We start from the raw sequence: 55426 nt of genomic DNA, 5'->3' as shown, positions 1-55426 counted from the left end.
CGCAGGAGCCGGCGCGTGAGCACACTCCCCGGCTGCCGCCCCACGTCTGGGGCACGCAGCCACCGCCGGCACGCTCCCGTGCGCCCCGCGAGCGCCGCCCGCTGTTCGTCCCCTTCGCCACGGCGACGGCCGCCGCGGCCCTCGTGGTCGCCTCGCTCTTCGCCGTCCAGGCGAACCACACGCAGGACCAGCTGGACGCCGCCCGGGCCCGGTCACGTGAGATCGCCCACGTTCTGGCAGCTCCCGACGCGCGCGCGAGCGCGGAACGGGACGAGCGGGGCCGCGCCATCTCGGTGGTCGCCTCGGCGTCGGAGGGACAGGCGGTCGTCACCCTCAGCGGATACGGCGCCCTGCCCGGCGGACGGGTGCACCAGCTCTGGCTCATGCGCCCCGACGCGCGGCCCCGCTCTCTCGGGCTGTTCCAGGGGGGCGACACGCCCTTGGTCGCGACCGGCCTCGACAAGGCGGCCACGTCACTCGCCGTGACCGTGGAGCCCGACGGCGGCTCGCCGCAACCCACCAGCCAGCCGGTTGTCCAACTCACCCTGAAATCGGTCGGATTCGGAGAGTGACGAACGTGGAGTCGTCAACCTCCTTACGGGGAAGGTGAATCCTGTGACCGCGATACACGAGTGCCCCGAGGGGGCGATAGGGTTACTCTGCCCGGGCCGGGTGGACTCGTACGGGTGGGGAGTGACATGGAACAGATAACAGTGCGCAGCAGGGCCAGGGTCCCTGCGATCACGTGCGGGAGCGGTGCGAGCAGCTCGCGCCTCGACCGGCACCTGTCGGTGCTGGCGGGTCCCGCCGTGCCGCAGCAGAAGACGGCCGAGGCGACCTCGCTGATGCGTGAGCTCACCGCGCGCGACACCCGGCGCGAGCGCAGTGCCAGGGGGGCGCGGATCAGCCGTGTCCTGCTCTTCGCGCCGCTGCGCCGACTGCGCCGTTCCCTCTTCGGCGGGCGCTGAGCCGCACCGGCACTCGCCGCGGGGCCCTGCCCCGGTCCACCGCACCGTCCCGGCGCATCGCTGCGCACTCGTCTCCGTCATCCCCGGCACCGCAGCGATGCCCAGGCGCGGCACCGGGCGGGCGACCGCACGCCGTCCGTGCGCCGTCCGCCTGACGCCGCCCCCGCCCGGCACCGACCACTCTCAACTCCCCCCGGCCCGAGGCTCGTTCACCGCTCGCCGCGGGAGCGTCCCCGCAGGCGAGCGCCATGGACATCCGGTCACGCGGTTCCCCGCGTTTCCGCGGGGCGCGTTCCTGCGGGGCACCGCCGAACCGCGGTGGCCTCGCCCGGCGCCCTCAGATCAGCGCGAACTGGCCCTCCGGGCCCTCTTCGTGGTGGTCGAGGACGGAGGCCGGCCTGCGCGCGGACTCCGGCGCCGGCAGCACGCCGGCCCGGTGCAGCTCGGACGCCGTGACGGGGGCCGTCACCGTCAACTCCGCCTGCAGCGGCCGTACTTCGGCGAGCAGGGCCAGGACCGTGATCAGTTCCAGCAGCTCCGAGGTCCAGGCCTGCGGCCAGGTGGCCGGACGGATCGCCGCGAGCGTGCCCGGCTCGGGCTCCGCGGTCCGCGCGTCGAACCACTGCTCCAGGACCCGGACGCCGGCCGTCTCGAAGTCCCAGGCCTCGGGCGGCACCGGGGAGATACGGCCCTCGTCGAGCAGCAGGGTCTCCTCGTCGCGGTCGTAGCGGATCGTGAGCGGGCGGGCGGGCAGCGGGGCGCGGACGTACGGGCGGCGGCCGCCGGGCAGCTTGGGACGGTCGCCGTCCCGGCGCATCAGCCACAGCAGGCGGCGGCCCAACTCGACTCCGCGCGCGAAGAGTTCCGCGTCCCCGGTGAGCGGGACCGTCAGGTCCGGGCGGACGGCCGCCATGATCCAGGCCAGGACGTCCGGCGCGGCGGGGGAGTGGCCGTACCGGGCGCCCAGGTGCTCCGGCAGGCCCGGCGCCAGGTTGGGCTCCGCGCCGCCGGGGCGGCGGTAGAGGGGGCGGATGCGGCCCGGGCGCAGGAGCGGGATGCGGGACGTGGCCAGCAGGTGCGGGCCGCCTGTCCCGGTGGGGCTCTCCACGACGAAGATCTGCCGCTCGTCCGCCACCCGCCACAGCTCGGGGCGGGCGGCGTCGATCAGACGGTGGTCGGGCAGCAGCCACTGCTCGTCGAAGGGGGCGAGCAGGACGCCCACCGGCTCCGGGGCGGGACCCGTGGCGCGGATCAGTCTCCCGGTGCCGCTCGGCCGGCCCGGCAGCTGGCCGACCGCCGAGTGCAGGGTGCGTGAGCGGGTCGGCTCGAACAGCGCCTCCCGGTCCGGGCCCTCGGCCTTCAGCAGGGCGTCCCAGCGGGCTTTCAGGGAGGCCGCGTCGGGGGCCGCCGGCCACCTCCGGCCGAGCCGCGGCGGTGCGACGGACCACGGCATGAGGTCCGCCAGCGGCGGAGCGTCGTCGTGCGTCACGCTGGGCATCGTACGGCGTAGCGCCGACAGCCCGTGGGGACCGGTGACCTCATGTGGCGTCCAGGGTCACCGTGAAGGAGAAGCGGTCGCCGCGGTAGTGGATCACGGCCGCGTCCAGCACCCGCCCCGCGGCGTCGTACGTCACCCCCGTGTAGTGCAGGATCGGGCTGAGCAGCGGGACGTGGAGCAGCCGTGCCGTCTCCGGGTCGGCCAGGCGGGCCTCGACGGTGTCCGTGATGCGGCTGATGTCCGCCCGCACGACGTCGCGCAGCACCTTGGTCATCGGCCAGCGCAGCAGGTCGCCGGGGTCGATCAGCGCGGCCACGTCCGGCCGGACGTAGTTGTGCGCGTGGTTCGTCGGCTCGCCCGTCTTCTCGTCGCTGCGCAGGCGGTGGTAGGTGGCGACCTCGTCGGTCCCGGGGAAGAACTCGGCGAGTTCGGGCGGCACGGGCGCGTGGCCGTGGTCCAGCAGTTCGGTCGTCATGCCGGACTGCTGGGCCACGATCGCGTCCACCGAACCCAGCAGCCGGACCGGGGCGGCCCTGCGGGCGCCCGGCTCGATGAAGGTGCCCCGGCGCCGGTGCCGGGTGATCAGGCCCTCGTCCTCCAGCTCCTTCAGCGCCTGCCGCATGGTCAGCACGCTCACCCCGTAGTGCTCCGCCAGCCGCTCCTCGGTGGGCAGGCGCAGGGGGTCCCGCGGCGAGCGGCCGAGTATCGAGGCGCGCAGGGACTGCGACACCTGGTACCAGAGCGGCAGCTTGCGGTTGAGGACGATCGAGTCCGGGGCGAAGGAGGTCACGGGCCATCCGTACCGGTCGGGGATCTTCAGTGCAAGGGCCGGAAATGCCGCTCGAGGCCCTGCCACACGTCGTCGTAGCGCCGCTGGAGGTGGTCCGCGTCCGCCGCGTGCGGGGTCAGCGTGAGCGGCCAGCGGGTCTCGAACATGAACGCCAGCCCGTCGTCCACCTTCTGCGGCGCGAGCTCCGCCGCGCTCGCCCGGTCGAAGGTCTCCCGGTCCGGGCCGTGCGCCGACATCATGTTGTGCAGCGAGCCGCCGCCGGGCACGAAGCCGCCCTTCCCGGCCGTCTTCGCGTCGTAGGCGCCCTCGATCAGGCCCATGTACTCGCTCATCACGTTCCGGTGGAAGTACGGCGGCCGGAAGGTGTCCTCGCCCACCAGCCAGCGCGGCGCGAAGACCACGAAGTCGACCCCGGCCAGCCCCGGGGTGTCCGAGGGCGACGTCAGCACCGTGAAGATCGACGGATCGGGGTGGTCGTAGGAGATGGAGCCGATGACGTTGAAGCGGCGCAGGTCGTAGACGTAGGGCACATGGTTGCCGTGCCAGGCGACCACGTCGAGCGGCGAGTGGTCGTACGTCGCCCGCCAGAGGTTGCCGCAGAACTTGCTGACCACCTCCACCGGCCCCTCGACGTCCTCGTAGGCGGCGACCGGGGCCCGGAAGTCACGGGCGTTGGCGAGACCGTTGGCGCCGATGGGGCCGAGGTCGGGGAGGCGGAAGGGGGCGCCGTAGTTCTCGCACACGTAGCCGCGGGCGGTCGGGTCCGGCCCGTCGCCGGGGGCGGTGTCCAGGAGCTCCACCCGGAAGCGCACCCCGCGCGGGACGAGCGCCACGTGCCCCGGCTCCACGTGCAGCAGCCCGAACTCGGTGCGCAGCAGCAGCCCGCCCCGCTCCGGCACGATCAGCAGCTCGCCGTCCGCGTCGCTGAAGACGCGGTCCATCGAGGAGTTGGCGTGGTACAGGTGCACCGACATGCCGGTGCGCCGGGTGGCGTCGCCGTTGCCGCCGAGGGTCCACAGGCCGGCCAGGAAGTCGGTGCCGTCGGCGGGGTCGGGCAGCGGGTCCCAGCGCAGGCGGTTGGGGTCGGGGACGGACTCGGTGAAGGGGCCGGTGCGGATCCAGCCGTTGTGCGTGTGCGTGAACGGCGGGTGGGCCGCCGAGGGGCGGATGCGGTACAGCCAGGAGCGGCGGTTGTGGGCCCGCGGCTCGGTGAACGCCGACCCGCTGAGCTGTTCCGCGTAGAGCCCGAGCGGCGCGCGCTGGGGTGAGTTGCGGCCGTCGGGAAGGGCACCGGGTACGGCCTCGGAACTGTGCTCGTTGCCGAAGCCGGAGAGGTAGGTCAGCCCCTCGGCCGTCTTGCGCGACTCCCCGCTCATCATCGCTCCCTTGCGCACTGATGCGGTCTGCTTCCTTGATTCCTATGGTGCACCATAGGATTGCGGTTTCGCGGGCGCAAGAGGTCTTCGGGCCCGACCGCCCGCCGCGCGCGGACATCCTCGCCAGGGAGGAGGCAGAACCAGACTCCAGGGGGATCCGGCTGTCGGACCGGTGTTCTACTCTCCGGGCATGTCGTGGACGCGGGGACTGTGCGCCGCGCTCGCGGTCTGTGTCCTGCTGCTGGCCGGATCCGCGGGCTGCGGTTCGGGTGCTGCGCACGGGGGCACGGCCGGGGAGTCGGCCTCGCCGGTGGGCAAGGTCCTGGACGACACGGACGAGGAGGGGCGGCACTACCGTGAAGTGCAGAAGAAGGGCGCGCCCGAGGTCGGCGTCGAGGTCCAGCCGGACGCCGGCGACACCTGGGACGTGCGCCTGACGGTCCGCAACTTCCGCTTCTCGCCCGGGAACGCGAAACCGCGGGCGGTGGCGGGCCGGGGCGTCGCCTACGTCTTCGTCGACGACCGGCTCGTCAGCCGGCTCCGCGGCCTGGACTGCCGCCTCCCGGCCCGGCTCGTGCCGCGCGGCACGCACCACGTCACCGCGCGGCTCTACGCCGACGACGGCACCGTGTGGGCCGTGCGGGGCCGGCCGATCGAGAGCACGGCCGACATCACGGCGTCCCAGGCGGCGGGCGGACCGGGGGGCCGCGCGGACACGACCGCACCGAGTGCAACCGACAGCGAAGCGCGCGGCGGGGGGCGAGGTTCTCCGGAGCGCGCCGGAAAGGCATCATGAAGCCCGTGCCCCACGCGACATCGCTACGCCGTGCGCCCGTGCAGCGGCGCAGCGCCGAACGACTGACCCGGATCCTCGACGCCTGCGCCGAACTCCTCGACGAGGTCGGCTACGACGCCCTGAGCACCCGTGCCGTCGCCCTGCGCGCCGCGGTCCCCATCGGCTCGGTCTACCGCTTCTTCGGCAACAAGCGGCAGATGGTGGACGCCCTCGCCCAGCGCAATCTCGAGCGGTTCACCGAACGGGTCGCCGAGCGGCTGGGGACGGCCGGTGACGGAGGCTGGCGCTCGGCGATGGACGCGGTGCTCGACGAGTACCTGGCCATGAAGCGCACCGCGCCCGGCTTCTCCCTCGTCGACTTCGGCAACCAGATCCCCGTCGGCGCGCGCAGTGCCGAGCCCAACCACCGCGTCGCCGACCGCCTCACCGACCTGCTCTCCGGCTACCTCGGCCGGGAGCCGGACGAGGACCTGCGCCGCACCTTCCTCATCGCGGTGGAGACCGCCGACACCCTCGTCCATCTCGCCTTCAGGGTGGCGCCGGACGGCGATGCGAAGATAATCGAGGAGGCGCGCGGGCTGCTGCGGGCCTATCTCGCCCGGGTACTGGACTGACGCCCCGGGTCTCGTGCGCCGGGTGGATCCCGCGCGAGCCGCCGGCCGGCGGTGCGCGGATTTCCGACGCCGTCCCCGAGGGGGCCTCCCCAGCATGCCAACCGGTCGGTATGCTCGGCCGTGCCCAGGCGCCGTCACCGCCCACCGGGAGGACCCGTGTCCCGCACCGCCCTGCGTATCTGCCCCCTGTGCGAGGCCACCTGCGGGCTGACCCTCACCCTCGAAGGTACCCGTGTCACCGGCGCCCGCGGTGATCGCGAGGACGTCTTCAGCAAGGGGTTCATCTGCCCCAAGGGCGCCGCCTTCGGCGCCGTCGACGGCGACCCCGACCGGCTGCGCGCCCCCCTCGTGCGCCGGGACGGCGAACTGCGCGAGGCCACCTGGCAGGAGGCCTTCGACGCGGTGGCCGCGGGCATCCGCCCCGTCGTCGAGCGCCACGGGCCGCACGCGGTGGGCGTCGTCCTCGGCAACCCGAACGTGCACACCATGGCCGGCATCCTCTACCCGCCGGTCCTCCTCGCCGGCCTCGGCACCCGCAGCGTCTTCACCGCCTCCACGCTCGACCAGATGCCCAAGCACGTCTCCAGCGGACTGCTCTACGGCGACGCGGGCGCCATCCCGGTGCCGGACCTGGACCGCACCGGCCATCTGCTCCTCATCGGCGCCAACCCCCTGGAGTCCAACGGGAGTCTGTGCACCGCGCCCGACTTCCCCGGCAAGCTCAAGGCCCTCAGGGCGCGCGGCGGCACGCTCACCGTCGTCGACCCGCGCCGCACCCGCACCGCGGCCCTCGCCGACCGGCACGTCGCGATCCGCCCCGGCACCGACGCGCTCCTGCTCGCGGCGATGGCGCAGGTCCTGTTCGAGGAGGACCTCGTCGACTGCGGCGAGCTGACCCCGCACCTCCAGGGCCTCGGTGAACTGCGCGAGGCGGTGAAGGAGTTCACGCCCGAAGCGGTCGAAGCCGCCTGCGACGTGGCGGCCGGCGTGACCCGCGCGCTGGCCCGTGAACTCGCCGCCGCCCCCACCGCCGCCGTCTACGGCCGCATCGGCACCTGCACCGTCCCCCACGGCACCCTCGGCAGCTGGCTCGTCGACGTCCTCAACATCCTCACCGGCAACCTCGACCGCCCCGGCGGCGCCCTCTTCCCGCAGGCGGCCACCGACCGCACGCCCCGCCCGGCCGGCCCGAGCCACGGCTTCGCGCTCGGCCGCTGGCACTCGAGGGTGAGCAAGTACCCCGAGGCGAAGGGCGAGTTGCCGCTCTCCGCGCTCGCCGAGGAGATCGACACCGCGACCGGGGAGGGCGAGCCGATCCGGGCGCTGGTCTCGATCGCCGCCAACCCCGTGCTGTCCGCGCCCGACGGCGACCGGCTCGACAAGGCCCTGAGCTCCCTGGACTTCATGGTCAGCGTCGATCCCTACCTCAACGAGACCTCGCGCCACGCCCACGTCGTGCTGCCGCCGCCCCCGCCCTCCCAGAGCCCGCACCACGACTTCGCCTTCAACACGCTGGCCGTGCGCAACCAGGTCCGCTACACCCGCCCCGCCGTGCCCCTGGAACCCGGCCGCATGGCCGAGACCGAGATCCTCGCCCGGCTGATCCTGGCGGCGACCGGCATGCACGGCGCCGACCCGTCCGCCGTCGACGACATGGTGATCCGCCAGACCCTCGGCAAGGCGGTCGAGCAGCCCCACTCGCCCGTGCACGGCCGCGACCCGGGGGAGCTCGCCGCCGCACTCACCGGTGTGAGCGGCCCCGAGCGGCGGCTCGACATGATGCTGCGCCTGGGCCCCTACGGCGACGGCTTCGGCGCGCGGCCCGGCGGGCTGTCGCTGGAGAAGCTCCTCGCGCACCCGCACGGCATCGACCTCGGCCCGCTCGCCTCCCGTCTCCCGCAGCCGCTGAAGACCAGGAGCGGCAAGGTCGAACTGCTGCCGCGGCCGATCGCGGACGACCTGCCCCGGCTGCGCGAGGCGCTGGACCGGCTCCCCGAGGGCCTCGTCCTCGTCGGCCGCCGCCATCTGCGCTCCAACAACAGCTGGATGCACAACGTGCCCGCCCTCACCGGCGGCAGCAACCGCTGCACCCTGCACATCCATCCCGAGGACGCCGAGCGCCTCGGGGTGCGCGACGGCGCCGCCGTCCGGGTGAAGGGCGCCGGGGGAGAGGTGACCGCACCGGCGGAGGTCACGGACGGCGTGCGCCGGGGTGTGGTGAGCCTGCCGCACGGCTGGGGCCACGACCGTCCCGGCACCCGCCTGAGCCACGCGGCGGGCGAACCCGGTGTCAACGTCAACCAGCTCCTCGACGGCAGCCTGCTCGACCCGCTCTCGGGCAACGCGGTCCTCAACGGAGTGCCGGTGGACGTCACCGCCGCGGCCGGCACCCGCACGCCGCCGAGCTGAGCGGAGCCCCCCAGGGGGGCCGCGTTGCGCCGGTCGGGCGACATTCGACGGCGCGTCGGGCGGTGGTCACGGCGGTCCCGGGACGGGTGTGAAAGAGAGTCAGGTGAAAGAGCGATTTGTATGAAAATCGTCTGACTCGGAGGAACATCCATGCCCACCTCGATGCCCCCGTCCGTCGGCGCCCGTCTCGGAGCCGCGGCCCTCACCGTACTCACCGCGGCCGGGGCCTCCTGGCTCGCGACGACGGCCGCTGTGGCGGCCCCCGGCGACGGTGCCGACATCAGGATCCACAATGAGCGGGTGCCCTACGGCGTCTCCAAGGACGATCCCGAGGTCTGCAAGTTCTACCTCGACGCCGCCAACTTCGGCACGGTGACCAGCGTCGACTACACCATCACGGCCCAGCCCCCGCTGCCCACCGCGGCCACCGTCAGCGGCACCATCTCCCTGGCCGGCGGCGCCGGTCACACCGACATCCTCGGCCTGGCCGACGGCAGGTACACCCTGCAGTGGACCATTCCGCCGACCACGCCCGGTGCGCCGCCCGCCCCGCCGAAGGAGAAGGTCTTCACCGTCGACTGCCACAACAGGCACGAGCGCGGGCAGCAGGGCCCGAACCGGACGATCCAGGACCACGGCCCCGGGGCGGGGCACGAGGGCGGCGGCCCGAAGGGCGGTGTCCACGCGGGCGGCGGCGGCCTCGTCGACACCGTGCAGGCGTACACCCCGCTGAGCGCGGCCGGGGGCGTCGGACTGGTCGCGGTCGGCGGTGCCGTCTACGTCCGGACGCTGATGCGCCGCCGTTCGCACGGTGCCTCGTAGGCGCAGACGCAGGCCCTGGTACCGGACCCGCGCCTACCGCCTCACCAGGACGGCTCTGATCGTGGCCGTCCTGGTGACGGCCGTCCGGTGCGGGGGGCACCACCATCCGGTCCCCTCCGTCCGGGCCGGTGGCCCCGCCGCCGGGGCGCCCGCCGAACCGGTGCCCGGAGTCGCCGACCAGCGCCCCGGGGCCGCCGAGCCGACCCCGTCGGCCGAACCCGCCCCGCCGCCCGACCCGCTGCCCCGGTCGCCGGCGACCGGCCTGCGCGTGCCGTCCCTGGGCATCGACGCCCCGGTCGTCGCCGTGAAGGTCGGCGCCGACCACCAGCTGCAGACCCCGCCGCTGGACAAGCCCAAGCTCGTCGGCTGGTACCAGGACGGTGCCTCACCGGGCGAGACCGGCACGGCCGTCGCCGTCGGGCACCGGGACACGAAGACCGGCCCCGCGGTCTTCGCCGCCCTCGCGCACGTACGCCCCGGCAGGACCATCGAGGCCCGGCGTCTCGACGGCCGTACCGCGGTGTACACCGTCGACCGCGTGCGGGTCTTCGACAAGTCCCGCTTCCCCGACAAGGAGGTGTACGGCCCCAGCAAGCGCCCCGAGCTGCGGGTGCTCACCTGCGGCGGGCTGTTCAACCGCAGGACGGGCTACACCAGCAACGTCGTCGTCTTCGCCCATCTGACCGCGACCCGCTGACGCGGCCGAGCGATGCGTCCGGTTTCTCACTGGGCGGAACGGAGGGGCCGATTGTGTCGAGTGTCTTCCATTGAGCGCGTACGGTCCGTTAACTTCCGTGACCCACAGCCCGTACGACCCGCACGGGCCGTTCCGCCGCCGAGCAGCAGCACCCGCTCAGTACGCCCCCGGGGGCAGTGTCATGACACGCGCCATCTCCCTGCACGACGTGAGCAAGACGTACACGCGAGGCGTTCGCGTGGTGGACCGGCTGTCGCTGGACATCGGGCCGGGCGAGTTCCTGGTGCTGCTCGGGCCGTCCGGCTGCGGCAAGTCCACCGTGCTCAGGATGATCGCCGGGCTGGAGGAGATCACCGAGGGCCGGCTGCTGCTGGACGGCGACTACGGCAACGACCTGCTCCCGTCCGAGCGCGACATGGCGATGGTGTTCCAGAACTTCGCCCTCTATCCGAACATGACCAGCCGCGGCAACATCGGCTTCCCGCTGCGGGTGGAGAACCCCGGGGAGGACCCGCGGCCGCGGGTGGAGGCCACCGCCCGGATGCTGGGCATCGAGGACCTGCTGGACCGCTTCCCGAGTCAGCTCTCCGGCGGTGAGCGCCAGCGCGTCGCCATGGGCCGGGCCATCGCCCGCCACCCCTCCGCCTTCCTGATGGACGAGCCGCTGTCCAACCTGGACGCCAAACTCCGCAACCATCTGCGCGCCGAGATCTCCAAGCTCACCCGGGAGCTGGGCGTCACCACGGTCTACGTCACCCACGACCAGGCCGAGGCCATGTCGCTCGGCGACCGGGTCGCCGTCATGCGCGGCGGGGTGCTCCAGCAGGTGGGCACGCCGCGCGTGGTCTACGCGCTGCCCCGCAACGTCTTCGTCGCCGCCTTCATCGGCACCCCGCGCATCAACCTGCTGCGCGGGCTGGTGCGGGCCCCGCTCGACGGCGCGATGACCATCAGCCTCGGCAAGCAGTACCTGCGGCTGCCCGAACCCCTCACCCTGGACCACCAGTTGCTGCGGGTGCAGCAGGGGCGGGAGGTGATCGTCGGGCTGCGCTCGGAGGCCGTCCGGATCGCCAAGCACGCCTCCGCCCGCATCGGCGAGGTGCCGCTCACCGGCCTGGTGGAGCACGTGGAGTTCCAGGGGCACGAGGTCCTGGTCCACTTCAACACCGGTTCCCGGCCCGCCCTCGTGCCGGATCTCGAGGCCCCGCGCCCCGTGCCCCGGCCCTCCCGGCGCAGGCGCCGGGAGGGAGGCACCACCGTGCTGACCCGCATCCGGGAGCGGGCGGAATCCCTGCGCGCCGGACCGGTGGTGGCCCTGGACGACGCCGCGGACCCGCGCCCCGAACCCGCGACCGCGGAGCCCCGGCTCCCGGGCGACCTGGTGGTCCGCACCACCCCCGACATCGACCTCCGCCACGGCATGCAGGTCCCGCTCCTGGTGGACCTGGCCCATCTGTTCGTCTTCGACCAGCACGGCGAGCGGATCTGCCCGTCCCCGGCGCGGCTGCCGGACCTGGAGGAGTAGGCGCTCCCGGACGGGGGCGCCTGGCGCCCGAAAACTATCGTCGCTAGTTTATGTGGCGTCGGTAGGTTTGACGGGCCCGACGCATCCCGCACCGGAGGAGCAGCATGAAGGCACACGACGGCATGTACATCGACGGCGCCTGGCGCCCCGCCGTCGGCACGGAGACGATCGAGGTCGTGAACCCGGTCGACGAGCAGGTGGCCGCCCGGGTGCCCGCGGGCACCGCCGAGGACGTCGACCGGGCCGTACGGGCCGCCCGTGCCGCCTTCCCGGCCTGGGCGGCGACCCCGCCGGCCGAGCGGGCCGCCCGGCTGGCCGCCCTCCGGGACGTGCTCGCGGCCCGCAAGGACGAGATCGCCGAGACGGTCACCACCGAACTCGGCGCGCCGCTGAAGTTCTCGCAGAGCGTCCACGCGGCCGTGCCGGTCGCGGTCGCCGGCTCCTACGCCGAGCTGGCGGCGACGTACCCCTTCGAGGAGAAGGCCGGCAACTCCACCGTCCATCTGGAGCCGGTCGGCGTGGTCGGCGCGATCACCCCCTGGAACTACCCGCTGCACCAGATCGTCGCCAAGGTCGCCCCGGCGCTCGCGGCGGGCTGCACCGTGGTGCTCAAGCCCGCCGAGGACACCCCTCTGGTCGCCCAGCTCTTCGCCGAGGCGGTGCACGAGGCGGGCGTCCCCGCGGGCGTGTTCAACCTGGTCACCGGTCTCGGCCCGGTCGCGGGTCAGGCGCTGGCGGGGCACCCCGAGGTCGACCTCGTCTCCTTCACCGGCTCCACCGCGGTCGGCCGGAAGATCGGCGCGACGGCGGGCGCCGCGATCAAGCGGGTCGCCCTGGAGCTGGGCGGCAAGTCCGCCAACGTCATCCTGCCGAGCGCCGACCTCGCGAAGGCGGTCAACGTCGGCGTCGCCAACGTCATGTCCAACTCCGGCCAGACCTGCAGCGCCTGGACCCGGATGCTGGTCCACCGCGACCAGTACGACGAGGCGGTCGAGCTGGCCGCCACCGCCGCCGCCAAGTACGGCGAGCGCATCGGCCCGGTGGTCAACGCCGCGCAGCGGGCGCGGGTGCGCGGTTACATCGAGAAGGGCGTCGCGGAGGGCGCGCGGCTGGTCGCCGGCGGACCCGAATCGCCGCGCGAACGCGGCTACTTCGTCTCGCCCACCGTCTTCGCCGACGTCACGCCCGGGATGACGATCGCCCAGGAGGAGATCTTCGGTCCCGTCCTGTCGATCCTCGCCTACGAGGACGAGGAGGACGCCCTGCGCATCGCCAACGGCACGGTCTACGGCCTCGCGGGTGCCGTCTGGGCCGGTGACGAGGCCGAGGCGGTGGCCTTCGCCCGCCGGATGCAGACCGGCCAGGTCGACATCAACGGCGGCCGCTTCAACCCCCTCGCCCCCTTCGGCGGCTACAAGCAGTCGGGCGTCGGCCGTGAACTCGGCACGCACGGCCTGTCCGAGTACCTGCAGACCAAGTCCCTCCAGTTCTGAAGGAGCCGTCCCGTGGTTCGCGCAGCAGTCCTCCCCGCCGTGGGCGCTCCCCTGGAGATCACCGAGATCGATCTCCCGGACCCCGGTCCCGGCCGGGTCCGCGTCCGGCTCGCCGCGGCCGGGGTGTGCCACTCCGACCTGTCCCTGTCCAACGGCACCATGCGGGTACCGGTCCCCGCCGTCCTCGGCCACGAGGGCGCGGGCACCGTCGTCGCCGTCGGCGAAGGCGTCACCCATCTCGCGCCCGGCGCCGAGGTCGTCCTCAACTGGGCTCCCTCGTGCGGCAGTTGCCACGCCTGCTCGCTCGGCGAGGTGTGGCTGTGCGCCAACGCCCTGAACGGCGCCGCGGACGTCCACGCCCACCGCTCCTCCGACGGCTCGGACCTGCACCCCGGTCTGAACGTCGCCGCGTTCGCCGAGGAGACCGTCGTCCCGGCGGGCTGCGTGCTGCCGCTGCCCGAAGGCGTCCCGCTCACCGACGCCGCCCTGCTGGGCTGCGCGGTCCTCACCGGTTACGGCGCCGTCCACCACTCGGCGCGGGTGAGGGCCGGCGAGACCGTGGCGGTGTACGGCGTCGGGGGAGTGGGCCTGGCGGCGCTCCAGGCGGCCAGGATCGCCGGTGCGGCGCGCATCGTCGCCGTCGACGTCTCCCCGGGGAAGGAGGAGCTGGCGCGCCGCGCGGGCGCCACGGACTACGTCCTCGCCTCCGAGACGACGGCCCGCGAGATCCGGGGCCTGACGGACAAGCAGGGCGTCGACGTGGCGATCGAGTGCGTGGGCCGGGCGGCCACCATCCGCACGGCCTGGGACTCCACCCGCCGCGGCGGCCGTACGACGGTGGTCGGTATCGGCGGCAAGGACCAGCAGGTCACCTTCAACGCCCTGGAGATCTTCCACTGGGGCCGGAGCCTGGCCGGATGCGTGTACGGCAACTCCGACCCGGCGAAGGACCTGCCGGTGCTCGCCGGGCACGTCCGGGCCGGCCGCCTGGACCTCGGCGCGCTGGTGACGGAGCGGATCGGCCTGGACGGCATCCCGGCGGCCTTCGAGAACATGCTGGCCGGCCGGGGCGGCCGGGCGCTGGTGGTGTTCTGAGGCAGGCGGGCGGGGGCGGGCCCGCCCCCACCCCCGGCTGCTCCGTACAGCCGTCGCGCACACCCGTTGACCGCATACCGCCGGGTGGTTCGTCCCCGGAACGTGCCCGCCGTCCGCGCCGGCAGGGTGCGTTCAGGCCGACTCCGACGCGCCCTCGGGCCGCGGCGCCGACGCCCCCTCCGGCGCCGCGGCCCGCAGGACGGTCCGGTTCCGGTTCCGCGGCCGGGACCGCGACACCGCCACGCCCGCCAGGCACAGCGCGCCGCCGCCCAGGGTGAGCGGTCCCGGCACCTCGCCGAGCGCCAGCCACGACATCAGGACCACCAGCGCGGGAACCGCGTACGTCGTCGCGCCCATACGGGAGGCCGTCGTACGGGCCAGGGCGTAGGCCCAGGTGGTGAAGGCGAGGGCGGTCGGGAACACCCCGAGGTAGACCATGTCGAGGGTCGCCGAGAGGGGCGCGTGCGCGGCCTGGCCGACCAGCTGCCCGGCGAACGGCAGACAGCCCACCGCTCCGACCAGGCACCCGAACGTCGTCACCTGCAGCGCGCTCGCCCTGCCCAGGGCCGGCTTCTGCGCGACGACCCCGGCCGCGTAGCCGACCGCCGCGAGCAGGCACAGCACCACCCCGAGCACCGACGAGCCGCCCCCGCCCGACATCGACAGACCGACCGCCACCGCGCCCGCGAACGACACCGCCATGCCCGCGAGCAGCCGCGGCGGCATGGGGTCGCCGAGCAGCCGCGCACCGAGCAGGGCGATGAGGAGGGGCCCGACGTTCACCACCAGGGCCGCCGTACCGGCGTCCACCTGCTGTTCGCCCCAGTTCAGGACGACCATGTAGAAGCCGAACCACAGCGCCCCGGACAGCGCGATCCCGCGCCAGGCCGACCGCGGCGGCAGCCCCTCGCGCCGCAGGAGACAGATCACGCCCAGGGTCAGCGCCCCGGCGAGCAGCCTCCCGAGCGCCAGCGCCCCGGGCGCGTAGGCCTGCCCCGCGCTGCGGATCGACACGAAGGCGGAGGCCCACAGCACGACGGTGACCGCTGCGGCACCGGGGGCGAGCAGCTCGCCACGACGGGGGTTCATCATGCTCCAGAGGTTAGGAGGGAGGAGGGGCGGAGAGCTCGCGGATTTCGGACGGGGGGGCCGAGCGGTGCCGTCCCGCGGCGCCCCGAAGAGGCAGGGGACCCGAGCGGCCGGCCATGACGGCGCCGCGGCTGGCGCACCGCGCCACCGCCGCCGGACCGCTCAGCGCAGGGCCGTTGCCCGGACACCGAGCAGGTCCGCCAGTGCCCGCTCTCCCGCCGGGGTCACCTTCACGGCGCGCCCGGAGCCGATGCGTACGCACCAGCCCCTCTCCAGGAGGTGCCGGCACAGCGCCGCCCCCGCGGCACCCGCGAGGTGCGGCCGGCGTTCGGTCCAGTCGAGGCAGGCGCGTGCGAGCGGGCGGCGGCCCCCGCGGTCCAGGGCGATACCGCTGGCGGCGAACCACTCGAGACCGGTGTCCGTCAGCGCGAACCCCGTGTCCTGCCGCAGCAGTCCGCGCAGCGTCAGCGCCTCGGTGACCGCGATGCCGAGCCGCCCCGCGAGGTGGTCGTAGCACGTGCGGCCGCGCGCCATCGCGGACCCCGCGCTCGACTCCCGCAGGCCGCGCGGCCGTACGACGTCCCGCGGGTCCACCTGCGCCGCCAGGTCCTCGACGAGCTGTGCGACGCGGGCGTCCGCGAGGCGCACGTACCGGTGCCGGCCCTGCCGTTCCTCGGCCAGCAGCCCGCCCGCGACGAGCTTGCCCAGGTGTTCGCTCAGCGTCGACGCGGCGACCCCGGCGTGCCGTGCCAGCTCGCCCGCGGTCCAGGCCCGCCCGTCGAGCAGGGCAAGCAGGCACGCGGCCCGGGTCTCGTCGGCGATCAGCGCGGCGAGCCGGGCCAGCTGCGGTGCCTGCGGATCCCTGGTGGTCATGCGTTCCAGGATGGGGCACACACGCTTCGGCGCCGGCCGAAGTGTCTCAGGCGGTCCGCCGCGCCTGCTCGTACTGCCGCACCAGCCCGTCGAGCAGCGCCGTGAGCCCGGTCTCGAAGGCCCGCTCGTCGATCTTCTCCTGCTGTTCGGCGAGCAGGTGGGCCTGGCCGAGGTGGGGGTAGTCGGCGGGGTCGTAGGCGCTGGCGTCGTCCACGAAGCCGCCGGCGAAGGAGCCGAGCGCGGAGCCCATGATGAAGTAGCGCATCAGCGCGCCGATGGAGGTGGCCTGCGCGGGCGGCCAGCCGGCCCTGACCATCGCGCCGTAGACGGCGTCCGCCAGGCGCAGTCCGGCGGGGCGGCGGCCGGGCCCGGTGGCGAGGACCGGGACGATGTGCGGGTGGTCGCGCAGGGCGGCCCGGTAGGAGACCGCCCAGTCGTGCAGCGCGGTCCGCCACCCCCGGCCGTCCTCGAACATCGACAGGTCGACCTGCGCGCTGACCGAGTCGGCGACCGCCTCCAGGATCTCGTCCTTGGTGCGGAAGTGGTTGTAGAGCGAGGGCCCGCTCACCCCGAGCTCCGCGGCGAGCCGGCGGGTGGAGACGGCCGCGAGGCCCTCCGCGTCCACCAGAGCGCGTGCCGTCTCGACGATGCGGTCGGTGCTGAGGAGGGGCTTGCGCGGTCGGGCCATGGCGCACATAGTAGGGCTGCGTTCAGAAACTAGCAGTGCTAATTTAAATGGGGGTCATGTGGTGTGGCCACCTTGAAGTCCGTTATCTGTGGGGTGACTCGGCATGAACCTGGAGCTCAGCGAGGAGCAGACCGCCGTCCGGCGGCTCGCCCGGGACTTCGTGGACCGCGAGATCGCCCCGAACGTCGTCGCCTGGGACCGGGCGGAGGAGATCGACCGGTCCCTCGTGAAGAAGCTCGGCGAGGTCGGCTTCCTCGGCCTCACCGTCGGCGAGGAGTACGGCGGCTGCGGCGGCGACCACCTCGCCTACTGCCTGGTGACGGAGGAGCTCGGACGCGGTGACTCCTCCGTGCGCGGCATCGTGTCCGTCTCGCTCGGGCTGGTCGCCAAGACGGTCGCGGCCTGGGGGAGCGAGGAGCAGAAGCGGCGCTGGCTGCCGGGGCTCACCTCCGGCGAGTACGTCGGCTGCTTCGGCCTGACCGAGCCCGGCACCGGCTCCGACGCCGGCAACCTCACCACGCGCGCGGTGCGCGACGGCGACGAGTACGTCGTCAACGGCAGCAAGATGTTCATCACCAACGGCACCTGGGCCGACGTGGTGCTGCTGTTCGCCCGCTCCACCGACGCCCCCGGGCACAAGGGCGTCTCCGCCTTCCTGGTCCCGGCCGACAGCCCCGGCCTGACCCGCCGCACCATCCACGGCAAGCTCGGCCTGCGCGGCCAGGCCACCGCGGAACTGGTCCTTGAGGACGTGCGCGTGCCCGCCTCCGCGATGCTGGGCGAGGAGGGCAGGGGCTTCTCGGTGGCCATGTCGGCGCTGGCCAAGGGACGCATGTCGGTCGCGGCCGGCTGTGTGGGCATAGCGCAGGCCGCGCTGGAGGCGGCCGTTCGATACGCCGGTGAGCGCGAGCAGTTCGGCGGGCCCATCGCCCGGCACCAGCTGGTGCAGGAGCTGATCAGCGACATCGCCGTCGACGTGGACGCGGCCCGGCTGCTGACCTGGCGGGTCGCCGACCTGATCGACCGCGGGCAGCCCTTCGCGGTCGAGTCCTCCAAGGCCAAGCTCTTCGCCTCCGAGGCCGCGGTCCGCGCCGCCAACAACGCCCTGCAGGTCTTCGGCGGCTACGGCTACATCGACGAGTACCCGGTGGGCAAGCTGCTGCGCGACGCCCGGGTGATGACGCTCTACGAGGGCACCAGCCAGATCCAGAAGCTGCTCATCGGGCGTTCGCTGACCGGGGTCTCGGCGTTCTGAGGGGCCCTGGGCATCTGAGTAGCCGAGCTGAGTATCCCGGCGGATGCGGCACCGGGCGCACCCGCCGACGCTTGTCCCATGAGCGACACACCGGTCAAGCAGCAGAGCACGGCGGCCTTCTACGGCCAGGCCGTCGCCTCCTTCGCCGTCGCGATGGCCGCGACGGCCATCGGGATCTTCCGGCTGGACGCCGACGCCTGGGTGCGTGCCTTCCTCGCGATCGCCGTCCTCTACCTCGTCACCTCCGCCTTCACGCTCGCCAAGGTGATCCGGGACCGGCAGGAGGCCGGGCAGATCGTCAGCCGGGTCGACCAGGCGAGGCTGGAGAAGCTGCTGGCCGACCACGACCCCTTCGAGAAGCTGTGAAAAGCCCCGGGCGGCTCCGGGCGGACGCACTAAGCGCTCGCTCACCTTCGGCGGTATGGTGGGGGTCCGCCCGGTCGGAAGGTGTGGCCCGAGGGTCTGCGTCGAGGGCGGTGGCGGGAGACCGGCGGGCGAGAGGGGCAGCAGGCGATGAGTACGGTGGAGGAGACGGCCGGCGGCGAGGCGTCCGCGTGGGGCGAGGTCACGCCCGACGCGGCCCGGCGGCTGCTGATGGCCGCGGTGGAGGCCTTCGCCGAGCGCGGGTACCACGCCACCACGACCCGTGACATCGCGGGCCGCGCGGGCATGAGCCCGGCCGCGCTCTACATCCACTACAAGACCAAGGAAGAACTGCTGCACCGGATCAGCAGGATCGGCCACGAGAAGGCGGTGGAGATCCTGCAGACGGCGGCCCGGCGCGAGGGCACCGCCGCCGAGCGGCTGGCCGACGCGGTGAGCTCCTTCGTCCGCTGGCACGCGGGCGGCCGTACCACCGCCCGGGTCGTGCAGTACGAGCTGGACTCCCTCGGCCCCGATGCCCGCGAGGAGATCCTCGCGCTGCGCCGGCGGTGCGACGCCGAGGTGCGCGGGGTCATCGAGGAGGGAATCGCGGCCGGCGAGTTCGACGTGCTGGACGTGAAGGGCACCACCCTCGCGATCCTCTCGCTCTGCATCGACGTGGCCCGCTGGTTCAACATCCACGGTCCCTGGACGCCGGACGAGGTCGGCGCGCTCTACGCCGACCTCGTGCTGCGCATGGTGGGGGCCAAGTAGCCGCCGGGCCGTCCGGGACCGGATCAGAGGTAGAAGCGGGCCACCGACTCGGCCACGCAGACCGGCTTGTCCCCGCCCTCGCGCTCCACGCTGTAGGCGACGGCGACCTGGACGCCGCCCGGCACGTCCTCGACACCGCTGATCCTCGCGGTGGCGCGCAGCCGCGAGCCGACCGGCACGGGGGCGGGGAAACGGACCTTGTTGGTGCCGTAGTTGACGCCCATCCGAACGCCCTCGACGCTCATCAGCTGGGGGCCGAAGAGCGGCAGCAGGGAGAGGGTCAGATAGCCGTGCGCGATGGTGGTCCCGAAGGGCCCGGCCGCCGCCTTCGCGGGATCGACGTGGATCCACTGGTGGTCCCCGGTGGCCTCCGCGAACAGATCGATCCGCTTCTGGTCGATCTCCAGCCAGTCGGTGTATCCGAGCTGCTCGCCCACCGCCGCCTTCAGCTCGTCGACGGACGTGAAGATCCTCGGCTCTGCCATGTCCCGGCCTCCCATGCCTCGCATTGTCTAAGCAACTGCTTAGCATGGTCGGGCGCGCACCCGATGTCAACGGACCGCCATCTGGGCGGGTCGGTAGGCTTCGAGGGGTGCCGCAGATTCCCGAGAAGATCCACGAGCTCACGGTCGGCCAGCTCGCCGCGCGGAGCGGCGCCGCCGTCTCCGCCCTGCACTTCTACGAGTCCAAGGGCCTGATCAGCAGCCGCCGCACCGCGGGCAACCAGCGCCGCTACCACCGTGACGCGCTGCGCCGGGTCGCCTTCGTACGGGCCGCGCAGCGCGTCGGTATCCCCCTGGCCACGATCCGCGAGGCGCTCGCCGAGCTCCCCGAGGAGCGCACCCCCACCCGGGAGGACTGGGCCCGCCTCTCCGAGGCCTGGCGCGCCGAGCTGGAGGAGCGCATCAAGCAGCTCAACCGCCTGCGCGACCATCTCACCGACTGCATCGGCTGCGGCTGTCTGTCCCTGGACACCTGTGTCCTGTCCAACCCGGACGACGTGTTCGGGCAGAGCCGGTCGGGCTCGCGGCTCATGGTCGAGCGGGGCGGGAGCCGGCAGCGGCGCGAGCGGGGCTGAGCGCCAACGGCGGCTCTGTGCCGAGCGGTTGGGCCGTCTGCGGTCACCGGACCGCGCCGCCGGCCTCCGCGCCGACGCCGAGCGGGGCGCGCGCGGCCTGCGCGGGGTGGCGGGAGTCGCGATGGCGCGGGCGGAGGCCGTGACCGCGCGGGGCGGCAGCGTGTCGTGGCCGCGCGGCGGCTCGAACGGACGGGCAATCCGCCGCGGCGGGGTGGAGTGGAGTGGAGGTGGGGTGGGGTGGGAGTCCCTGCCGTCCGCCGGGTCATGCCCGATCCGTGGTCCGGGCCCGGCAGGCGCCACCGGCAAGGGCCCGGCGGCCACCGGCCGTCGGGGATTTCAGGGGGTGCGGCATCCCCGGCGCACCCCCGCCGTACTCAGGCCGAGACGAGCAGCCTTCCGCGCCTTGCGTCCGCCAGGGCCTCGGGCTTGAGCACGGGCCGTGGCACGAGAATTCCGCAGTGTGTGCAGACCGGACCGGCCGACGGTTCATGGTCCAGGTCGTACTTCCAGATCAGGCGCTCATCGCCGCACACCGGGCAGGCGGCCCCCGGTTCGCGCTCCAGGGCGGCGATCAGCCGGCGCAGCACCTCGGCCAGCGGTTCCCGGGGATGCACCTTCGGATCGTCGCACCAGGCGACACCGAAACCGCCCCAGGTCAACCGGTGCCAGTCGTCGACACTGCCCGGCCGGCGCAGTCCGTCGTGCTTCTCCTTCTTGCGCCGCTCGGCGAACTCGACCTCGTAGGCGAGCCACACCGAACGCGCTTCTTCCAGTTCCTCCAGTGCGGCCACGAGCCGCACCGGGTCGGGGGAGCGGTCCTCCGGACCGAACCCTGCCCGGGAGCACAAATGGTCCCAGGTCGCCCTGTGCCCGTAAGGAGCGAACCGCTCAAGGCACTTGCGCAGTGAGTAGCGCCGCAGTGCCAGATCGCACCGCGGGTCGCGGACCTGTCTCGCCAGACTCCGGAAACCGGCCATCGCCCTGCACCTCCGTCACACCTGCACCTGTACTTCGGTCACTTCGGCGTCGTCGTAGGGACGTCGCCGAATAGACGTATCGACAACCGAATCGGCTCCATCCGATTTCCGATGCCTTCCATAAGCCCGCCGTACGACTCCAAAACTTGACGCATGTTCATCTTCACTCCCGGGGATACCGCCGGTAACGTCCCGGCTCACCCCACGTCGGTAGGAGCTGCCATGCCACGACGCACCTCGCGTAGCACCCTGTTCAGACTGAGAACTCCCGGCAGACTCGCCGGGTTCCTGAAGACGGCATCCATATGCGTCCTGATTGCTGGTCTTTTGTCCCCGCTGACCCAGGTGACGGCAGCCGCCGCCACGGCCTCGGACGACTACTGCGGCGGCCAGTGCTCCGACATCCTGCCGCCGGGTGAGAACGGCAACGCCACCCTGGCCCAGATCCTGCTCAACCAGGCATTCGGCACCCAGCCCGAGCACGCCGAGGACCAGCTCGGCCCCTACGCCAACCTGGCCTCGGGGTACTCCGCGCTCACCGACGCGAAGATCAACACCTTCTTCAACGACGCCTCGTTCGGCGTCGCTTCCGACCAGGTCGCCTCCTCGGAGAAGCCCGCGGGGCGCAGCGACGTCACGATCGTCCGCGACAAGAAGACGGGTGTGCCGCACATCACCGGCAGCACCCGGTACGGCACCGAGTTCGGCGCCGGGTACGCCGCGGCCGAGGACCGGCTGTGGCTGATGGACCTGTTCCGGCACGTGGGCCGCGGCCAGCTGACCTCCTTCGCCGGCGGCGCGGCCGCCAACCAGGGCCTGGAGCAGCAGTTCTACCGCAACGCCCCGTACACCGAGGCCGAGCTGAAGGCCCAGATCGACAACGCGGTCGCGAACAACGGCGCCCGCGGCCAGCAGGCCCTCGCCGACGCGAACGCCTACCTCGCGGGCATCAACTCCTACATCGACGCCTCGGACTCCGGCCGCTACTTCCCCGGCGAGTACGTCCTGACCGGCCACAAGGACGCGATCACCAACGCCGGCACGATCGACCACTTCAAGCTGACCGACCTGGTCGCCCTCGCCTCGGTGATCGGCTCGCTGTTCGGCTCCGGCGGTGGCGGCGAGGTCAACAACGCCATCTCCCTGCTCGCCGCCCAGTCCAAGTACGGGGTCGAGGAGGGCACCAAGGTCTGGGAGTCCTTCCGCGAACGCAACGACCCCGAAGCCGTCCTCACCGTCCACGACGGCGAGAGCTTCCCCTACGGCACCAAGCCCGCCAGCGCCCAGGGCGAGGCCCTGCCCGACGCCGGCTCGGTGACGACGGAGCCGCTGATCTACGACGCGACCGGCACCGGGGCGAGCCAGAGCGCCACCGCCGCCTCCGGGAAGGCGGCCGCGGCCGCCCTCAGCTCCGCGAAACGCGGCATGTCCAACGCCCTTGTCGTCAGCGGCAAGTACACCGCGAGCGGCCACCCCGTCGCCGTCTTCGGACCGCAGACCGGTTACTTCGCCCCGCAGCTGCTCATGCTGCAGGAGATCCAGGGCCCGGGGATCAGCGCCCGCGGCGCGTCCTTCGCGGGCCTGAGCATGTACGTCGAACTCGGCCGCGGCCAGGACTACTCGTGGTCGGCGACCACCTCGGGCCAGGACATCATCGACACCTACGCCGTCGAACTGTGCCAGGACGACCACCACTACCTGTACCACGGCACCTGCACGGCCATGGACGAGGTCGAGCAGAAGAACTCCTGGAAGCCGACCACGGCCGACGGCACGGCCGCCGGGTCGTACACGATGCGCGTGTGGAGGACGAAGTACGGACCCGTCGCCTACCGGGCGACCGTCGGCGGCAAGAAGGTCGCCTACACCACCCTGCGCTCCTCGTACCTGCACGAGGCCGACTCGATCATCGGCTTCCAGATGCTCAACGACCCCGGCTACGTCAAGGGCCCGCAGACCTTCCAGACCGCGGTGCAGCACATCAACTACACCTTCAACTGGTTCTACGCCGACTCCCGGCACACCGCGTACTACAACAGCGGTGACAACCCGGTGCGCGCGAGCGGCGTCGACAGCGAGTTCCCGGTGTGGGGGCGGGCCGCCTACGAGTGGAAGGGCTGGGACCCGGCCACCAACACGGCGGCCTACACGCCCGCTTCCCAGCACCCCAACTCCGTCGACCAGGACTACTACGTCTCCTGGAACAACAAGCAGGCCCTCGACTACACGACCGCGAGCTGGGGCGACGGCTCCGTGCACCGCGGGAACCTGCTCGAGGACCGGGTGCGCAGGCTGGTCGCGGCCGGCGGGGTGACCCGTACGAAGCTGGTGCAGGCCATGGCGGGCGCCGCGCTCGCCGATCTGCGCGCCGAGGACGTGCTGCCGGACCTGCTGAAGGTGATCGACAGCGCCGCGGTGACCGACCCCACCGCCGCGGCGGCCGTGAGCAGGCTCCGGACCTGGCTCACGGCGGGCGCCAGGCGCACGGAGACGTCGGCGGGCTCGAAGACGTACGCCGACTCCGACGCCATCCGCATCCTGGACGCCTGGTGGCCGCTGCTGGTGAAGGCCGAGTTCGAGCCCGGCCTCGGTGCCGGCCTCTACACCGCGCTCACCGCGAACCTGCCGATCGACGAGTCCCCGTCGGCCGGGCACGGGCCCACCGGCTCACACGCCGGCAGCTCCTTCCAGTACGGCTGGTGGAGCTACGTCGACAAGGACATCCGGTCGGTGCTGGGCGAGCCGGTGAAGGGACCGCTCGCCGAGAAGTACTGCGGCGGCGGCAGCCTCAGCGCCTGCCGGGACACGCTCATCAGCACGCTGAAGGAGGCGGCCGGCATGTCCGCGTCCGAGGTCTACCCCGGCGACGACCTGTGCTCGGCGGGCGACCAGTGGTGCGCCGACTCGATCAACCAGCGCACCCTGGGCGGCATCAAGCACCACCTCATCAGCTGGCAGAACCGGCCCACCTTCCAGCAGGTGGTGGAGTACACCTCGCACCGGTGACGCACGGCGCAGGGCGACAGCGGCGGCGGGTCAGCGGATGCGGCCCGCCGCCAGCACCATCCGGGCCAGCTCCGGATGCACCCGCGCGCACCCCGACCGGCAGGCCGCGCCGTCGCTGAAGCGCATCGACGGCCAGATCACGCCCACGTACCCGATCCCGGCGTTCGGCGCGAGGTCCGGTATCGGTGCGAAGAACCGGCGGTACAGGGCGGTCGCGAGGGAGCGGTCGTTGTTCCAGCCGTGCGCGAAGACGATCAGGTCGCGCACGCCCCGGCCGGTGACCCCGGCGAGCAGCCTGTCCCGCTCCGGGCCCTCGACGTCCCCGTCCGCGTCGAACGTCAGCTCCCAGTAGGGCGTCACACTCGTCTGCGGCTGTGCCATGACAGGCCCCCTCGGCCCCCGTAGCGATGCGCGGTGGGCGCATCGTCCTGCCGGCGGGCCGGGTTGGCCATAGGGCACGGCTCACTTGTAGAGGAGGTAGTCCTCCCGGACCCGGCGGAAGGCGGTCAGCTCCTCCTGCCAGCCCGCGACCACCTCGTCCGTGCTCGCGCCCGCGTCGATCGCCGTACGCACCAGGGTGGAGCCGGTCAGCTTGTCGATCCAGTTGTCGGGCCGCCAGGCGAAGCCGCTCCACACCCGCTTGGCGGTCACCAGCAGCGCGACGCCGGTGCGCACGGGGTCGTAGGCCGCCCGGTCGTGCACGTGGATCTGCACGCCGCCGACCGTCCTGCCCTGGAACTTCGAGAAGGTCGGCGCGAAGTACGCCTCCCTGAAGTGCACGCCCGGCAGGCCGAGTTCGCCCGCCGCGGCGGCCCAGCGGCCGTCGATGCCCTCCGCGCCGAGGAGTTCGAAGGGCCGGGTCGTGCCGCGCCCCTCCGACAGGTTCGTGCCCTCGAACATGCAGGTCCCCGAGTACACCAACGCCGTGTCGGCCGTGGGCATGTTGGGGCTCGGCGGCACCCAGGGCAGGGCGGAGGCGTCGTAGAAGTCCGTGCGCCGCCAGCCCGTCATCGGGACCGTCTCCAGCGGGACGGGGTCGGTCAGGAACTCCCCGTTGAAGAGCCGGGCCAGCTCGCACACGGTCATGCCGTGCGCCTGGGAGATCGGCTGCCTGCCCACGAAGGTCGCGAACTCCCTGTGCAGCACCGGGCCCCGGGCCGACCGGCCGGTGACCGGATTGGGCCGGTCCAGCACGACGAAGCGCTTGCCCGCCAGCCGGGCCGCCTCCATGCAGTCGTACAGGGTCCAGATGTACGTGTAGAAGCGGGCGCCGACGTCCTGGATGTCGAAGACGATCGTGTCGGCGCCGGAGGCGGTGAAGACGTCGGCGAGGGGCCGGCCGCTCTTGAGGTAGGTGTCGTAGACGGGGAGGCCGGTGGCGGGGTCGTCGTAGCGGCCCTCGGAGCCGCCGGCCTGGGCGGTGCCGCGGAAGCCGTGTTCCGGGCCGAAGACGGCCATGAGGTCCACTTCGGGGTCCGCGTGCATGACGTCGACGATGTGGCGGACGTCGCGGGTGACGCCCGTCGGGTTGGTGACGATCCCCACCCGCTGCCCGCGCAAGGGGGCGTAGGCGGTCGCCCTGAGGTTCTCGAAGCCGGTACGCAGGTGCCCGCGGCGGCCGGTGGCGCCGGCCGGGGGTGCCGCGGTGAGGGATGCTGCTGCCGTTGTCGCTGCGAGGAGAGCTCGTCTGGAGAGGCGCATGGGGTGCAAGGTATTGCTCCCGCGGGTTGTGCGGAAGGTGCGTGTCCGCCGCGGCCCGCCGCGCGGGTCCCCGCGCCCCGAGGGCGCTCCGGGCACCCCTTTCCCGCGACATACCGACCGGTTAGTCTGATGGTCGCGGGAGTGAGCCGAGTACGTCGAAGGAGACCGATGGTGGAATCCCTGCAAGGTGCTGGTGTCGTCGTCACGGGGGCCGGGGGCGGGATCGGGGCCGCCCTCGCGCGGCGGTTCGCCGCCGAGGGCGCCCGGGTCGTCGTGAACGACCTCGACGCGGCGCGGGCCGGGGCCGTCGCCGACGAGACCGGCGGCATCGCGGTGCCCGGCGACGCCTCCGCGATCGTGGCCGCGGCCCGGGACGCGCTCGGCGGCACCGTCGACGTGTACTGCGCCAACGCCGGCGTCGCCTTCGAGGACGGGGCCCGGGGGCTGTCCGCCGACGAGAGGTCCTGGGCCACCTCCTGGGACGTCAACGTGATGGCGCACGTCCGTGCCGCGGACGCGCTGCTGCCGGCCTGGCTGGAGCGCGGCAGCGGGCGGTTCGTCTCCACCGTCTCCGCCGCCGGGCTGCTGACCATGATCGGCGCCCCCTCCTACAGCGTCACCAAGCACGGGGCCTATGCCTTCGCCGAGTGGCTGTCGCTGACCTACCGCCACCGCGGGATCAAGGTGCACGCGATCTGCCCCCAGGGCGTGCGCACCGACATGCTGGATGCCACCGGCGCCGCCGGCGACCTGGTGCTCAGGCCGACCGCGGTCGAGCCCTCGGACGTCGCCGACGCCCTGTTCAAGGGCATCGCGGAGGACCGCTTCCTGATCCTGCCGCACCCCGAGGTCGCCGGGTACTACCGGGCCCGGGCCGCCGAGCCGGACCGCTGGCTGGCCGGCATGAACCACCTGCAGCAGAAGTGGGAGGAGGTGCGGTGAGCGGCTCCCGCTACGCGGCCAAGCCCTGGCTGGCCCTGCTGAACGACGCCCAGCGCGCCCCGGTCCGGCCCGACGACTCCCTGGTGCACTCCCTGCGCCGGGTCGCCGCCGAGGCCCCGGACCGGGACTTCCTCGCCTACTTCGACGGACGGCTGAGCTACCGCGAGGCCGACGAACTGACCGACTCCGTCGCCGGGCACCTCACCGCCCGCGGCCTGGAGCACGGCGACCGGGTGGCGATCCTGCTGCAGAACTCCCCGCAGTTCGTGCTCGCCCTGCTGGGCGCCTGGAAGGCCGGCGCGACCGTCGTGCCCGTCAACCCCATGTACAAGTCGCGGGAGGTGACGCACGTCCTGCGGGACGGTGAGGTGGCGGCACTGATCTGCTCGGACCGGGCGTGGGAGTCGTACCTGCGCGCGACGGCCGCCGACTCGCCGGTGCGGATCGTGCTGACCGGGTGCGAACTGGACTTCCAGACGCGCGGCGACACACGCGTGCTCAGCTTCGAGCGGCTGCCGCAGGCCGCCGACGCCGCCGACCTGACGACCGTGGCCCGCGCCGGGTACGAGCCGCCCGGGAGCCGTTACCCCGGGCCGTCCGACATCGCGCTGATCAGCTACACCTCGGGCACCAGCGGCACCCCCAAGGGCGCCACCAACACGCACGCCAACATCATGTACAACGCCGAGCGGCAGCGGACCGGGCTGGGCCTGCCGGACGCGCCCGTCTACTACGCGCTGGCGCCGCTGTTCCACATCACCGGGATGGTGTGCCAGCTCGGGGCGTGCCTGAACAGCGCGGGGACGCTCGTGCTGACGTACCGCTTCGAGCCGGGCGTCGTACTGGAGGCGTTCGCCGAGCACCGGCCGCACTACACCGTCGGCCCGTCCACGGCCTTCATGGCGCTGGCCGCGCACCCGGACGCCACCCCGGACCACTTCTCCTCCTTCGCCGTCATCTCCAGCGGCGGCGCACCGCTGCCGCCGGCCCTGGTGGAGAAGTTCCGGGCGGGCTTCGGGCCGTACATCCGCAACGGCTACGGCCTGACCGAGTGCACCGCCCCCTGCGCGTCCGTCCCGCCCGGCCGGGAGGCGCCCGTCGACCCGGTCTCCGGGACGCTGGCGGTGGGCGTACCGGGGCCGGACACGGTCGTACGGATCGTCGACGACCAGGGGCGGGAGCTGCCCTTCGGCGAGCAGGGCGAGATCGTCGTGCGCGGACCGCAGGTCGTGCCGGGCTACTGGCGCCGGCCCGACGCCACCGCCGAAACGTTTCCGGGCGGCGAACTGCGCACCGGGGACATCGGGTTCATGGACGAACAGGGCTGGCTGTACGTCGTCGACCGCAAGAAGGACATGATCAACGCGTCCGGCTTCAAGGTGTGGCCGCGCGAGGTCGAGGACGTGCTGTACACGCACCCGGCGGTGCGTGAGGCGGCCGTCGTCGGGGTGCCCGACGGCTACCGCGGCGAGACCGTCAAGGCGTACATCAGCCTCCGGCCGGGAACGGATACGGACCCCGGTGAACTCGCGGCGTACTGCAAGGAGAGACTGGCTGCCTACAAATACCCGCGGCAGGTGGAGATCCTGCCCGACTTGCCGAAGACGGCCAGTGGGAAGATCCTCCGTCGGGAGCTCCGCTCCCGCCCGCAGCACAGCGAACACGTACGGCGAGAACGGCAGTAAGCCCGGAAGGCAGGTGGCGGCACAGTGCCCAGAACGACGGACGGGGACGGTACGCCCGTCCCGCAGCGGCTGCTGGCCGCCGCCACCCGGCTCTTCGCCGAGCAGGGCTACGACCGCACGTCCGTACAGGAGATCGTCGAGGCGGCCGGCGTCACCAAGGGGGCGCTGTACCACTACTTCGGCTCCAAGGACGACCTCCTGCACGAGGTGTACGCGCGCGTGCTGCGCGTCCAGCAGGAGCGTCTCGACGCGTTCGCGAACGCGGACGAGCCGATCGACAAGCGGCTGCGCGGGGCGGCGGCGGACGTCGTCGTCACGACCATCGAGAACCTCGACGACGCCATGATCTTCTTCCGTTCGATGCACCATCTCAGCCCGGAGAAGAACAAGCAGGTGCGCGCGGAGCGCCGGCGCTACCACGAGCGCTTCCGCGCGCTGGTGGAGGAGGGCCAGCAGGCGGGCGTCTTCTCCAGGGCGACCCCGGCCGACCTGGTGGTGGACTACCACTTCGGTTCCGTCCACCATCTGTCCACCTGGTACCGCCCGGACGGCCCGCTCAGCCCGCAGGAGGTCGCCGACCACCTGGCGGACCTGCTGCTGCGGGCCCTGCGCCCGTGAGCCGCCGTCCCGAAGCCGACGGGTGAGGGGCGGCCGACGACGTCGGCCGCCCCTGCCTGCCCGGAGGGCTCACGCCCGCCGCGGCCCTAGAGGTACTTCTTCAGCTCCCGCCGCGCCAGCGAACGCTGGTGCACCTCGTCCGGGCCGTCGGCCAGCATCAGGGTGCGGGCCGCGGCGTACAGCTCGGCGAGGGGGAAGTCCTGGCTGACGCCGCCCGCGCCGTGCAGCTGGATCGCCCGGTCGAGGATGCCGACGACCGTGCGGGGCGTGGCGATCTTGATGGCCTGGATCTCGGTGTGGGCGCCCCGGTTGCCGACGGTGTCCATCATCCAGGCCGTCTTCAGCACCAGCAGGCGCAGTTGCTCGACGGCCACGCGCGCGTCGGCGATCCAGTTCTGGACGACGCCCTGCCGGGCCAGCGCCTTGCCGAAGGCGTCGCGGGAGACGGCCCGGCGGCACATCAGCTCGATGGCCCGCTCCGCCATGCCGATCAGCCGCATGCAGTGGTGGATACGGCCCGGTCCGAGGCGGGCCTGGGCGATGGCGAAGCCGCCGCCCTCCTCGCCGATCAGGTGGGACACCGGCACGCGCGCGTGGTCGAAGACCACCTCGGCGTGGCCGCCGTGGTGGTGGTCCTCGTAGCCGAAGACCCGCATGGCGCGCCGCACGGTGACGCCGGGGGTGTCCCGCGGCACCAGCACCATGGACTGCTGGCGGCGGATGTCCGCGCCGTCCGGGTCCGTCTTGCCCATCACGATGAAGATCTTGCAGTCCGGGTTCATCGCCCCGGAGATGTACCACTTGCGGCCGGTGACGACGTACTCGTCCGTGCCGTCGGAGGCCCGCTCGATGCGCGTGGTGATGTTCGTGGCGTCCGAGGACGCCACCTCGGGCTCGGTCATCGCGAACGCCGAGCGGATCTCACCGGCGAGCAGCGGCTCCAGCCACTGCTTCTTCTGCCGCTCGTCGCCGAACTGCGCCAGCACCTCCATGTTGCCGGTGTCGGGCGCCGCGCAGTTCGTCGCGGTCGGCGCCAGCTGCGGGCTGCGGCCGGTGATCTCGGCGAGCGGCGCGTACTGCAGGTTGGTCAGCCCGGCGCCGTGCCCGGCGTCCGGCAGGAACAGGTTCCACAGGCCCTGCCGGCGCGCCTCCTGCTTGAGCTCCTCCACCACGGCCGGGGTGTCCCACGGGGACGCCAGCGCGGCCCGCTGCTCCTCGGCCACCGCCTCGGCCGGGTAGACGTACTCGTCCATGAAGGCGAGGAGTTTGGCGCGCAGTTCCTCGGTGCGTGCGTCGAACGCGAAGTCCATGACTGATCAGCCTTCCTGGAGAGTGGTCAGGCCGTGCCCGATGAAGACGGGCACCAGGTCGCCGATGCGGTCGAAGCCGCGGCCGACCGTCTGGCCCAGCGTGTAGCGGTAGTGGATGCCCTCCAGGATCACGGCGAGCTTGAACCAGGCGAACGCCGTGTACCAGGAGACCGCGGAGACGTCGCGCCCCGAGCGCGCGGCGTACCGCTCGACCAGCTCGGCCGGGTCCGGGTGCCCGGGCGCCTCGGCCGTGGTGGAGACGGGGGACTTCGGCAGCCCGAGGGGCATGCTGTACATCACCAGCAGGCCGAGGTCGGTGAGCGGGTCGCCGAGCGTGGACATCTCCCAGTCCAGGATCGCCCTGATCCGGTCGTCGTCGCCGATCAGGACGTTGTCGAGCCGGTAGTCGCCGTGCACCACGGCCGGCGCGGGGGACCGGGGGAGGCGCCGGCCCAGCGCCGCGTGCAGCTCGTCGACGCCGGCGAGCTCGCGGTTGCGGGAGGCGTCCAGCTGCTTGCCCCAGCGGCGCAGCTGGCGGTCCAGGAAGCCCTCGGGGCGGCCGAAGTCCGCGAGGCCCACCTCGGCGGGGTCCACGGCGTGCAGTTCGACCAGGGTGTCCACCAGGGACAGCACGGCGTCCCGGGTGCGCTCGGGGCCGAGCGGGACGAGCTGGTCGGCGGTGCGGTACGGCGTGCCGTCCACGAACTCCATGACGTAGAACGGCGCCCCGGCCACCGCACCGTTGTCGGGGTCCTCGCACAGCAGGACCGGGCGCGGCACCGGGACGTCCGTCGGGTACAGGGCGCTGATCACGCGGTGCTCGCGCTTCATGTCGTGCGCGGTGGCCAGCACATGGCCGAGCGGGGGCCGCCGCACGACCCAGCGGGAGGTGCCGTCCGAGACCGCGTACGTGAGGTTCGACCGTCCGCCCTCGATCAGCCGGCCGGTCAGGGGGCCGTGCACCAGGCCGGGCCGCTCCTGCTCGAGCAGGCCGCGCAGCCGGTCGAGATCGAGACCTGGCGGGTGGTCGGGGCTCATCGGGGCTCCTTACGGGCGGGTGAACGCTTCCCGACCAATGATGCCGACCGGTCGGTATGTCGTCCAGTGCGCGAGGTGTGAACGTGATCCGAGCCACGATAGGCCGACGGCTTTCCGCGCAGTACCGCGGGGAGCCGCCGGAGGACCGGTTCCGGCCGTGGCGCGTCCCCGACGGGAAGCGGTCATCGTGCCCGCCTTCGGGGGTACGCGGGGGAGACGACGGACAGGCTGCCACGCGTTCGGCGCATATCGGGGCATCCCGGTTGCGTGGCGCCGGGGGACCCCGGAGGGTCGGTGACATGAAGGGCATCAGTTACAGCCGGTACGGCGGACCCGACGTGCTCGAGTACGGCGAGGTGCGCGACCCGAAGATCGGTCCGGACGCGGTCCTGGTGGAGGTCCGTGCGGCCGCCGTGAACCCCGTCGACTGGAAGTGCCGCGAGGGGTATCTCGACACGATGATCGACGCCGTCTTCCCGGTGGTGCCCGGCTGGGACGTCTGCGGCGTCGTGGTGCGGCCGGGCGTCTCCGTGCGGGAGTTCACCGCCGGGGAGGAGGTCATCGGCTACGTGCGCGAGGACTTCCTCTCCCGCGGGACCTTCGCCGAACACGTCGCCGCCCCGGTGCGCACCCTCGCCCGCAAGCCGCGCAACCTCTCCTTCGAGGAGGCGGCCGGGCTGCCGCTGGCGGGGCTCACCGCCTACCAGGTGCTCGTCAAGGCGCTCCAGGTCAGGCGGGGCGAGACCGTCCTGGTGCACGCGGCCGCCGGCGGGGTCGGCTCCATGGCCGTCCAGCTGGTCCGGCATCTCGGCGGCCGCCCGATCGGCACGGCGAGCGAGCGCAACCACGACTTCCTGCGGGGGCTCGGCTGCGAGCCCGTGGAGTACGGCGACGGGCTGGTCGAGCGGGTGCGCGGGCTGGCCCCCGAGGGTGTGCACGCCGTCTTCGACACGGTCGGCGGCGACGCCCTGAAGGCCTCGGCCAACCTGCTGGCCCCGGAGGGCCGCCTGGCGTCGATCGCCGACGGTGACGTCACCGGCTACGGCGGCCTGTACTGCTGGGTCCGCCCGGACGCCCAGGACCTGCTGCACCTGACCGAACTGGTGGAACAGGGCGCCCTGACCGTCCATGTGTCCCGGACCTTCCCGCTGGAACAGGCGGCGGAGGCGCACCGGCTCAGCCAGGAGGGCCGCACCCGCGGCAAGATCGTCGTGACGGTGCCCTGATCGCTCCGCTGAGGGGCGGGCCGGCGTGTGCCCGCTGCCGGCCCGCCTGCCGTCCGTCGCGGCCCGGTGGCTGGTCGCGCAGTTCCCCGCGCCCCTTCGGTGCGCTGCCGCGCGGCGGAGTGGGAGTGAGGGCGCGGGGCGGGGCGGTCGTTCCCGGATGCGGTCAGAGGACGATGGCCGCTCCGCACGCCGCCACCGCCACCGCGCACAGGACGGCGGCCGTGGCGTGGCGCGGGGTGAGGGCCGGGGGCGCGGTCGTGGCGAGGGCGCGGATGCGGTGGTGGGCCACGAGCAGGAAGCCGACCCACAGGACGCAGACCAGGGCGGCGGCGACCGTCGCCGGCGCGGACGCGCCGCCGTGCAGGGCGGACTTGACGGCGAGGACGGTGGCGACGGTGCTCGCCAGGGTCGTGCGCCGCCAGGCCATCCGGGTGCGCTCCGGCTGCAGGCCGGGGTCGCGCCCGGGACCCGGGCCGGCGCTCATCCCTTCCACCCGACGAGCACGACGACGGCCATCACGAGGGCCACCACGGTCACGACGACGCTCAGCACCGCCGGGAACCGGGAGGCCGGCAGGTCCTCCCCGCGGCGCATGGCCCGCTCACAGGTCATCCAGTGGTTGACCGCGCGCAGGGAGCACAGCGCGCCCGCGCCGAGCAGCGCGAGCGCCAGCCCGACGCGATAGGCCCAGCGCAGGTCCGGCAGGAACTGGTCCACCGCGAACCCGCCGCCGATCAGCGCGAGCGCGGTGCGCATCCAGGCCAGGAAGGTGCGCTCGTTCGCCAGCGAGAAGCGGTAGTCGGGCGTGCTGCCCTCCTCGCGCACCTCCTCGGGCGCGAACCAGAGCCGGACGTTCCGTACGAAAGCGATCACGCGACGGACCTTATCCGGCGGCCCGCAGCGCCTTCAGGCGCTCGTACGCCGCCAGCCCGTCCGGCACCCAGTCCCACTGGGCCAGACGCCGCTCCACCTCCGCCTCCGGCAGGAAGCCGTACCAGGCCACCTCCTCCGCCTGCGGGTCGACCGGCAGCTCGCAGCGCACCTCGTACACCGCCGACCACCAGCTGTGACCTGAGCCGTCGTCGTAGAGGAACTTGAGGCGGAAGCGCGGCCTCGGCAGGCCGCTGACGCCGAGTTCCTCCTCGGCCTCGCGCAGCGCCGCGTCGTCGTAGGACTCGCCCGCGCCGACCACGCCGCCGACGAACATGTCGTAGCGGGAGGGGAACACCAGCTTGGTCGGGGTGCGGCGGTGGACGAAGAGGCGGCCCTGCGCGTCCCTGGCCTCGACGAAGACACAGCGGTGGCGCAGGCCCCGGGCGTAGGCCGCGCCGCGCGGGGACTGCCCGAGGACCTGGTCGTTCTCGTCGACGATGTCGAGGATCTCGTCTGCGGGGCTCGTCATACGGCCATCCAAGCAGGCCGGCGTCAGTTCGGCTGGAGGTCCCGGACCCGCTCCGGCCTGGCCGCGCCGCTGGGCATGCACGGGTGCAGGCCCAGCAGGACGATGCCGCCGACGATGGCGGCGAGACCGGCCGCCTCCCAGGCGAGCGCACCCGCGTCGGTGTGCAGCCGGTCGCCGAGGAAGCCGACCCCGCAGGCGATGCCCGCGAGGGGCTGCGCGGCGGTGAGGGCGGGCAGCGACATGCGCAGGGGCGCGGTCTCGAAGGCGCTCTGGACCAGGATCAGGCCGGTGACGCCGATGACGACGACGCCGTACGGCTGCCAGGTGGTGACCAGATCGGTCAGGCCGCCCGCGGAGAAGCGCTGGCCGCTGATCCGGGTGAGGGCGTCCTGGACGCCGTAGAGGAGTCCCGCGGCGAGGGCGAGCAGGACCGGGCCCGCGCGCAGGCGCGAGCGCTTGGCGCAGGCGGTCAGCAGCAGCGCGAGGCCGGTCATGGCACCGATGATCAGCCAGTGGCGGGTGGGGTCGGTGACCGCGGTGCCGCCGCGCGGCTCCCCCGCGACGATGAAGGCGGTGACACCCCCCGCGAGCAGCACCAGTCCCGTCCAGCCCTGGCGGCCGAGCGCCTGTCTGGTCTGCGTGCGGGAGAGGCCGAGCGCGAACAGGAGGTTGGTGGCCAGCAGGGGCTCCACCAGGGAGATCTCGCCCTGGCTCAGCGCGATCGCGCCGAGGACCATGCCGGCCACCATCAGGGCGATGCCGCCCAGCCAGCGCGGCACCTGCACGAGGTCGACCAGCAGCCGCGGCGAGAGGAAGTCGCTGAGCGGTGCGCGCTGGGCCGCGTTCTGCTGGAGCACGAATCCGAAGCCGAGGCAGCAGGCCGCGCTCACGGCGAGAATCAGAACCAGAACGGACACGCGCGTACCTCGATCGTCGGGCGGGGCCTCGGGGTGCGTTTGGGCGACTGTAGCGCCCCCTCGCCGGGTGTGCTTCGGAAAGTACCCGGATCCGGGCAGCCGACCCGGTCACGTCCGCCCGGCGGCCGGCCACGGTGCGCGGCCGCTTCGCCATGGTGAGGCGCCCGGAGCCGCGCCGCCATGGCGTACGCCACACGCCGAAAGCGGATATTCACCACGGCTGCGGGCTGTCCGGTTCCAAGTGCCCCGCCCGCCACGCGAGTTGACGCGTGTAACGGCGGTGGATCCCTTGACTCGAACCGATGGCTGCGGGTTTGCTGTGAGTGACCAGTCGACGGCACATCGATATCAGGCGACGGACAGCGTCGCGTGAGGACGTTCCCGCGGTGTCTCCACCCCCGCCACCCCTCGGCCGGGGCCGCAAGCGCGCGGCCCACGCCCTCGACGCGGCGCTGGACGACGCCGGGCTCCTCGCGGCCCGCGCGGCGCTGGCGCAGGGCCGGTGGCAGGCCGCCCGGTCGCTGCTCGTGCAGACGGGTGACGACTGGGACCGCCGCGGCCACCGGGTCACCGTGCTGGCGCTCGAGCCCTACGCGCAGGCCTGGGCCCGCGACTGGCTGCTCGCCGAGCCCGACTCCGCCGACGCGGCCCTGCTGCTCGCCCTCGCGCTGGTCCAGCGGGCCCTGCGGGGCAGGGAGAAGCCGGAGCGCGCCCGCGAGGCCTGCCGGGCGGCCGCCGCCCACGTGCCCGCCGACCCCACCCCCTGGCTGGGACTGCTCCTGCTGGAGCGCGGCACCGGCACCGGGGACGACAGCGCGCGCCTGTTCGACCAGATCCGCGGCCGCTACCCCGACCACCACCACGCCCACCACCTGATGGTCGCCCACCTCGCCGAGCGGCACCCCGGCGCGGGCCCCGACCCGCTGCACGAGGTCTACGACTTCGCCAACTGGGCCGCCGAACAGGCCCCCGCCGACTCCCCGCTGGCCATCCTGCCCGTCGTCGCGCACGCCGAGCGCTACCGCGTCCTCGCCGCCGCCGGACAGGAGTCCCGGGACCCCGTGGCCTCGGGGCACTGGAGCGGGCGCCGGGCCCGGCAGGTGATGAAGGCCGCCTTCGACTGGTGGCTGGAGTGGGAGCACGAGGGCCACCCGCGCCGCCTGATCGACCTCAACTTCCTCGCCCACGCCAAGTTCTGCGGGGGCCGGGGAGCCGAGGCCGCCGCCCTGTTCCACCGCATCGGCGAGCACGCCACCGCCGCCCCGTGGTCTTATCCGGACCGCGATCCGCACTCCGCCTTCCGCGCGGCGCGCGCCGCCGCGCTGGGCACGGCATGACACTCCCGACTCCGACAGAAGGACGGTCCCCGATGACCACGGGCAGTTCCAGTGCGAGCAGATCCACCCCCGACTCCACCTCCGACGGCATCCGCACCTATCTGGGCCAGGAGCGCGCCCTGCGCGCCGACCGCCTCGGCACCGGGGGCCTGCTGCTCTCCGTGCTCGCCGCGACCGCCCCGCTCATGGTGGTCGCCGGTGTCATGCCCACCACATTCGCGGTGATGGGCATCGTCGGGCAGCCGCTGCTGTTCGTCGCACTCGGCGTGGTCCTGATCCTGTTCAGCGTCGGATACGCCGAGATGAGCCGGCACGTCCACAACGCGGGCGCCTTCTACGCCTACATCTCCCGCGGCCTGGGCGGCACGGCCGGCGCGAGCGCGGCCCTGGTGGCGCTGGTCGCCTACAACGCCCTCCAGGTGGGCATCTACGGCATCTTCGGCTTCGAGGTCTCCGGGCTGTTCGACACCTACGCCGACCTGACGGTCGCCTGGTGGATACCGTCGCTGGTGGCCCTCGCGGTCGTCGGTCTGCTGGGCTGGCTGAAGATCGACGTCAACGCGCGCGTGCTGGGCGTGCTGCTGGTCGTCGAGGTGATCCTGGTGGTGATCTTCGACGTCGCCGCGATCGGCGACCCGGCGGCGGAGGGCCTGTCGCTGCACGCCTTCAACCCGGACACGCTCAGCGGCGCGGGCGTGGGCACCGCGCTGTGCTTCTGCATCGCGGCCTTCCTCGGCTTCGAACAGGCGCCCGTGTACGCGGAGGAGACCAGCCGGCCGCACATCCTGGTGCCCCGCGTCATGTTCTACGCGGTCGGCGGCGTCGCCGTCTTCTTCGCCCTCAGCAGCTGGGCACTGACCGTGGCGGCCGGCCCCTCCCGGGTCGTCGGCGTGGCACAGAAGGAGAGCGCCGGCATGCTCTTCTCACTGACCGGGTCCCGGCTCGGGTCCACCTTCACCGACGTCCTGCACGTCCTGTTCGTCACCGGCATGTTCGCGGCCATGCTCAGCTTCCACAACGTCGTCGCCCGGTACACCTTCGCGATGGGCCGCGAGGGCCTGCTCCCGAGCGCCTTCGGCCGGACCACCGGCTCGAGCGGTGCCCCCGGCACCGGCTCCCTGCTGCAGACGGCCGTGGCGGCGGTGGTCGTGGTCGTCTTCGCGGTCGCCGACGACGGGCCGGCCGGGGACCCGACCGCGCCGGTCCTGCACCTGTTCACCTGGTTCGGCAACGTCGGCGCCCTCGGCGTGATCCTGCTGATGGCGGCGGCCTCCGTGTCGGTCATCGTCTTCTTCGCCCGGCGCGGGGCCGTGGGCGCCCAGTCCTGGCGGCTGGTCACCTCCGCGCTCGCGGCCGCCGGGCTGCTGGTGATCGCCGGCTACACGGTCAAGGACTTCGACGTCCTGGTCGGCACCGGGCCCGACTCGGTCCTGAGCCGGGTGCTGCCCGGCATCATCGGGCTCGCCCTGGTCGTCGGCCTGGTCCAGGGCCTCTGGCTGCGCTCCCGCTCACCCGAGGCCCACGCCCGCATTGGACTCGGCAACGAGGCGTTCCAGCTGGACAAGGCGGCGCGGGAGACACCGTAGCGGCGCCCTCCCGGCGGGAGCGGGCGGTGGTGTCCGGGGGACTGGTGTGGGCGCGGTGGTGTCCGGGGGATCGGTGAGGAGGCGCCGGTGTCCGGCGGACCGGTGTAGGGCGTGGCGGTGTCCGGGGGATCGGTGTGGGCGCGGCAGTCTCCCGGGGGTCGGTGTGGGCGCGGTGGTGTCCGGGGCGGCTCAGAGCACGCCGGCGTCCGGGAACTGTCGAAGGCGCGCCGGCTTCCAGGAGCCGTCGAGGACCCGGCGGCTTCCGGGGGCCGTCGTGGACGCGCCGGCTTCCGGGGCCGTCGAGAGCACGCCGGCTTCCGGGGGGCCGGTGAGAAGATGACGGAATCCTGACGGGTGCCCGCGATTCCTGGTCCCGGCCGGGTGGCGGGTGTTCGAATGGACAGGTGAACTCCCAACAGCCCGAGGAACCCGGCGCACCGCGGCCCCCGGCGGAACGCGGCGCTCCGATCGGCCGCCGCGTCCTGCTCGGCACGATCGGCCTGGGCGCCCTCGGCGTGGTCGCCGCGCCCACGCTGCAGAACGCCCTGGAGGGCTTCCTCGGCGCCGCGGCCGACAAGGACCCCACCGGCCTGACCGGTCTGCTTCCGAACGGCGGCGGCTTCCGGTACTACTCCGTCGCCTCCTCCGTGCCGCACAAGAACGCCGCGGACTACCGTCTCACCGTCGGCGGGCTGGTGGACCGCCCGAAGACCTACACCCTGGACGACCTGCGCGCCCTGCCGCAGACCAGGCTGGTCAAGGACGTCCAGTGCGTCACCGGCTGGCGGGTGCCCGCCACCCCCTTCGAAGGGGTACGGCTGTCCCGGCTGCTGGACGCCGCGGGGGTGCACGGCTCGGCCGGTGCCGTCCGCTTCACCTGCTTCGACGGCACGTACACCGAGAGCCTCACCCTCGACCAGGCGCGCCGTTCCGACGTCCTGGTGGCGCTGCGCATGCAGAACAGGGACATCGGCCACGCCCACGGCGGCCCGGTCCGCCTGTACGTCGCGCCGATGTACTTCTACAAGTCCGCCAAGTGGCTCTCCGGGATCACCGTCACCGAGCGGGTGAAGCCGGGCTACTGGGAGAACCTCGGCTACGACGTCGACGCCTGGGTCGGCCGTTCGAACGGACGCGACGATGACCCTACGAGCTGAGGCGCACACCCCGCCGGTCACCGGGGTGCGCCGGTTCGGGCCCGCGCAGCGCTGGGTGCACCGCACGACGGCCGCGCTGATGGGCGTCTGCGTGGTGACGGCGGCCTTCCTCTACATTCCGCAGTTCGCCGAACTGGTCGGCCGCCGCGAGCTGGTGGTCCGCGTCCACGAGTGCGCCGGGCTCGCCCTGCCCGTGCCGGTGCTCGCGGGCCTGCTCTCCCGCCACTTCCGCGCGGACCTCGGGCACCTCAACCGCTTCGGGCCGCACGACAGGGTCTGGCTGCGCGCGGCCCTGCGCCGCGACAAGCGCCGCTCCTCGCGGCCGGCGGCCAAGTTCAACGCCGGGCAGAAGATCTACGCGGCCTGGATCGCCGGGGCCTCGCTGGTGATGCTCGGCACGGGCCTGATCATGTGGTTCACCCATCTCACCCCCATCATGTGGCGCACCAGCGCGACGTTCGTGCACGACTGGCTGGCCCTGACGATGGGGATCGTGCTGGCCGGACACATCGGCATGGCGATCGGCGACCCGGAGGCCCGCAGCGGGCTACGGACGGGACGGGTCGACCGGGAGTGGGCCGAGCGTGAGCACCCCCTGTGGCGTCCCTGACGGCAGGCCGGGCGAGGGGAGCGCGGTGGGCGCCGCGACGGTGAAGGCGTCCTTCAGCCGCGCCTCGGTGCCGCCGTACCTCACGACCACGTCGACCGGCCGCGGGTAGCGGTCCAGGGGCGGCACCACGGCGGACAGCACCAGGCGGTCGCCCGACCGCGACTTCGGCACGGGCGGCCCGGCGAGGCGGCGCCCGCCGATGAACACGCTTGCGGAACGCAGCAGTCCGGTCTGGTCGAAGTAGGTGTCCCGCAGCTCGATCGTGACCGTGTCGCCCGGCCGCGCCACGCCGTCGCCGCCGGTGCCGACACCGGCGATCCGGTAGGCGCAGGCGGGAGCGCCGTCCGGGGCGGGCACCGGTTCCGCCGTGGCGCCGGGGTGGCGCCGGTGGAAGTCCAGCAGCCCGCCGAGCACGGCGTAGGCGGCTCGGCCCTTGCAGGTACCGAGCTTCCCGGCCAGGTCGGCGTGGTCCTCGGCGACCGTGCTCCACCTGTCGCCCTGCCCCTGCAGGGCGAGGCAGGCGTCGGCGAGGGCGCGCAGCACCCGCCACTCGGGGTCGGCCGACGAACCGGGGATCACTGCCGCGGCGGCCCGGCACCGGCGCGGGTCGTGGAGCCGGTCGTAGACGCTCGACGGGTCGGCGACGCCGGCGGCCTCCGGTGCGGCGGGACCGGGCGGAAGCCACACCGGGCCGGTCAGCAGGCTGCCGGAGGAGGACGGCGAGGGGGAGGCGCTCGGTGGAGGCGGCGCCGTGGGCACGTGCGGGGGGCCGCTGCCGCCCGCGGGCACGGTGCCGCTCGCCTCGCCCGCGGGTGACTCCCGGGGGGCGGCCGGCCGGGGCGCCGCGGAGGGGCGGGCGGCGCCCGACGGCCCGACCGTCACGATCGTGGTGCTCCCGCCCCCGCCGTCCGGCGTGCCCCTCCCGTCACCGTCGAAGGCCGTGACGGCCACCGCCACCGCCCCGGCCACGAGCAGCCCCGAGATACGCATCCCGAGGGAAATCGCCATGATGCCCCCCGACACAGTCGACCCCCGGACGCCTGGGTCCGGGGGCCTCTTCATCATCGGGCCGCGGGCGCCGCCGGGGAAGAGGTCCATCACCGATCCCCGGCCGAAATCCACCCCCCGATGTCCAGCAGGACCTTGCAGGAGCGGCTTCGGTCGGCCGCGAGGGTGAAGGCGGTTTCGGGGTCCGTCATCGGGATCACCGCGCTGATCAGGGCGTCGAGGGCGGGTTCGGCTGCGAGGAGGCGCAGTGCGTCGTCGGTCTCGGTGCCGTAGCGGGGGCGTTTCGCGCCGGTCCGGTGGAGTGGTCGGCCGGTTTCCGGCGGGGACCCGGCTCAGTCCCCGATGTCCAGCAGGACCTTGCAGGAGCGGCTTCGGTCGGCCGCGAGGGTGAAGGCGGTTTCGGGGTCCGTCATCGGGATCACCGCGCTGATCAGGGCGTCGAGGGCGGGTTCGGCTGCGAGGAGGCGCAGTGCGTCGTCGATCTCGGTGTCGAAGCGGAGCGCTCCGCGCAGTTCGATCTCGCGGCTGACGACGAGGTTGCCGGCGAAGGGGGTGGTGCCGGGCGGCAGCATGCCCAGCTGGACCACGACCCCGCCGCGCCGCACCAGGCGCAGACAGGTGTCGAGGCCGGCGGCGGACCCGGACGCCTCCACGGCCGCGTCGGCCTCGCACTCCCCGGACGGCCACCCGGTGTCGGCCGGGTCGTCCGCGCGGACGACGGTGTCGGCGCCCGCGAGACGCGCGTACTCCAGGGCCGCCGGGAGGAGATCGGTGACCGTGATCCGGGCGGCGCCCGCCGCCCGGGCCGCGGCGACGACCAGGCAGCCGATGGGGCCGGCTCCGGTGACCAGGACGTGCCTGCCGGCCACCTCACCGGCCCGCCGCACCGCGTGCAGCGCGACGGACAGCGGCTCGGCGAGCGCGGCCCGCCGCAGCCCCAGGCCCTCGGGGAGCGGTCTCAACTGGCCGGCGGGCACCACGATCCGGGTCGCGAAACCGCCCTGGACGTGCGGGAAGCGCGCCGCGCTGCCCAGGTAGCGGGTGTCACGGCAGACGTGCCGCCGTCCGTCCGCGCACTCCGGGCAGACCCCGCACGGAGTCGCCGGGTGCACCGCGACGGCCGTACCGGCGGCCGGAGCCGGCACCTCGGGGGAGCCGTAGGAGACGACCGTCCCCACCACCTCGTGCCCGAGCAGCATCGGCTCCCGCAGGCGGAAGTCGCCGACGCCGCCGTGCCGCCAGTAGTGCAAGTCGGAGCCGCAGACACCGCCGTAGCGCACGGCGACCAGCGCCTCGCCCGGCCCCGGCTCGGGGACCGTCAGCTCCTCCACGCGCAGGTCTCCCCGACCGTGGATCACACAACCGAGCGCCCGCGGCACGGCAGTCGCCCCCCTCACAGCACGCTCGTCATTCCGCCGTCGACGTACAGGATCTGCCCGCTGACGAAGTCCGCGGCGGGCGAGGCGAGGAACAGCACCCCGCCCACCAGGTCCTCCGTACGGCCCCAGCGCCCCGCGGGCGTGCGGCCGCGCACCCAGGCGCTGAACTCCTCGTCCTCGACGAGGGCCCGGGTCAGCTCCGTCTCGATGTAGCCGGGGCCGAGACCGTTGACCTGGATGCCCCGGGGGCCCCAGTCGGCGCACATGCCCTTGGTGAGCATCTTCAGGGCGCCCTTGGTGGCCGCGTAGGGCGCGATGCCCGGGCGGGCCACCTCGCTCTGCAGCGAGCAGATGTTGACGATCTTGCCGTGGCCGCGCTCCGTCATCCGGCGGGCCGCCTCACGGCCGACCAGGAACGCGCTGGTGAGGTTGGTGTCCAGGACGCGGTGCCAGTCCGCGTCCGTGAACTGCAGGAGCGGCGCGCGCAGTTGCATGCCCGCGTTGTTGACCAGGATGTCCAGCGGGCCGACCCGCTGTTCCACGTCCGCGATCCCCTCGGCCACCGACGCGCCGTCGGTCACGTCGAACACGGCCGTGCGGACGTCCCCGGGCAGGTGCGCCGCCGCCTCGGTGAGCCGGCCGGCGTCGCGTCCGTTGAGGACCACCGTGCAGCCGGCCTCGGCGAGTCCGCGGGCCAGGGCGAGCCCGATGCCGCGGCTGGAGCCGGTGACCAGGGCCGTACGGCCGCTGATGTCGAACAGCGGGTGACTCATCCCCGTACCCCTAAATGATCACGGAGAGGAGCAGCACCAGGGCGCCGGCGATCACCGAGATGATCGTCTCCATGACGGACCAGGTCTTCACGGTCTCTCCGACGCTCAGGCCGAAGTACTCCCTCACCAGCCAGAATCCGGCGTCGTTGACATGGCTGAAGAACAGCGAGCCGGCGCCGATCGCCAGGACGAGCAGGGCGGAGTGCGTGGTCGACATGTCGGCCGCGAGCGGGGCCACCAGGCCGGCCGCCGAGACCGTCGCCACCGTCGCGGAGCCGGTCGCGAGGCGGATGATCACCGCGATCAGCCAGGCCAGCAGCAGCGCCGGGATCGACCAGTCCTTGGAGACGTCCAGGATCATCTGGCCCACACCGGAGTCGATCAGCGTCTGCTTGAAGCCGCCGCCCGCGCCGACGATCAACATGATGCCGGCGATGGGCATGAGGCCCTTCTCGACGGTCTCGGTGAGCCGACCCTTGGTGAACCCGGCGGCCCGGCCCAGCGTGAACATGCCGACGAGTACGGCGGCGAGCAGGGCGATCAGCGGGTTGCCGATGAAGTCGAAGACGCGCTGGGTGAGGTCGGCGGGGTCGTCCACGACGAGGTCGACGAGGGCCTTGAGCAGCATCAGCACGACCGGCAGCAGCACGGTGGCCAGGGTGGCGCCGAAGCCCGGGCGCTTCTCCAGCTCCTCGGAGGCGCGCGGCGGCAGCATCCGCTCGGGGACCGGGGCGTCGACCCAGCGGGCCGCGACCTTCGAGAACAGCGGACCGGCGATGATCACCGTCGGTATCGCGACGAGGATGCCGAGCGCCAGCGTGACACCGAGGTTGGCCTTGACCGCGGCGATGGCGACCAGCGGGCCGGGGTGCGGCGGGATCAGGCCGTGCATCGCGGACAGACCCGCGAGGGCCGGGATGCCGACCCGCATCAGGTTGAAGTTGCCGCGCCGGGCGACCATCAGCAACACCGGGATCAGCAGCACGATGCCGACCTCGAAGAACAGCGGCAGGCCGATCACCGAGGCGATCAGGACCATCGCCCACGGCATGGTCCGCCCGCCCGCCTTCGCGAGGATCGTGTCGACGATCTGGTCCGCGCCGCCGGAGTCCGCCAGCAGCTTGCCGAGGATCGAACCCAGGGCGATCAGTACGCCGACGCTCGCGACCGTGGCGCCGAGCCCCGTGGTGAAGCTGGTGATCACCTTGTCGAGGGGGGCGCCGGCGACCGCGCCGAGCACCAGCGAGCCGAGCGTGAGGGACAGGAAGGCGTGCAGCTTGAACCGGGTGATGAGCACGACGATGACGGCGATGCCCGCCAGTACGGCGATGCCCAGCTGAGCGTGGCCGGCCGAGGTGATCGGCGCGGGTGCGTCCGCTGCCAGCATCTCGACGCTGAGTCTGGTCACGGTGTTTCCCTTGCAGGTACGGGGACGGGGGAGAGGGGTGTTACGGGGCCGGGTGGGGGAGGGCTTCTTCCAGCGCCTTCACGGCCCGTTCGGTGATCTGTTCGGGGCTCCCGGCGACACTGACCGCGACGCCCGCCTCGTCCGGCTGGAGCGGTTCGAGCGTGGCGAACTGGGAGTCGAGCAGCGCCGTCGGCATGAAGTGGCCCTGCCGGTGCGACATCCGCTCCTCGATGAGGGCGCGGTCGCCCGTCAGGTGCACGAAGACGACACCGGGGGCGGCGGCGCGGAGCCGGTCGCGGTACGACCGCTTCAGCGCCGAGCTGCTGACCACTCCGCCGAGCCCGGCCCGTCCGTGCGCCCAGGCGCCGATGGCGTCGAGCCACGGCCACCGGTCCTCGTCGCCGAGCGGGATGCCGGCCGACATCTTGCGGATGTTGGCCTCCGGGTGGAAGTCGTCGCCCTCGGCGTACGGGACGCCGAGCCTGGCCGCAAGGAGGGGACCGATGGTGGTCTTCCCGGTGCCTGCGACGCCCATCACCACGACGACATGGGGGGTGCTCATCGCTGCCTCACTGTCTGCTGTCCTCTTCGACACCTGATGCCGACCGGGTGTCGACGCACACTGAAACCGATTAGGTACGACGAATACAAGAGCCTGTGACAAATAAGTCTGACTTTTTCTTCTTGTGATCTGCCCCGTACGCTGAGTGCATGACCACACCGGGCCGGGGGCTGCACGGCCATGTACTGGACTGCCTCGGCCCCGCGATCACCGCGGGCGAGTACCCGCCGGGCAGCGTGCTGCGTACGGACGAGCTGGCCCAACGTTTCGACGTGTCACGCTCCGTGATGCGGGAGGCGGTGCGGGTGCTGGAGTCCATGCACCTGGTCGAGTCGCGCCGGCGCGTGGGCGTGACCGTCCGCCCCAAGGCCGAGTGGAACGTCTACGACCCCCAGGTCATCCGCTGGCGGCTGGCCGGCGCCGACCGCCCCCACCAGCTGCGCTCGCTGACCGTCCTGCGCTCGGCGATCGAGCCGGCCGCGGCCGCCCTGGCCGCCCGGCACGCGTCCGCCGAGCAGTGCGCCGAGCTCACCGAGTGCGCGCTCGGCATGGTCGCCAACTCGCGCGGACACAAGCTGGAGGAGTACCTCGTCCACGACGTGGCCTTCCACCGGGTGATCCTGACGGCGTCGGGCAACGAGATGTTCGCCCGGCTCGGTGACGTCGTCGCCGAGGTCCTTGCGGGCCGCACCCACCACGAGGTCATGTTCGACGACCCCGACCCGGCCGCCGTCACCCTGCACGTCCAGCTCGCCGAGGCGGTCCGTGCGGGCGACACGGCCCGCGCGGAGCAGCTGACCCGGGAGATCACGGTCGGGGCGCTGCAGGAACTGGACATCCTGGCGCCCTAGCGGCACCCTCCCGGTGGCCCGGTGGCCCGGTGGCCCGGTGGTGCGGTGGCCCGGTGGTGCGGTGGTGCGGTGGTGCGGTGGCCTGGCGACCTGGTGGCCTGGCGACCCGCGCGGTCCGTCCGGTCCATCCGGCCCGTCCGGCCCACTCGGCCGGTTTCAGCCGGGGAACTCCCCGTCGACGTACACCCACGCCCCGTCCACGCGCTCGAACCGGCTGCACTCGTGCAGCGAACCGCCCCGGAAGGACGCCCGGAAGGTCACGGTGCCCGTCGTGTGGAAGGCGGAGCCGCCGGTGGTCCGCAGGATCTCCAGGCCGGTCCAGCGGATCCCCGGGTCGGGCTCCAGCCGCGCGGGGCGGGTGCGCGGGTGCCAGGTCCGCAGCAGGTACGGCTGGTCGCCCCGCACGAACGCGCTGTAGCGCGAGCGCATCAGCGCCTCGGCCGTCGGCGCCGCGGCCTCACCCCGGTGCAGCCGGCCGCAGCACCTCTCGTACGTCTCGGCGAGGCCGCACGGGCAGGAGGGGCTCTGGACCGGGGCGGAGCCGTGCTGCCGCCGGGATCGCGAGGTACGTCGGGACATGGCCTCCATTCTGCTCGAAGCCGTCCGCCGCGGTCCGCCGCGGTCCGCGGCCGTCACGGCCGGAGCGCCGCCCCGGTGAGCGGCCGCGGGAGTGCCGGTCCGGCGGGCGGCACCCACACGGCCGCACGACGGACACGACGCACGTGCGTACCGCCGGGCGGCCGTCCGGCAGGGACGGCCCGCGCCGCCCCGAAGCCGCCGCCCGCACCCGGGCAGGCGCCCCGCCCGGACTCCGGCCCGTCACAGCCCTGTCACCCCCCGGCGGGGCCGAGGTGCCCGCGCGCGGGCCCGGACGGCCCGCGCTGCCTATGCCGGTTCGGCGTTGGTCGGCGGGTGCGCAGGCCGTGCCGGGAGCCGTGCGGGCAGCGGCGGCAGCTCCGTGCCGTGCACCCAGGCATCGAAGAGGGCGTCGAGCGGCTCGTCCGCGAACCGGTTGACGTGGGCCGTGAACGTCCTGGTCGTCACGGACCCGTCCCGGTGCTGCGCCGCCCAGCCGCGCAGCATGCGGAAGAACGCGTCGTCGCCCATCGCGCAGCGCACCGCGTGCACGGCCAGGCCGCCGCGCTCGTAGAGCCGGTCGTCGAACATCGACTTGCGGCCCGGGTCGGCCAGCCGCAGGTCCTGCGGCCGCGCGGACAGCGACCGGTGCGCGACGGCGGCGAGCTGCTGCGCGCCGCGGCCGCCGGAGCGCTCCGACCACAGCCACTCGGCGTACTTGGCGAACCCCTCGTTCAGCCAGATCTGCCGCCAGTCCGCGATGGACACGCTGTTGCCGAACCACTGGTGCGCCAGCTCGTGCGCCACCAGCCGCTCCGAACCCCGCGCCCCGTCCACGTGGTTGGCGCCGAACAGCGACAACCCCTGTGCCTCCACGGGGACGTCGAGCTCCTCCTCGGTCACCACCACGGCGTACTCGCCGAACGGATAGGGCCCGAAGAGCTCCTGGAACAGCTCCATCATCTGCGGCTGCCGCGCGAAGTCCCGGGAGAACTGCGGCAGCAGATGCGCCGGGATGTGCCCGTGCTGCGGCACCCCACCCGGCCCCGGATCGCCCAGCAGCACGGTCTGGTACTTGCCGATCGCGAGCCCCACCAGGTAGCTCGGCGTCGGCGCCGGCTGCTCGTACACCCAGGTCGTCGTGGACGCCCGCGTCGTACGGGTCAGCAGCCGGCCGCCCGCCACCACCGCGTACGCCGACGGCGTGGTGATCGAGATCTGGTACGCGGCCTTGTCCGCCGGCCGGTCGTTGCACGGGTACCAGGACGGCGCCCCGACCGGCTGGCTCGCCACCAGAGCCCCGTCCTCCAGCTCCTCCCAGCCGAGCCCGCCCCAGGGGCTGTTCACCGGCTGCGGGTTGCCGGACCACTGCACCTCGACGGTGAAAGCGGCACCGGCCCGCACGGGCTTGGCGGGGCGGACCCGCAGCCTGCCGCCGCGGTGCGTGTAGTGCGGCTGCCGCCCGTCGACCCGGACCCGGCCGACCTTGAGGCCGGCCGAGAGGTTGAGGAAGAACTCGGACAGCGGCGAGCGGCCCGCTATGGCGTTGATGCGGGCGGACCCGGCCAGCCGGTTCGGACCCGGGCGGTAGTCCAGCGTGAGCTCGTAGCGGTGCACCCGGTACCGGACGTCACCGTGGTCCGGGAAGTACGGGTCCGAACCCGTCTGCTGCTGAACTGCCACTGCCGCTTCTGCTCCCTGCGCCGTACTGCCACTCGCCCTCACCGGTGCCCCGCACGCGGCGTCCCCGCCTCCGGGGCGCCCGGGCCCGCTCCGAGTGACCCGCGCTCAGGGACGCCATGCCTCGATCGGGTTGCCCAGCCAGCGGGTGTCGTCCGGGACGGACTCCGCCGCCATCACGAGCGACGCCGGGCCCAGGGTGGTGCGGGCCCCGACCGCGCTGCCGGGCAGCACGATCCCGCCCGGGCCCAGCGTGGCGCCCTCACGGAGAACCACAGTATCCGTCCGCAAGATCCGGTCGTGGAAGAGGTGGGTCTGCAGGACGCAGCCGCGGTTGACGGTCGCCGCGTCCTCCAGGGTCACCAGATCGGCCTCGGGCAGCCAGTAGCTCTCCACCCACACCCCCCTGCCGATCCGGGCGCCCAGCCCGCGCAGCCAGCCCGTCATCAGCGGCGTCCCCGGCACCAGGGCCGCGAGCCACGGCACGGCCACCACCTCGACGAAGGTGTCCGCCAGCTCGTTGCGCCACACGAAGCCGCTCCACAGCGGGTGCTCACCGGTGCGGTGCCGCCCCACGAGCAGCCACTTCGCGAGGACCGAGACGACCGCCGCCGCACCGCCGGCCGCCAGCAGCACCAGCCCGGACAGCGGCGCGGCCCACGGCCCGAGCAGGCACAGCAGCGCCACCGTGGCGACGGCGAGCGCCGCCGAGCACAGCACCGGCACGATCCGCAGCAGCTCCACCAGACCGCGCGCCCACAGCAGCCGGGCCGGCGGGTCGTAGGTCCGGCTGCTGTCGCCCGACCCGGCGCTGCGCGGCAGCCGCACCGGCGGCAGGCCCAGATAGGAGCTGCCCTTCTTCGCCTTCTTCGGCGTCGCCGACAGCACCCCCACCAGACCGCCGTCCGGCACGCTCCGGCCCGGCGCCGTCATCCCGGAGTTGCCGAGGAACGCCCGCCGCCCGATCTCCGCCCGCCCGATCCGCATCCAGCCACGACCGAGCTCGTACGGCGCGGTCAGCGTGTCGTCGGCCAGGAACGCGCCCTCGCCGACCGTCGTCAGACTCGGCAGCGCGAGCACCGTGGACACCTCGGCGCCGCGCCCGACCCGCATCCCGAGCAGCCGCAGCCAGACCGGGGTGACCAGCCCGGCGTACAGCGGGAACAGCGTCTCCCGGGAGCGGTCCATCAGCTGCGTGACCGTCCAGGCCTGCCAGCCGGTCCGGCTGTGCGTCGGATACGTGCCCTCGCGCAGCCCCAGGCCCAGCAGCCGTACGCAGACCAGGATCAGCAGCGCGTACGCCGCGCCGAAGGCCAGCGTCGCCGGGACGAGGGCGAGCGCGACGCCCGGCAGCGGCGCGGCCGGGTCGACGAACGCCCACGCCACGAGGAACGCGGCCCCGCCCGCCGGCAGCGGCAGGGCGGAGAGCGCGAGGCCCGTCAGGCCGTACATCACGCGCCAGTACGTGCCCCGCCGCGGGCGCTCCTTGGGCCAGTCGCGCTTGGCCTTGCCGAGCTTGACCGCGGGCGCGCCGGCCCAGCGCTGGCCGGTCGGGATCCGCCCGGTGACCGCGGAACCCGGCGCCACCTCGGCGCGCTTGCCCACACGGGCGCCCGGGAAGAGCACGCTGCGGGTGCCGACGGTGGCGTGCGCGCCGACCCTGACCGTGCCGATCTCCAGGCGGTCGCCGTCCAGCCAGTACCCGGACAGGTCGACCTCGGACTCCACCGCCGCGCCCCGGCCCAGTTTCAGCAGGCCGGTGACCGGCGGCAGGGAGTGCAGGTCGACGTCCTGGCCGACCTTGGCGCCCAGCGCCCGCGCGTACCGCTCCAGCCAGGAGCCGGTCAGCGAGGTCGCCCCGCTGAACTCGGCCAGCCGCTCGGCGGTCCACAGCCGCAGGTGCACCCCGCCACCGCGCGGATACCGGCCGGGCCGCACGCCGCGCAGCAGCAGCCGGGCGCCGCCCGCGGCGATCGCGAGCCGCCCGGGCGGGGTGAACAGCACGAGGGCGCCGGCCGCCGGCAGCCACCAGGGAGCCGTCGGCAGCCACGCGCAGGCCGGCAGCAGGTTCCCGAGCACGGCCAGCGCGATCGTCCAGCGCAGCCCGAGCAGGGTGAACAGCGGCACCAGCAGCAGGAGCTGGATCACCCGGGCCCGGACCGGCACCGGGGCCACGGTCCGCCGGGCACCGTCGTCGGTCACCGACGCCTCGAGCCGGCGGGCCAGCTTGCGCAGCGTGGGCTGCTGGTAGATGTCGAGGACGGCCGCGCCGGGGTAGCGGGTGCGCAGCTTCGTGGTCAGCCGGGCGGCGGCCAGGCTGCTGCCGCCGATCGCGAAGAAGTCGTCGCGGGCACTGGTGACGGGGATGCCGAGGACGTCCGTCCACTGCTCGGCCAGCCACGCCTCGGTGCCGTGCAGCCGCTCGGCGGGCCCGCCGGACTCCAGGCCCGCCAGCGGCCAGGGCAGTGCGTCGCGGTCCACCTTGCCGCTGGTCCGGGTGGGCAGGTCCGCCACCGGGGCCAGCAACGGGACGAGCGCGGCGGGCAGTTCGGCACGCAGCCGCTGCACGGCGGCCGCGTGGTCCCAGCCGTCCTGGGTGACGACGTAGCCGACCAGAAGCTGGTTGCCGCCGCGGGCGGTGCGCACGGCGGCCGCGGCGCCCGCGACGCCGGGCAGCGCCTGGAGCGCGGCGTCCACCTCGCCGAGCTCGATCCGGCGCCCGCCGAGCTTGATCTGCTCGTCGGCCCGCCCGAGGAAGACCAGTCCCTCCGGCTCGGCCCTGACCAGGTCACCGCTGCGGTACGCCCGCTCCCAGCCCAGCGACTTCAGCGGCGCGTACTTCTCCGCGTCCTTCTCGGCGTCGAGGTACCGGGCGAGGCCGACGCCGCCGATCACCAGCTGCCCGCTGCCGCCCATCGGCACCGGCTCCCCGGCCTCGTCGACGACGGCCAGCTCGTAGCCGTCCAGCGGCAGCCCGATCCGCACCGGCTCCGCGCCCGACAACAGCGAGGCGCAGGCCACGACGGTCGCCTCGGTCGGCCCGTACGTGTTCCACACCTCGCGGCCCTCGGTCACCAGCCGCCGCACCAGCTCGGGCGGGCAGGCCTCGCCGCCGAAGATCAGCAGGCGTACGTCGTCGAGGGCCTCGGGCTCCCAGAGCGCGGCGAGCGTCGGGACCGTGGACACCACGGTGATCTCCTGCTCGACCAGCCAGGGTCCGAGGTCGGCCCCGCTGCGCACCTGCGAGCGGGGCACGGGGACCAGACAGGCGCCGTACCGCCACGCCAGCCACATCTCCTCGCAGGAGGCGTCGAAGGCGACGGACAGCCCGGCCATGATCCGGTCACCGGGACCGATCGGGTCGTCGGTGAGGAACAGCGCGGCCTCGGCGTCCACGAACGCGGCGGCGCCGCGGTGGCTGACGGCGACGCCCTTGGGCTTCCCGGTGGAGCCGGAGGTGAAGATGATCCACGCGTCGTGCCCGGTGCCGGGCCGTGCGGCGGGCGCCTCGGCGCGCCCGGTGACGGTCAGCTCGTGCCCGGCGCCGACCACGGCCCGCACCCCGGCCTCGCCGAACACCAGCTCGGCCCGCTCGTCCGGGTCCTCGGCGTCGACGGGGACGTAGGCCGCGCCCGCGGCGAGGACCGCCAGGACGGCCACGTAGAGGTCGCTGGTGCCGGAGGGGACCCGCACGCCCACCCGGTCGCCGAGCCCGACCCCGGCCGCGGCGAGCCGCCCGCGCAGGCCCTCCACCTCGGCGGCCAGCGCGCGGTAGGTGAGCCGCGTCGTGCCGTCGTCGAGGGCGAGCTCGTCCGGGAAGGAGCGGACGGAGGCGTCGAAGATGTCGACGAGCGTGCGCGGGGAGGCCGCCTGACCTCCGGAGAACCGGGCGATGTCACCGAACCGCCGGTCGATCTCCTGGTCGATCTCTTGATGGATCTCCTGGTGGATCTCCTGGTGGATCTCAGCGCTGAGCTCTTCGTCGAGCAGGCCGAGAGCACTGCTCCCGTGTATGGCTGCCATCGGTCCTCGCGTCTCGATCCCGGAAGCCTCCGTGGCGCCGGCGGGCCCGCAGGTCTGCCTGGGGTTGTCCGGCTCCGGCTCCGTAACAAGCCGGAAATTTTAGTACGACGCTAGGTTCGGTCCCCGGGAACGGCCACTCGAGCGGGCCGCCCGCGGGCGCGGAAGGACGGGCTCCGGGGCGCTGACCTGGCGGTCTTCCGGCCAGGGAGAGATGCCCCACACAACGCGTGAGGCCGCGACCCCGAGGGGTCACGGCCTCACTTTCCCGTGTGTCCGAGGGGGGACTTGAACCCCCACGCCCGATAAAGGGCACTAGCACCTCAAGCTAGCGCGTCTGCCATTCCGCCACCCGGACAAGGTGTCCGCCGCTCGCGGGGCGTGCCCGCGGCGACGAGAGAAACACTACCAGGCTCCCGCGGGGTCCCTGGTCACCCCCTGTCCGGCGGGAACGGCGCGCGGCGGGCGGGGTCCGCCCTTGGGGAGCGGGCGGGCGGAGGGGGAGGATGAGGGGAACCACCAGCAGTGACAGCGGGAGGAAGCAGCGTGAGCGAGACGGACACGGCCAAGGGCGTCTCCGGCGAGGACGAGGTCGTGGACCTCTGCCGCGAGCTGATCCAGATCGACACCAGCAACTACGGCGACCACTCGGGTCCGGGTGAGCGCGAGGCGGCCGAGTACGTGGCCGGGAAGCTCGCCGAGGTGGGCCTGGAACCGAAGATCTTCGAGTCGCACCCGGGCCGGGCGTCCACGGTGGCCCGTATCGAGGGCGAGGACCCCTCGCGGCCCGCGCTGCTCATCCACGGTCACCTCGACGTCGTCCCGGCCGACGCCGCCGACTGGACCCACCACCCCTTCTCCGGCGAGGTCGCCGACGGGTGCGTGTGGGGGCGCGGCGCCGTGGACATGAAGGACATGGACGCCATGACCCTGGCGGTCGTGCGCGACCGGATGCGCGGCGGCCGCAGGCCCCCGCGTGACATCGTCCTCGCCTTCCTCGCCGACGAGGAGGCCGGCGGCACCTACGGCGCCCGGCACCTGGTCGACCGGCACCCCGGCCTCTTCGAGGGCGTCAGCGAGGGGATCAGCGAGGTGGGCGGCTTCTCCTTCACGGTCAGCGAGCAGCGCCGGCTCTATCTGATCCAGACGGCCGAGAAGGGCATGCACTGGATGAAGCTGACGGTGGCCGGCACCGCCGGGCACGGGTCGATGATCCACCGGGACAACGCGATCACCGAGCTGTCGGAGGCGGTCGCACGCCTGGGCCGGCACAGGTTCCCGGTCCGGGTCACCAAGACGACCCGGGCCTTCCTCGACGAGCTCGGCGACGCGCTCGGCACCGAACTGGACCCGGAGGACATGGAGTCCACGCTGGCCCGGCTCGGCGGCATCGCCAAGCTCATCGGCGCGACCCTGAGCAACACCGCCAACCCCACGCAGCTCGGCGCGGGCTACAAGGTCAACGTGATCCCGGGCGAGGCCACGGCCCACGTGGACGGGCGTTTCCTGCCGGGCTTCGAGGAGGAGTTCCTGACCGACCTCGACAAGGTCCTCGGGCCCCGGGTCAGGCGCGAGGACGTGCACGCCGACAAGGCCGTCGAGACGACCTTCGACGGGGCGCTGGTGGAGGCCATGCAGTCCGCGCTCGTGGCCGAGGACCCGGCCGCCAAGGCGATCCCGTACATGCTCTCCGGCGGCACGGACGCCAAGTCCTTCGACGACCTGGGCATCCGCGGCTTCGGCTTCGCGCCGCTCAAGCTGCCCCCGGAGCTCGACTTCGCGGGCATGTTCCACGGGGTCGACGAGCGGGTGCCGGTCGACGGCCTGCGGTTCGGCGTGCGCGTGCTCGACCGGTTCATCGACGCGTCGTGATCTTCGTACGGGCCGTCCACGTGCCGTGATCTTCGTACGGGCCGTCCACGTGCCGTGATCTTCGTACGGTTCATCCAGACGTCGTGACCTTCGTAATCGGCAGCGCGTACGGAGCCGGACCGGGAAGAGTGAATGCGACGATCAGCTCGTAGCTCCATCACTCCCTCCTCGTTACAGGTAATGCGATCAGCAACACGGGATCGCTTTTGCCAACAAGGAGGAAGTAATGCTCAAGAAGGTCGTCGCTGCTGCGGCTGCCACTGGTGGTCTGGTTCTCGCGGGTGCGGGCCTGGCCGTCGCCGACTCCGGTGCTCAGGGTGCTGCGGTGCACTCCCCGGGCATCGCGTCCGGCAACGTCGTTCAGGTCCCGGTGCACGTCCCGGTGAACGTCTGCGGCAACACGGTCTCCGTGATCGGGCTGCTGAACCCCGCCTTCGGCAACACCTGCACCAACAAGTGACGTCGGTCCGCTGAGGATCGTTCACGCCGTCGGCTCCGGAGCGTTCGCCATGTGCTTCGGGGCCGGTCGGCCGTTGTTGTTGTCGATTTCTTCGAACGATTTCGCGGGACGCGCGAGATTCCAGGTCAGGATCGAAGGCAGGGTGAATTCAGCAATGCGACAGGTCACTCGCAAGGGCTTGATGACCGTGGCGGCCGCGACCGGCGTGCTCGCCGCGGCGGGCGGCTACGCCCACGCCGACTCGGGGGCGAGCGGCTCCAGTTCCAACTCGCCGGGCATCCTGTCCGGCAACACCGTGCAGGCCCCCGTGCACGTGCCGGTGAATGTCTGCGGCAACACGGTCGACGTCGTCGGTATCCTCAACCCGGCCATGGGCAACTCCTGTGCCAACGGCAGCGGCGGCAGCGCTTCCTCCGGGTCGCACGGCGGTTCCCACGCGGGCGGGCACGCGAGTGACTCACCCGGTGTCGGCTCCGGCAACCATGTCGAGGTGCCGATCGACGTGCCGGTGAACGTCTGCGGGAACAGCGTGAACGTCGTCGGCGTCGGCAACGCCGCCAAGGACGACGACTGCGCCAACGGCGGCTCGGCCGGGCACGGGACGCCTCCCGGCGGTGGGGGCCAGACGCCGCCCGGCAACCCGGGCAGCCCCGGCCACCCGGGTCACCCCGGCAACCCCGGCACCCCAGGGCACCCGGGCACGCCGGGTCACCCCGGGCACCCCGGCACTCCCTCGCACCCCGGCACCCCGAGCACCCCGCCCCACACCGGCGGCTCCACGCCGGGCGGCTCCGCGCAGTCCAACCACCCGGGCACCCAGACCGTGGCCCAGGCCGAGGGCGCCGCACAGCTCGCGCACACGGGCAGCGACCTGCCGATCGGCGTCGTCCTCCCGGTGGGCGCGGGTGCGCTGCTGGCCGGTGCGGTCATGTACCGCAAGGCGCGCGCCTCGGCGTAAACCGGCGCAAGCCCGTAGAAGCCGGCGCGAGCCCGTAGAAGTCCGGGCGAACCGGAGGAAAGCACCGCGAACTTCCCCCACGGTGCGCGGAACGGAGCGGGCCCCGTGCTGGCGGGGCCCGCTCCGTTTCCGTCGTCCTCCGTCGTCGCGTCCTGGCCTCAGCT

The 55426-nt window shown here is 73.3% G+C and carries 51 protein-coding genes, 1 tRNA gene and 1 pseudogene (2 of these 53 cut by a window edge); 27 read left to right on the top strand and 26 right to left on the bottom strand.

Annotated elements, in window-relative coordinates; translation table 11 throughout:
• Positions 1 to 572, top strand: partial view of an anti-sigma factor gene (locus ACJ9NR_RS08605; RefSeq protein WP_412488896.1) — the 3' portion only. The gene continues 241 nt to the left of window position 1, outside the view; 572 of the gene's 813 nt are visible here — the last part of the coding sequence; its start codon lies beyond the left edge, outside the window; its stop codon occupies positions 570 to 572.
• A 126-nt stretch (positions 573 to 698) separates the two neighbouring features.
• On the top strand, positions 699 to 968 hold the full coding sequence (locus ACJ9NR_RS08600) for a hypothetical protein (RefSeq protein WP_412488897.1): 270 nt from the start codon (positions 699 to 701) through the stop codon (positions 966 to 968).
• Positions 969 to 1305: 337 nt separating this feature from the next.
• Here ACJ9NR_RS08600 and ACJ9NR_RS08595 read toward each other — a convergent pair whose 3' ends face one another.
• From ACJ9NR_RS08595 to hmgA, 3 genes are read right to left on the bottom strand one after another with little or no spacing between them, the layout of a single operon-like run.
• The gene (locus tag ACJ9NR_RS08595) at positions 1306 to 2466 is read right to left on the bottom strand and encodes a type ISP restriction/modification enzyme (protein WP_412488898.1); all 1161 of its coding nucleotides are present in this window, start codon (positions 2464 to 2466) and stop codon (positions 1306 to 1308) included.
• 40 nt (positions 2467 to 2506) lie between these two features.
• Entirely contained in the window at positions 2507 to 3256 is a 750-nt protein-coding gene (locus ACJ9NR_RS08590; protein WP_412488899.1) for a GntR family transcriptional regulator, read from the bottom strand.
• 26 nt (positions 3257 to 3282) lie between these two features.
• Positions 3283 to 4632: a homogentisate 1,2-dioxygenase gene (hmgA, locus tag ACJ9NR_RS08585; protein ID WP_412488900.1), complete on the bottom strand. Its 1350-nt coding sequence runs from the start codon at positions 4630 to 4632 to the stop codon at positions 3283 to 3285.
• A 190-nt stretch (positions 4633 to 4822) separates the two neighbouring features.
• Here hmgA and ACJ9NR_RS08580 point away from each other — a divergent pair, with 190 nt between their 5' ends.
• From ACJ9NR_RS08580 to ACJ9NR_RS08545, 8 genes are all read left to right on the top strand, one after another.
• On the top strand, positions 4823 to 5428 hold the full coding sequence (locus ACJ9NR_RS08580; protein ID WP_412488901.1) for a hypothetical protein: 606 nt from the start codon (positions 4823 to 4825) through the stop codon (positions 5426 to 5428).
• Positions 5425 to 6042 (top strand): TetR/AcrR family transcriptional regulator, encoded by a 618-nt coding sequence (locus tag ACJ9NR_RS08575; RefSeq protein WP_412488902.1) that lies wholly within the window; start codon positions 5425 to 5427, stop codon positions 6040 to 6042. Before ACJ9NR_RS08580 ends, ACJ9NR_RS08575 begins: the two co-directional genes overlap by 4 nt.
• A 156-nt stretch (positions 6043 to 6198) precedes the next feature.
• A complete protein-coding gene (locus ACJ9NR_RS08570; protein WP_412488903.1) occupies positions 6199 to 8451 on the top strand; it encodes a molybdopterin oxidoreductase family protein in 2253 nt (750 codons plus the stop codon).
• A 150-nt stretch (positions 8452 to 8601) separates the two neighbouring features.
• Entirely contained in the window at positions 8602 to 9273 is a 672-nt protein-coding gene (locus ACJ9NR_RS08565; protein ID WP_412488904.1) for a hypothetical protein, read from the top strand.
• Positions 9263 to 9970, top strand: a complete 708-nt coding sequence (locus ACJ9NR_RS08560) for a class F sortase (RefSeq protein ID WP_412488905.1) — start codon at positions 9263 to 9265, stop codon at positions 9968 to 9970. The genes ACJ9NR_RS08565 and ACJ9NR_RS08560 overlap by 11 nt, the downstream gene beginning before the upstream one ends.
• 181 nt (positions 9971 to 10151) lie before the next feature.
• Positions 10152 to 11495: an ABC transporter ATP-binding protein gene (locus tag ACJ9NR_RS08555; RefSeq protein WP_412488906.1), complete on the top strand. Its 1344-nt coding sequence runs from the start codon at positions 10152 to 10154 to the stop codon at positions 11493 to 11495.
• A 104-nt stretch (positions 11496 to 11599) separates the two neighbouring features.
• Entirely contained in the window at positions 11600 to 12988 is a 1389-nt protein-coding gene (locus ACJ9NR_RS08550; protein WP_412488907.1) for an aldehyde dehydrogenase family protein, read from the top strand.
• Between the two features lie 12 nt (positions 12989 to 13000).
• Positions 13001 to 14083: a zinc-binding dehydrogenase gene (locus tag ACJ9NR_RS08545; RefSeq protein WP_412488908.1), complete on the top strand. Its 1083-nt coding sequence runs from the start codon at positions 13001 to 13003 to the stop codon at positions 14081 to 14083.
• A gap of 132 nt (positions 14084 to 14215) precedes the next feature.
• Here ACJ9NR_RS08545 and ACJ9NR_RS08540 read toward each other — a convergent pair whose 3' ends face one another.
• From ACJ9NR_RS08540 to ACJ9NR_RS08530, 3 genes are all read right to left on the bottom strand, one after another.
• Positions 14216 to 15172, bottom strand: coding sequence for a DMT family transporter (locus ACJ9NR_RS08540; protein ID WP_412490486.1), 957 nt, complete (start codon positions 15170 to 15172; stop codon positions 14216 to 14218).
• Between the two features lie 162 nt (positions 15173 to 15334).
• Positions 15335 to 16045: an ArsR/SmtB family transcription factor gene (locus ACJ9NR_RS08535; RefSeq protein ID WP_412488909.1), complete on the bottom strand. Its 711-nt coding sequence runs from the start codon at positions 16043 to 16045 to the stop codon at positions 15335 to 15337.
• Positions 16046 to 16091: 46 nt separating this feature from the next.
• A complete protein-coding gene (locus ACJ9NR_RS08530; RefSeq protein ID WP_412488910.1) occupies positions 16092 to 16733 on the bottom strand; it encodes a TetR/AcrR family transcriptional regulator in 642 nt (213 codons plus the stop codon).
• A gap of 103 nt (positions 16734 to 16836) precedes the next feature.
• Here ACJ9NR_RS08530 and ACJ9NR_RS08525 point away from each other — a divergent pair, with 103 nt between their 5' ends.
• From ACJ9NR_RS08525 to ACJ9NR_RS08515, 3 genes are all read left to right on the top strand, one after another.
• Positions 16837 to 17988 carry an acyl-CoA dehydrogenase family protein gene (locus ACJ9NR_RS08525; RefSeq protein ID WP_412488911.1) on the top strand — a complete coding sequence of 384 codons (1152 nt, stop codon included), beginning with the start codon at positions 16837 to 16839 and terminating at the stop codon, positions 17986 to 17988.
• Positions 17989 to 18066: 78 nt separating this feature from the next.
• The gene (locus ACJ9NR_RS08520) at positions 18067 to 18354 is read left to right on the top strand and encodes a YiaA/YiaB family inner membrane protein (protein ID WP_412488912.1); all 288 of its coding nucleotides are present in this window, start codon (positions 18067 to 18069) and stop codon (positions 18352 to 18354) included.
• A 147-nt stretch (positions 18355 to 18501) separates the two neighbouring features.
• Entirely contained in the window at positions 18502 to 19125 is a 624-nt protein-coding gene (locus ACJ9NR_RS08515; RefSeq protein WP_412488913.1) for a TetR/AcrR family transcriptional regulator, read from the top strand.
• A 23-nt stretch (positions 19126 to 19148) separates the two neighbouring features.
• On the opposite strand, the gene ACJ9NR_RS08510 is transcribed toward ACJ9NR_RS08515, so the two are convergent.
• The gene (locus ACJ9NR_RS08510) at positions 19149 to 19610 is read right to left on the bottom strand and encodes a MaoC family dehydratase (protein ID WP_412488914.1); all 462 of its coding nucleotides are present in this window, start codon (positions 19608 to 19610) and stop codon (positions 19149 to 19151) included.
• A 107-nt stretch (positions 19611 to 19717) separates the two neighbouring features.
• On the opposite strand from ACJ9NR_RS08510, the gene soxR reads away from it, so the two are divergent.
• A complete protein-coding gene (gene soxR / locus ACJ9NR_RS08505; RefSeq protein WP_412488915.1) occupies positions 19718 to 20203 on the top strand; it encodes a redox-sensitive transcriptional activator SoxR in 486 nt (161 codons plus the stop codon).
• A gap of 374 nt (positions 20204 to 20577) precedes the next feature.
• Here soxR and ACJ9NR_RS08500 read toward each other — a convergent pair whose 3' ends face one another.
• On the bottom strand, positions 20578 to 21180 hold the full coding sequence (locus ACJ9NR_RS08500) for a hypothetical protein (protein WP_412488916.1): 603 nt from the start codon (positions 21178 to 21180) through the stop codon (positions 20578 to 20580).
• Positions 21181 to 21402: 222 nt separating this feature from the next.
• Here ACJ9NR_RS08500 and ACJ9NR_RS08495 point away from each other — a divergent pair, with 222 nt between their 5' ends.
• Complete coding sequence (locus ACJ9NR_RS08495) at positions 21403 to 24186, top strand: penicillin acylase family protein (RefSeq protein ID WP_412488917.1); 2784 nt, start codon at positions 21403 to 21405, stop codon at positions 24184 to 24186.
• A gap of 111 nt (positions 24187 to 24297) precedes the next feature.
• Here ACJ9NR_RS08495 and ACJ9NR_RS08490 read toward each other — a convergent pair.
• Both ACJ9NR_RS08490 and ACJ9NR_RS08485 read right to left on the bottom strand, forming a co-directional pair.
• Positions 24298 to 24567 (bottom strand): annotated as a pseudogene (locus ACJ9NR_RS08490) (serine-threonine protein kinase); the annotation flags it as partial.
• 81 nt (positions 24568 to 24648) lie between these two features.
• Positions 24649 to 25887: an exo-beta-N-acetylmuramidase NamZ family protein gene (locus ACJ9NR_RS08485; protein WP_412488918.1), complete on the bottom strand. Its 1239-nt coding sequence runs from the start codon at positions 25885 to 25887 to the stop codon at positions 24649 to 24651.
• 168 nt (positions 25888 to 26055) lie between these two features.
• Between ACJ9NR_RS08485 and ACJ9NR_RS08480 the strand changes: the two genes are divergently transcribed.
• From ACJ9NR_RS08480 to ACJ9NR_RS08470, 3 genes are read left to right on the top strand one after another with little or no spacing between them, the layout of a single operon-like run.
• Positions 26056 to 26829, top strand: a complete 774-nt coding sequence (locus tag ACJ9NR_RS08480) for an SDR family oxidoreductase (protein WP_412488919.1) — start codon at positions 26056 to 26058, stop codon at positions 26827 to 26829.
• Positions 26826 to 28514: a class I adenylate-forming enzyme family protein gene (locus tag ACJ9NR_RS08475; protein WP_412488920.1), complete on the top strand. Its 1689-nt coding sequence runs from the start codon at positions 26826 to 26828 to the stop codon at positions 28512 to 28514. Before ACJ9NR_RS08480 ends, ACJ9NR_RS08475 begins: the two co-directional genes overlap by 4 nt.
• Positions 28515 to 28538: 24 nt before the next feature.
• Positions 28539 to 29132, top strand: coding sequence for a TetR/AcrR family transcriptional regulator (locus ACJ9NR_RS08470; protein WP_412488921.1), 594 nt, complete (start codon positions 28539 to 28541; stop codon positions 29130 to 29132).
• Between the two features lie 86 nt (positions 29133 to 29218).
• Here ACJ9NR_RS08470 and ACJ9NR_RS08465 read toward each other — a convergent pair whose 3' ends face one another.
• Together ACJ9NR_RS08465 and ACJ9NR_RS08460 are read right to left on the bottom strand one after the other, a co-directional pair.
• Complete coding sequence (locus tag ACJ9NR_RS08465; protein WP_412488922.1) at positions 29219 to 30442, bottom strand: acyl-CoA dehydrogenase family protein; 1224 nt, start codon at positions 30440 to 30442, stop codon at positions 29219 to 29221.
• Positions 30443 to 30448: 6 nt separating this feature from the next.
• Positions 30449 to 31480, bottom strand: a complete 1032-nt coding sequence (locus tag ACJ9NR_RS08460) for a phosphotransferase family protein (RefSeq protein ID WP_412488923.1) — start codon at positions 31478 to 31480, stop codon at positions 30449 to 30451.
• A 299-nt stretch (positions 31481 to 31779) separates the two neighbouring features.
• Here ACJ9NR_RS08460 and ACJ9NR_RS08455 point away from each other — a divergent pair, with 299 nt between their 5' ends.
• Positions 31780 to 32706 (top strand): NADP-dependent oxidoreductase, encoded by a 927-nt coding sequence (locus ACJ9NR_RS08455; RefSeq protein WP_412488924.1) that lies wholly within the window; start codon positions 31780 to 31782, stop codon positions 32704 to 32706.
• A 163-nt stretch (positions 32707 to 32869) separates the two neighbouring features.
• Here the strand turns inward: ACJ9NR_RS08455 and ACJ9NR_RS08450 are convergent, their stop codons facing one another.
• From ACJ9NR_RS08450 to ACJ9NR_RS08435, 4 genes are read right to left on the bottom strand one after another with little or no spacing between them, the layout of a single operon-like run.
• Entirely contained in the window at positions 32870 to 33190 is a 321-nt protein-coding gene (locus ACJ9NR_RS08450) for a DUF202 domain-containing protein (RefSeq protein WP_412488925.1), read from the bottom strand.
• Positions 33187 to 33579, bottom strand: coding sequence for a YidH family protein (locus tag ACJ9NR_RS08445; RefSeq protein WP_412488926.1), 393 nt, complete (start codon positions 33577 to 33579; stop codon positions 33187 to 33189). Before ACJ9NR_RS08445 ends, ACJ9NR_RS08450 begins: the two co-directional genes overlap by 4 nt.
• Positions 33580 to 33589: 10 nt before the next feature.
• Complete coding sequence (locus ACJ9NR_RS08440; RefSeq protein ID WP_412488927.1) at positions 33590 to 34108, bottom strand: NUDIX hydrolase; 519 nt, start codon at positions 34106 to 34108, stop codon at positions 33590 to 33592.
• Between the two features lie 23 nt (positions 34109 to 34131).
• Complete coding sequence (locus ACJ9NR_RS08435) at positions 34132 to 35025, bottom strand: DMT family transporter (protein ID WP_412488928.1); 894 nt, start codon at positions 35023 to 35025, stop codon at positions 34132 to 34134.
• Positions 35026 to 35411: 386 nt separating this feature from the next.
• Between ACJ9NR_RS08435 and ACJ9NR_RS08430 the strand changes: the two genes are divergently transcribed.
• The 4 genes from ACJ9NR_RS08430 (at position 35412) to ACJ9NR_RS08415 (ending at position 39715) form a co-directional block, all read left to right on the top strand.
• On the top strand, positions 35412 to 36362 hold the full coding sequence (locus ACJ9NR_RS08430) for a hypothetical protein (RefSeq protein ID WP_412488929.1): 951 nt from the start codon (positions 35412 to 35414) through the stop codon (positions 36360 to 36362).
• Between the two features lie 32 nt (positions 36363 to 36394).
• Complete coding sequence (locus tag ACJ9NR_RS08425; RefSeq protein ID WP_412488930.1) at positions 36395 to 37948, top strand: APC family permease; 1554 nt, start codon at positions 36395 to 36397, stop codon at positions 37946 to 37948.
• A gap of 404 nt (positions 37949 to 38352) precedes the next feature.
• A complete protein-coding gene (locus ACJ9NR_RS08420) occupies positions 38353 to 39105 on the top strand; it encodes a molybdopterin-dependent oxidoreductase (RefSeq protein WP_412488931.1) in 753 nt (250 codons plus the stop codon).
• Positions 39089 to 39715, top strand: coding sequence for a cytochrome b/b6 domain-containing protein (locus tag ACJ9NR_RS08415; protein WP_412488932.1), 627 nt, complete (start codon positions 39089 to 39091; stop codon positions 39713 to 39715). The genes ACJ9NR_RS08420 and ACJ9NR_RS08415 overlap by 17 nt, the downstream gene beginning before the upstream one ends.
• On the opposite strand, the gene ACJ9NR_RS08410 is transcribed toward ACJ9NR_RS08415, so the two are convergent.
• From ACJ9NR_RS08410 to ACJ9NR_RS08390, 5 genes are all read right to left on the bottom strand, one after another.
• Positions 39653 to 40723 carry a hypothetical protein gene (locus ACJ9NR_RS08410; protein ID WP_412488933.1) on the bottom strand — a complete coding sequence of 357 codons (1071 nt, stop codon included), beginning with the start codon at positions 40721 to 40723 and terminating at the stop codon, positions 39653 to 39655. The genes ACJ9NR_RS08415 and ACJ9NR_RS08410 overlap by 63 nt on opposite strands.
• Before the next feature lie 332 nt (positions 40724 to 41055).
• Positions 41056 to 42102, bottom strand: a complete 1047-nt coding sequence (locus ACJ9NR_RS08405) for an L-idonate 5-dehydrogenase (protein WP_412490487.1) — start codon at positions 42100 to 42102, stop codon at positions 41056 to 41058.
• Between the two features lie 14 nt (positions 42103 to 42116).
• Positions 42117 to 42875 (bottom strand): SDR family oxidoreductase, encoded by a 759-nt coding sequence (locus tag ACJ9NR_RS08400; RefSeq protein ID WP_412488934.1) that lies wholly within the window; start codon positions 42873 to 42875, stop codon positions 42117 to 42119.
• A gap of 10 nt (positions 42876 to 42885) precedes the next feature.
• The gene (locus ACJ9NR_RS08395) at positions 42886 to 44283 is read right to left on the bottom strand and encodes a GntT/GntP/DsdX family permease (RefSeq protein ID WP_412488935.1); all 1398 of its coding nucleotides are present in this window, start codon (positions 44281 to 44283) and stop codon (positions 42886 to 42888) included.
• Between the two features lie 40 nt (positions 44284 to 44323).
• Positions 44324 to 44845 carry a gluconokinase gene (locus ACJ9NR_RS08390; RefSeq protein ID WP_412488936.1) on the bottom strand — a complete coding sequence of 174 codons (522 nt, stop codon included), beginning with the start codon at positions 44843 to 44845 and terminating at the stop codon, positions 44324 to 44326.
• A gap of 149 nt (positions 44846 to 44994) precedes the next feature.
• On the opposite strand from ACJ9NR_RS08390, the gene ACJ9NR_RS08385 reads away from it, so the two are divergent.
• Positions 44995 to 45696 carry a FadR/GntR family transcriptional regulator gene (locus ACJ9NR_RS08385; RefSeq protein ID WP_412488937.1) on the top strand — a complete coding sequence of 234 codons (702 nt, stop codon included), beginning with the start codon at positions 44995 to 44997 and terminating at the stop codon, positions 45694 to 45696.
• A 156-nt stretch (positions 45697 to 45852) separates the two neighbouring features.
• Here ACJ9NR_RS08385 and ACJ9NR_RS08380 read toward each other — a convergent pair whose 3' ends face one another.
• The 4 genes from ACJ9NR_RS08380 to ACJ9NR_RS08365 all read right to left on the bottom strand — a co-directional run bounded on the left by ACJ9NR_RS08380 (position 45853) and on the right by ACJ9NR_RS08365 (position 52330).
• Positions 45853 to 46275: a YchJ family protein gene (locus tag ACJ9NR_RS08380; RefSeq protein WP_412488938.1), complete on the bottom strand. Its 423-nt coding sequence runs from the start codon at positions 46273 to 46275 to the stop codon at positions 45853 to 45855.
• 306 nt (positions 46276 to 46581) lie between these two features.
• Entirely contained in the window at positions 46582 to 47955 is a 1374-nt protein-coding gene (locus ACJ9NR_RS08375) for a M1 family metallopeptidase (RefSeq protein WP_412488939.1), read from the bottom strand.
• A gap of 105 nt (positions 47956 to 48060) precedes the next feature.
• Positions 48061 to 51975: a Pls/PosA family non-ribosomal peptide synthetase gene (locus ACJ9NR_RS08370; RefSeq protein ID WP_412488940.1), complete on the bottom strand. Its 3915-nt coding sequence runs from the start codon at positions 51973 to 51975 to the stop codon at positions 48061 to 48063.
• Between the two features lie 270 nt (positions 51976 to 52245).
• Positions 52246 to 52330: transfer RNA gene (locus ACJ9NR_RS08365), tRNA-Leu, on the bottom strand.
• Positions 52331 to 52518: 188 nt separating this feature from the next.
• Between ACJ9NR_RS08365 and ACJ9NR_RS08360 the strand changes: the two genes are divergently transcribed.
• The 3 genes from ACJ9NR_RS08360 (at position 52519) to ACJ9NR_RS08350 (ending at position 55262) form a co-directional block, all read left to right on the top strand.
• Positions 52519 to 53844, top strand: a complete 1326-nt coding sequence (locus tag ACJ9NR_RS08360) for a M20/M25/M40 family metallo-hydrolase (RefSeq protein WP_412488941.1) — start codon at positions 52519 to 52521, stop codon at positions 53842 to 53844.
• A gap of 226 nt (positions 53845 to 54070) precedes the next feature.
• Complete coding sequence (chpH, locus tag ACJ9NR_RS08355; protein WP_412488942.1) at positions 54071 to 54304, top strand: chaplin ChpH; 234 nt, start codon at positions 54071 to 54073, stop codon at positions 54302 to 54304.
• 154 nt (positions 54305 to 54458) lie between these two features.
• A complete protein-coding gene (locus ACJ9NR_RS08350; RefSeq protein ID WP_412488943.1) occupies positions 54459 to 55262 on the top strand; it encodes a chaplin in 804 nt (267 codons plus the stop codon).
• Positions 55263 to 55425: 163 nt separating this feature from the next.
• On the opposite strand, the gene ACJ9NR_RS08345 is transcribed toward ACJ9NR_RS08350, so the two are convergent.
• A protein-coding gene (locus tag ACJ9NR_RS08345) for a DUF5703 family protein (protein ID WP_005485166.1) crosses the window boundary here: on the bottom strand, position 55426 shows a 1-nt sliver of it. It continues 188 nt past the right edge of the window; a 1-nt sliver of its 189-nt coding sequence is all that appears in the window; the start codon falls outside the window, past its right edge — the gene reads right to left on this strand; the stop codon is cut by the window's right edge — 1 of its three bases falls inside, at position 55426.

The organism is Streptomyces sediminimaris, assembly GCF_047049295.1.
GTDB lineage: Bacteria > Actinomycetota > Actinomycetes > Streptomycetales > Streptomycetaceae > Streptomyces > Streptomyces sediminimaris.
This window is presented reverse-complemented; position numbering and strand designations above follow the sequence as displayed.

Excerpts from the sequence above, each read along its gene's own strand:
- ACJ9NR_RS08600 (WP_412488897.1), top strand. The coding sequence starts at position 699 with ATGGAACAGATAACAGTGCGCAGCAGGGCCAGGGTCCCTGCGATCACG.
- ACJ9NR_RS08595 (WP_412488898.1), bottom strand. The coding sequence starts at position 2,466 with ATGCCCAGCGTGACGCACGACGACGCTCCGCCGCTGGCGGACCTCATG.
- hmgA (WP_412488900.1), bottom strand. The coding sequence starts at position 4,632 with ATGAGCGGGGAGTCGCGCAAGACGGCCGAGGGGCTGACCTACCTCTCC.
- ACJ9NR_RS08580 (WP_412488901.1), top strand. The coding sequence starts at position 4,823 with ATGTCGTGGACGCGGGGACTGTGCGCCGCGCTCGCGGTCTGTGTCCTG.
- ACJ9NR_RS08575 (WP_412488902.1), top strand. The coding sequence starts at position 5,425 with ATGAAGCCCGTGCCCCACGCGACATCGCTACGCCGTGCGCCCGTGCAG.
- ACJ9NR_RS08565 (WP_412488904.1), top strand. The coding sequence starts at position 8,602 with ATGCCCACCTCGATGCCCCCGTCCGTCGGCGCCCGTCTCGGAGCCGCG.
- ACJ9NR_RS08555 (WP_412488906.1), top strand. The coding sequence starts at position 10,152 with ATGACACGCGCCATCTCCCTGCACGACGTGAGCAAGACGTACACGCGA.
- ACJ9NR_RS08550 (WP_412488907.1), top strand. The coding sequence starts at position 11,600 with ATGAAGGCACACGACGGCATGTACATCGACGGCGCCTGGCGCCCCGCC.
- ACJ9NR_RS08540 (WP_412490486.1), bottom strand. The coding sequence starts at position 15,172 with ATGAACCCCCGTCGTGGCGAGCTGCTCGCCCCCGGTGCCGCAGCGGTC.
- ACJ9NR_RS08535 (WP_412488909.1), bottom strand. The coding sequence starts at position 16,045 with ATGACCACCAGGGATCCGCAGGCACCGCAGCTGGCCCGGCTCGCCGCG.
- ACJ9NR_RS08530 (WP_412488910.1), bottom strand. The coding sequence starts at position 16,733 with ATGGCCCGACCGCGCAAGCCCCTCCTCAGCACCGACCGCATCGTCGAG.
- ACJ9NR_RS08525 (WP_412488911.1), top strand. The coding sequence starts at position 16,837 with ATGAACCTGGAGCTCAGCGAGGAGCAGACCGCCGTCCGGCGGCTCGCC.
- ACJ9NR_RS08520 (WP_412488912.1), top strand. The coding sequence starts at position 18,067 with ATGAGCGACACACCGGTCAAGCAGCAGAGCACGGCGGCCTTCTACGGC.
- ACJ9NR_RS08515 (WP_412488913.1), top strand. The coding sequence starts at position 18,502 with ATGAGTACGGTGGAGGAGACGGCCGGCGGCGAGGCGTCCGCGTGGGGC.
- ACJ9NR_RS08510 (WP_412488914.1), bottom strand. The coding sequence starts at position 19,610 with ATGGCAGAGCCGAGGATCTTCACGTCCGTCGACGAGCTGAAGGCGGCG.
- ACJ9NR_RS08500 (WP_412488916.1), bottom strand. The coding sequence starts at position 21,180 with ATGGCCGGTTTCCGGAGTCTGGCGAGACAGGTCCGCGACCCGCGGTGC.
- ACJ9NR_RS08495 (WP_412488917.1), top strand. The coding sequence starts at position 21,403 with ATGCCACGACGCACCTCGCGTAGCACCCTGTTCAGACTGAGAACTCCC.
- ACJ9NR_RS08485 (WP_412488918.1), bottom strand. The coding sequence starts at position 25,887 with ATGCGCCTCTCCAGACGAGCTCTCCTCGCAGCGACAACGGCAGCAGCA.
- ACJ9NR_RS08480 (WP_412488919.1), top strand. The coding sequence starts at position 26,056 with ATGGTGGAATCCCTGCAAGGTGCTGGTGTCGTCGTCACGGGGGCCGGG.
- ACJ9NR_RS08465 (WP_412488922.1), bottom strand. The coding sequence starts at position 30,442 with ATGGACTTCGCGTTCGACGCACGCACCGAGGAACTGCGCGCCAAACTC.
- ACJ9NR_RS08460 (WP_412488923.1), bottom strand. The coding sequence starts at position 31,480 with ATGAGCCCCGACCACCCGCCAGGTCTCGATCTCGACCGGCTGCGCGGC.
- ACJ9NR_RS08455 (WP_412488924.1), top strand. The coding sequence starts at position 31,780 with ATGAAGGGCATCAGTTACAGCCGGTACGGCGGACCCGACGTGCTCGAG.
- ACJ9NR_RS08450 (WP_412488925.1), bottom strand. The coding sequence starts at position 33,190 with ATGAGCGCCGGCCCGGGTCCCGGGCGCGACCCCGGCCTGCAGCCGGAG.
- ACJ9NR_RS08440 (WP_412488927.1), bottom strand. The coding sequence starts at position 34,108 with ATGACGAGCCCCGCAGACGAGATCCTCGACATCGTCGACGAGAACGAC.
- ACJ9NR_RS08425 (WP_412488930.1), top strand. The coding sequence starts at position 36,395 with ATGACCACGGGCAGTTCCAGTGCGAGCAGATCCACCCCCGACTCCACC.
- ACJ9NR_RS08415 (WP_412488932.1), top strand. The coding sequence starts at position 39,089 with ATGACCCTACGAGCTGAGGCGCACACCCCGCCGGTCACCGGGGTGCGC.
- ACJ9NR_RS08410 (WP_412488933.1), bottom strand. The coding sequence starts at position 40,723 with ATGGCGATTTCCCTCGGGATGCGTATCTCGGGGCTGCTCGTGGCCGGG.
- ACJ9NR_RS08400 (WP_412488934.1), bottom strand. The coding sequence starts at position 42,875 with ATGAGTCACCCGCTGTTCGACATCAGCGGCCGTACGGCCCTGGTCACC.
- ACJ9NR_RS08390 (WP_412488936.1), bottom strand. The coding sequence starts at position 44,845 with ATGAGCACCCCCCATGTCGTCGTGGTGATGGGCGTCGCAGGCACCGGG.
- ACJ9NR_RS08385 (WP_412488937.1), top strand. The coding sequence starts at position 44,995 with ATGACCACACCGGGCCGGGGGCTGCACGGCCATGTACTGGACTGCCTC.
- ACJ9NR_RS08380 (WP_412488938.1), bottom strand. The coding sequence starts at position 46,275 with ATGTCCCGACGTACCTCGCGATCCCGGCGGCAGCACGGCTCCGCCCCG.
- ACJ9NR_RS08370 (WP_412488940.1), bottom strand. The coding sequence starts at position 51,975 with ATGGCAGCCATACACGGGAGCAGTGCTCTCGGCCTGCTCGACGAAGAG.
- chpH (WP_412488942.1), top strand. The coding sequence starts at position 54,071 with ATGCTCAAGAAGGTCGTCGCTGCTGCGGCTGCCACTGGTGGTCTGGTT.
- ACJ9NR_RS08350 (WP_412488943.1), top strand. The coding sequence starts at position 54,459 with ATGCGACAGGTCACTCGCAAGGGCTTGATGACCGTGGCGGCCGCGACC.